This window comes from Nonomuraea sp. NPDC004186 (genome assembly GCF_053603495.1).
Genome location: NZ_JBSGFQ010000057.1, coordinates 1 through 56919, shown reverse-complemented (window position 1 = coordinate 56919; position 56919 = coordinate 1). Strand labels below are relative to the sequence as shown.

Annotated in this window: 51 protein-coding genes, 1 tRNA gene and 2 rRNA genes (1 of these 54 only partly in view); 13 read left to right on the top strand and 41 right to left on the bottom strand. The window is 70.2% G+C overall.

Annotated elements, in window-relative coordinates:
• A protein-coding gene (locus tag ACWEPL_RS37295) for a hypothetical protein (protein WP_452438941.1) crosses the window boundary here: on the top strand, positions 1-314 show its 3' portion. The gene continues 79 nt to the left of window position 1, outside the view; the window shows 314 of its 393 coding nt (coding positions 80-393); its start codon lies off the left edge, out of view; the stop codon is at positions 312-314.
• Here the strand turns inward: ACWEPL_RS37295 and ACWEPL_RS37290 are convergent.
• Complete coding sequence (locus ACWEPL_RS37290) at positions 311-763, bottom strand: hypothetical protein (protein WP_363966514.1); 453 nt, start codon at positions 761-763, stop codon at positions 311-313. The two genes, ACWEPL_RS37295 and ACWEPL_RS37290, sit on opposite strands and share 4 nt — an antisense overlap.
• 46 nt (positions 764-809) lie before the next feature.
• Between ACWEPL_RS37290 and ACWEPL_RS37285 the strand changes: the two genes are divergently transcribed.
• A complete protein-coding gene (locus tag ACWEPL_RS37285) occupies positions 810-1787 on the top strand; it encodes a helix-turn-helix transcriptional regulator (RefSeq protein ID WP_363966516.1) in 978 nt (325 codons plus the stop codon).
• A 19-nt stretch (positions 1788-1806) separates the two neighbouring features.
• Here the strand turns inward: ACWEPL_RS37285 and ACWEPL_RS37280 are convergent, their stop codons facing one another.
• Genes ACWEPL_RS37280 through ACWEPL_RS37250 form a run of 7 tightly spaced genes read right to left on the bottom strand, consistent with a single transcriptional unit; the run spans position 1807 to position 8820 of the window.
• A complete protein-coding gene (locus tag ACWEPL_RS37280; protein ID WP_452438940.1) occupies positions 1807-2802 on the bottom strand; it encodes an ABC transporter ATP-binding protein in 996 nt (331 codons plus the stop codon).
• Positions 2799-3779 (bottom strand): ABC transporter ATP-binding protein, encoded by a 981-nt coding sequence (locus ACWEPL_RS37275; protein WP_363966520.1) that lies wholly within the window; start codon positions 3777-3779, stop codon positions 2799-2801. Before ACWEPL_RS37275 ends, ACWEPL_RS37280 begins: the two co-directional genes overlap by 4 nt.
• On the bottom strand, positions 3776-4600 hold the full coding sequence (locus tag ACWEPL_RS37270; RefSeq protein WP_452438939.1) for an ABC transporter permease: 825 nt from the start codon (positions 4598-4600) through the stop codon (positions 3776-3778). The genes ACWEPL_RS37275 and ACWEPL_RS37270 overlap by 4 nt, the downstream gene beginning before the upstream one ends.
• Positions 4597-5577, bottom strand: a complete 981-nt coding sequence (locus tag ACWEPL_RS37265; protein WP_452438938.1) for an ABC transporter permease — start codon at positions 5575-5577, stop codon at positions 4597-4599. The genes ACWEPL_RS37270 and ACWEPL_RS37265 overlap by 4 nt, the downstream gene beginning before the upstream one ends.
• Entirely contained in the window at positions 5574-7181 is a 1608-nt protein-coding gene (locus ACWEPL_RS37260) for an ABC transporter substrate-binding protein (RefSeq protein ID WP_363966524.1), read from the bottom strand. The genes ACWEPL_RS37265 and ACWEPL_RS37260 overlap by 4 nt, the downstream gene beginning before the upstream one ends.
• Positions 7178-7888, bottom strand: a complete 711-nt coding sequence (locus tag ACWEPL_RS37255; protein WP_363966526.1) for a PIG-L deacetylase family protein — start codon at positions 7886-7888, stop codon at positions 7178-7180. Before ACWEPL_RS37255 ends, ACWEPL_RS37260 begins: the two co-directional genes overlap by 4 nt.
• On the bottom strand, positions 7885-8820 hold the full coding sequence (locus ACWEPL_RS37250) for a GNAT family N-acetyltransferase (RefSeq protein ID WP_452438937.1): 936 nt from the start codon (positions 8818-8820) through the stop codon (positions 7885-7887). Before ACWEPL_RS37250 ends, ACWEPL_RS37255 begins: the two co-directional genes overlap by 4 nt.
• Positions 8821-9092: 272 nt before the next feature.
• Here ACWEPL_RS37250 and ACWEPL_RS37245 point away from each other — a divergent pair, with 272 nt between their 5' ends.
• Together ACWEPL_RS37245 and ACWEPL_RS37240 are read left to right on the top strand one after the other, a co-directional pair.
• The gene (locus tag ACWEPL_RS37245) at positions 9093-10376 is read left to right on the top strand and encodes an extracellular catalytic domain type 1 short-chain-length polyhydroxyalkanoate depolymerase (RefSeq protein WP_452438936.1); all 1284 of its coding nucleotides are present in this window, start codon (positions 9093-9095) and stop codon (positions 10374-10376) included.
• A gap of 124 nt (positions 10377-10500) precedes the next feature.
• The gene (locus tag ACWEPL_RS37240; protein WP_452438935.1) at positions 10501-14271 is read left to right on the top strand and encodes a S8 family peptidase; all 3771 of its coding nucleotides are present in this window, start codon (positions 10501-10503) and stop codon (positions 14269-14271) included.
• 64 nt (positions 14272-14335) lie between these two features.
• Here the strand turns inward: ACWEPL_RS37240 and ACWEPL_RS37235 are convergent, their stop codons facing one another.
• A complete protein-coding gene (locus ACWEPL_RS37235) occupies positions 14336-15061 on the bottom strand; it encodes a helix-turn-helix transcriptional regulator (protein WP_452438934.1) in 726 nt (241 codons plus the stop codon).
• A gap of 89 nt (positions 15062-15150) precedes the next feature.
• Here ACWEPL_RS37235 and ACWEPL_RS37230 point away from each other — a divergent pair, with 89 nt between their 5' ends.
• Positions 15151-16023 (top strand): NmrA family NAD(P)-binding protein, encoded by an 873-nt coding sequence (locus ACWEPL_RS37230; protein WP_452438933.1) that lies wholly within the window; start codon positions 15151-15153, stop codon positions 16021-16023.
• A 24-nt stretch (positions 16024-16047) separates the two neighbouring features.
• Here ACWEPL_RS37230 and ACWEPL_RS37225 read toward each other — a convergent pair whose 3' ends face one another.
• Positions 16048-17202: an epoxide hydrolase family protein gene (locus ACWEPL_RS37225; protein ID WP_452438932.1), complete on the bottom strand. Its 1155-nt coding sequence runs from the start codon at positions 17200-17202 to the stop codon at positions 16048-16050.
• Between the two features lie 63 nt (positions 17203-17265).
• Here ACWEPL_RS37225 and ACWEPL_RS37220 point away from each other — a divergent pair, with 63 nt between their 5' ends.
• Together ACWEPL_RS37220 and ACWEPL_RS37215 are read left to right on the top strand one after the other, a co-directional pair.
• On the top strand, positions 17266-18228 hold the full coding sequence (locus ACWEPL_RS37220; RefSeq protein WP_452438931.1) for a helix-turn-helix transcriptional regulator: 963 nt from the start codon (positions 17266-17268) through the stop codon (positions 18226-18228).
• Positions 18229-18245: 17 nt separating this feature from the next.
• Positions 18246-18911, top strand: a complete 666-nt coding sequence (locus ACWEPL_RS37215; RefSeq protein ID WP_452438930.1) for a 4'-phosphopantetheinyl transferase family protein — start codon at positions 18246-18248, stop codon at positions 18909-18911.
• Between the two features lie 12 nt (positions 18912-18923).
• Here the strand turns inward: ACWEPL_RS37215 and fxsT are convergent, their stop codons facing one another.
• Positions 18924-21479, bottom strand: a complete 2556-nt coding sequence (gene fxsT, locus ACWEPL_RS37210) for an FxSxx-COOH system tetratricopeptide repeat protein (protein ID WP_363966544.1) — start codon at positions 21477-21479, stop codon at positions 18924-18926.
• A gap of 110 nt (positions 21480-21589) precedes the next feature.
• Here fxsT and ACWEPL_RS37205 point away from each other — a divergent pair, with 110 nt between their 5' ends.
• From ACWEPL_RS37205 to ACWEPL_RS37185, 5 genes are all read left to right on the top strand, one after another.
• On the top strand, positions 21590-21757 hold the full coding sequence (locus ACWEPL_RS37205) for a hypothetical protein (RefSeq protein WP_185078173.1): 168 nt from the start codon (positions 21590-21592) through the stop codon (positions 21755-21757).
• A gap of 122 nt (positions 21758-21879) precedes the next feature.
• Positions 21880-22791, top strand: coding sequence for an SIR2 family NAD-dependent protein deacylase (locus tag ACWEPL_RS37200; protein ID WP_363966546.1), 912 nt, complete (start codon positions 21880-21882; stop codon positions 22789-22791).
• Positions 22788-24437 (top strand): tetratricopeptide repeat protein, encoded by a 1650-nt coding sequence (locus ACWEPL_RS37195; RefSeq protein WP_452438929.1) that lies wholly within the window; start codon positions 22788-22790, stop codon positions 24435-24437. The genes ACWEPL_RS37200 and ACWEPL_RS37195 overlap by 4 nt, the downstream gene beginning before the upstream one ends.
• Positions 24438-24486: 49 nt before the next feature.
• Positions 24487-25683: an FxsB family cyclophane-forming radical SAM/SPASM peptide maturase gene (locus ACWEPL_RS37190; protein WP_452438928.1), complete on the top strand. Its 1197-nt coding sequence runs from the start codon at positions 24487-24489 to the stop codon at positions 25681-25683.
• Complete coding sequence (locus tag ACWEPL_RS37185) at positions 25680-26966, top strand: HEXXH motif domain-containing protein (protein WP_452438927.1); 1287 nt, start codon at positions 25680-25682, stop codon at positions 26964-26966. Before ACWEPL_RS37190 ends, ACWEPL_RS37185 begins: the two co-directional genes overlap by 4 nt.
• 41 nt (positions 26967-27007) lie before the next feature.
• Here the strand turns inward: ACWEPL_RS37185 and ACWEPL_RS37180 are convergent, their stop codons facing one another.
• The 8 genes from ACWEPL_RS37180 to nadD all read right to left on the bottom strand — a co-directional run bounded on the left by ACWEPL_RS37180 (position 27008) and on the right by nadD (position 31167).
• Positions 27008-27754 carry a glycerophosphodiester phosphodiesterase gene (locus tag ACWEPL_RS37180; RefSeq protein WP_363966554.1) on the bottom strand — a complete coding sequence of 249 codons (747 nt, stop codon included), beginning with the start codon at positions 27752-27754 and terminating at the stop codon, positions 27008-27010.
• 52 nt (positions 27755-27806) lie between these two features.
• A complete protein-coding gene (locus ACWEPL_RS37175; RefSeq protein ID WP_452438961.1) occupies positions 27807-28268 on the bottom strand; it encodes an alpha/beta fold hydrolase in 462 nt (153 codons plus the stop codon).
• Positions 28269-28344: 76 nt separating this feature from the next.
• Positions 28345-28734 (bottom strand): VapC toxin family PIN domain ribonuclease, encoded by a 390-nt coding sequence (locus tag ACWEPL_RS37170; RefSeq protein WP_452438926.1) that lies wholly within the window; start codon positions 28732-28734, stop codon positions 28345-28347.
• Between the two features lie 35 nt (positions 28735-28769).
• Positions 28770-29021 carry a hypothetical protein gene (locus ACWEPL_RS37165; protein WP_363966560.1) on the bottom strand — a complete coding sequence of 84 codons (252 nt, stop codon included), beginning with the start codon at positions 29019-29021 and terminating at the stop codon, positions 28770-28772.
• 191 nt (positions 29022-29212) lie between these two features.
• Positions 29213-29285 (bottom strand) — tRNA-Ala (locus ACWEPL_RS37160).
• Between the two features lie 113 nt (positions 29286-29398).
• Complete coding sequence (locus ACWEPL_RS37155; RefSeq protein WP_363966562.1) at positions 29399-30028, bottom strand: histidine phosphatase family protein; 630 nt, start codon at positions 30026-30028, stop codon at positions 29399-29401.
• Between the two features lie 34 nt (positions 30029-30062).
• Positions 30063-30458, bottom strand: a complete 396-nt coding sequence (rsfS, locus tag ACWEPL_RS37150) for a ribosome silencing factor (protein ID WP_080046168.1) — start codon at positions 30456-30458, stop codon at positions 30063-30065.
• Between the two features lie 91 nt (positions 30459-30549).
• The gene (gene nadD / locus ACWEPL_RS37145) at positions 30550-31167 is read right to left on the bottom strand and encodes a nicotinate-nucleotide adenylyltransferase (protein ID WP_452438925.1); all 618 of its coding nucleotides are present in this window, start codon (positions 31165-31167) and stop codon (positions 30550-30552) included.
• A gap of 87 nt (positions 31168-31254) precedes the next feature.
• Here nadD and ACWEPL_RS37140 point away from each other — a divergent pair, with 87 nt between their 5' ends.
• Positions 31255-32286, top strand: a complete 1032-nt coding sequence (locus tag ACWEPL_RS37140) for a M48 family metalloprotease (protein ID WP_397372319.1) — start codon at positions 31255-31257, stop codon at positions 32284-32286.
• Between the two features lie 122 nt (positions 32287-32408).
• On the opposite strand, the gene ACWEPL_RS37135 is transcribed toward ACWEPL_RS37140, so the two are convergent.
• The 22 genes from ACWEPL_RS37135 to ACWEPL_RS37030 all read right to left on the bottom strand — a co-directional run.
• Positions 32409-34112: a protein kinase domain-containing protein gene (locus tag ACWEPL_RS37135; RefSeq protein WP_452438924.1), complete on the bottom strand. Its 1704-nt coding sequence runs from the start codon at positions 34110-34112 to the stop codon at positions 32409-32411.
• A gap of 82 nt (positions 34113-34194) precedes the next feature.
• On the bottom strand, positions 34195-34371 hold the full coding sequence (locus ACWEPL_RS37130; protein ID WP_350740718.1) for a hypothetical protein: 177 nt from the start codon (positions 34369-34371) through the stop codon (positions 34195-34197).
• A 50-nt stretch (positions 34372-34421) separates the two neighbouring features.
• A complete protein-coding gene (locus ACWEPL_RS37125) occupies positions 34422-35696 on the bottom strand; it encodes a glutamate-5-semialdehyde dehydrogenase (RefSeq protein WP_350740720.1) in 1275 nt (424 codons plus the stop codon).
• A 54-nt stretch (positions 35697-35750) separates the two neighbouring features.
• Positions 35751-36869, bottom strand: coding sequence for a glutamate 5-kinase (gene proB, locus ACWEPL_RS37120; RefSeq protein ID WP_397165808.1), 1119 nt, complete (start codon positions 36867-36869; stop codon positions 35751-35753).
• A 202-nt stretch (positions 36870-37071) separates the two neighbouring features.
• Complete coding sequence (gene obgE, locus ACWEPL_RS37115) at positions 37072-38421, bottom strand: GTPase ObgE (RefSeq protein ID WP_363966568.1); 1350 nt, start codon at positions 38419-38421, stop codon at positions 37072-37074.
• Between the two features lie 118 nt (positions 38422-38539).
• A complete protein-coding gene (rpmA, locus tag ACWEPL_RS37110; RefSeq protein ID WP_012893687.1) occupies positions 38540-38797 on the bottom strand; it encodes a 50S ribosomal protein L27 in 258 nt (85 codons plus the stop codon).
• Between the two features lie 15 nt (positions 38798-38812).
• Positions 38813-39115: a 50S ribosomal protein L21 gene (gene rplU, locus ACWEPL_RS37105; protein WP_043634375.1), complete on the bottom strand. Its 303-nt coding sequence runs from the start codon at positions 39113-39115 to the stop codon at positions 38813-38815.
• A 213-nt stretch (positions 39116-39328) separates the two neighbouring features.
• Positions 39329-42238: an Rne/Rng family ribonuclease gene (locus tag ACWEPL_RS37100; RefSeq protein WP_452438923.1), complete on the bottom strand. Its 2910-nt coding sequence runs from the start codon at positions 42236-42238 to the stop codon at positions 39329-39331.
• 144 nt (positions 42239-42382) lie between these two features.
• Positions 42383-43135, bottom strand: a complete 753-nt coding sequence (locus ACWEPL_RS37095) for a TIGR03936 family radical SAM-associated protein (protein WP_350740726.1) — start codon at positions 43133-43135, stop codon at positions 42383-42385.
• A 153-nt stretch (positions 43136-43288) separates the two neighbouring features.
• Complete coding sequence (locus ACWEPL_RS37090; RefSeq protein WP_350740728.1) at positions 43289-45199, bottom strand: TIGR03960 family B12-binding radical SAM protein; 1911 nt, start codon at positions 45197-45199, stop codon at positions 43289-43291.
• Between the two features lie 20 nt (positions 45200-45219).
• A complete protein-coding gene (locus tag ACWEPL_RS37085; RefSeq protein ID WP_350740730.1) occupies positions 45220-45399 on the bottom strand; it encodes a hypothetical protein in 180 nt (59 codons plus the stop codon).
• Positions 45400-45403: 4 nt separating this feature from the next.
• The gene (gene rodA / locus ACWEPL_RS37080) at positions 45404-46570 is read right to left on the bottom strand and encodes a rod shape-determining protein RodA (protein ID WP_363966574.1); all 1167 of its coding nucleotides are present in this window, start codon (positions 46568-46570) and stop codon (positions 45404-45406) included.
• A 634-nt stretch (positions 46571-47204) separates the two neighbouring features.
• A complete protein-coding gene (mrdA, locus tag ACWEPL_RS37075) occupies positions 47205-49250 on the bottom strand; it encodes a penicillin-binding protein 2 (RefSeq protein ID WP_350740734.1) in 2046 nt (681 codons plus the stop codon).
• On the bottom strand, positions 49247-49693 hold the full coding sequence (gene mreD / locus ACWEPL_RS37070; RefSeq protein ID WP_452438960.1) for a rod shape-determining protein MreD: 447 nt from the start codon (positions 49691-49693) through the stop codon (positions 49247-49249). The genes mrdA and mreD overlap by 4 nt, the downstream gene beginning before the upstream one ends.
• A gap of 823 nt (positions 49694-50516) precedes the next feature.
• Positions 50517-51410 carry a rod shape-determining protein MreC gene (mreC, locus tag ACWEPL_RS37065; protein WP_350740738.1) on the bottom strand — a complete coding sequence of 298 codons (894 nt, stop codon included), beginning with the start codon at positions 51408-51410 and terminating at the stop codon, positions 50517-50519.
• On the bottom strand, positions 51410-52441 hold the full coding sequence (mreB, locus tag ACWEPL_RS37060) for a rod shape-determining protein (RefSeq protein ID WP_185078196.1): 1032 nt from the start codon (positions 52439-52441) through the stop codon (positions 51410-51412). The genes mreC and mreB overlap by 1 nt, the downstream gene beginning before the upstream one ends.
• Before the next feature lie 380 nt (positions 52442-52821).
• Positions 52822-53232, bottom strand: a complete 411-nt coding sequence (gene ndk, locus ACWEPL_RS37055; protein WP_350740740.1) for a nucleoside-diphosphate kinase — start codon at positions 53230-53232, stop codon at positions 52822-52824.
• 153 nt (positions 53233-53385) lie between these two features.
• Positions 53386-54864 carry a hypothetical protein gene (locus ACWEPL_RS37050; RefSeq protein ID WP_452438922.1) on the bottom strand — a complete coding sequence of 493 codons (1479 nt, stop codon included), beginning with the start codon at positions 54862-54864 and terminating at the stop codon, positions 53386-53388.
• A 9-nt stretch (positions 54865-54873) separates the two neighbouring features.
• The gene (locus ACWEPL_RS37045; RefSeq protein ID WP_192786901.1) at positions 54874-55191 is read right to left on the bottom strand and encodes a DUF4233 domain-containing protein; all 318 of its coding nucleotides are present in this window, start codon (positions 55189-55191) and stop codon (positions 54874-54876) included.
• Between the two features lie 20 nt (positions 55192-55211).
• The gene (locus ACWEPL_RS37040) at positions 55212-56504 is read right to left on the bottom strand and encodes a bifunctional folylpolyglutamate synthase/dihydrofolate synthase (protein ID WP_363966631.1); all 1293 of its coding nucleotides are present in this window, start codon (positions 56502-56504) and stop codon (positions 55212-55214) included.
• Between the two features lie 131 nt (positions 56505-56635).
• A 5S ribosomal RNA gene (rrf, locus tag ACWEPL_RS37035) occupies positions 56636-56752 on the bottom strand.
• Positions 56753-56825: 73 nt separating this feature from the next.
• Positions 56826-56919: ribosomal RNA gene (locus tag ACWEPL_RS37030) — 23S ribosomal RNA — on the bottom strand; the annotation flags it as partial.

The window sequence follows — 56919 nt, the reverse complement described above, 5'->3', positions numbered from 1 at the left end:
CCACCCGGCAGGGACCTCCCGGACAGGTCCCGCCGCCGCGGCACGGACACCCGCCCCCACAGGGCCCTCCGACCGTGCGCGTGCCGCCACCCCCGGCCCCACCGACCGTGCGCGTCCCCCGGCCCGGGCGGCCGCAGGATCCGCCCTCCACGCAGCGGCTCCCCTACACGCCGGACATGCTGCCCGACGTGTCCCACTACGAGACCAAACCGCCTCGATCGGCCTGGTGGTGGGCGATCGTGGCCGGGTCGCTGGTGCTGCTGATCGCGGCCGTCGCGGTGGCGGCGGTCCTGTGGGCCCGCTCCGGCGCCTAGGCCCGGCTGAAGTCCATCGTCCAGTTCGTCTCCCAGGTCAGGCCGTCGTCCGCCGAGTACGCCTGCTCCCAGCGGGCCGCGGCCGGGCCGAGCACCGTCCAGATGAACCGGCACCGCACCTGCCTGCCCTCATACGTCTCCTCCCCGTAGAACTCGCCCCGGTCCCCCTCGAACTCGCCCACCATGGGCGAGCTGTCGAGCGTGCCCCTCGTGCTGCCGGCCCAGTAGATGGCCCACTGCCGTGTCTCGGGGTTGTACACGCGCACCGTCAGCCCGCTGGACCCCTTGGTCGGGAACGTGATCTCGTCGAAGCTGGCCGCCCCGTCGAAGTGCCGGCTGGCCACCGAACGGCCCGGGAACTCGTCCCATTCGTCGCTGCCGGCGAGCGCCTTCACGAGCCGGCGGTTGTCGACGTTCCAGTGGCCGGCGAGAAAGTCGAAATCGTTCATGCGGGCGACGCTAGGCCGTGGTCACTGACAGGTAGTGTCAGTGAATGTGCGTGCCTCCCGCCTGGTCTCGATCCTCCTGCTCCTGCAGACGCGCGGCCGGATGACCGCGCAGGATCTGGCCGAGCGGCTGGAGGTCTCGGTACGCACCATCTACCGCGACGTCGAGTCCCTCCACTCCGCCGGCATCCCCCTGTACGGCGACGCGGGCCCGAAGGGCGGCTACCAGCTGCTCGACGGCTACCGCACCCGGCTCACCGGGCTGACGGCCGACGAGGCCGAGTCGCTGTTCCTGGCCGGCCTGCCGGGTCCGGCGGCGGAGCTGGGGCTGGGCGCGGTGGTCACGGCCGCGCAGCTCAAGCTCATGGCGGCGCTGCCCGTGGAGCTGCGCGACCGCGCCGGGCGCATCCAGGAGCGCTTCCACCTCGACGCGCCCACCTGGTACCGCGACCAGGATCCGGTGACCTACCTGCCCGCCGTGGCCGACGCCGTCTGGAACGAGCGCCGCATCCAGGTCAGATACCGCCGGTGGAAGGCGCCCCAGGAGGTGGAGCGGCGGCTGGACCCGTACGGGCTGGTCGTCAAGGCCGGGCGGTGGTATCTCGTCGCGCGGGCGGGCGAGGACGTGCGCACCTACCGCGTCTCGCAGATCCTCGACCTGCACCCGCTCCCCGAGGGCTTCACCAGGCCGGACGGCTTCGACCTGGCGGCCTACTGGCAGGGGTACCTGGCCGAGTTCGAGGCCCGGCTGCGGCGGGGCGAGGCGGTGCTCCGGCTGTCGCCGCGCGGCGTCGCACGCGTGCCCGACCTCATGACCCCCGGCGTGGTGGCGGCGGCCAGGGAGAGCGCGCAGCCGCCTGACGAGGAGGGCTGGACGCGGGTCACGGTGCCGATCGAGTCGATCGAGCACGCGCTCGCCGAGTTCCTGCGGCTGGGCACGGACGCCGAGGTGCTCGCCCCCGCCGAGCTGCGCGACCGCATGGCCACCACCGCCGCCGAACTCGCCGCCCGCTACCGCCCCGCCTGAGCTGCCTGAGCCGCCACGCCTATCTCCCCGCCTGAGCCGCCGATTCCACCTGCCAGCAGTGCGTCCAGTGGCCGTCCCCCAGCGCGGTACGCGCGGGCGCCTCCTCCGAGCACACCGGCAGCGCCACCGGGCAGCGCGGATGGAACCGGCACCCGCCCGGCGGATCGATCAGGCTCGGCGGCTCGCCGTGCCGCGTGACCCCCGGCGCCGTCACCCGGTCGGGATCCGGCGCCGACTCCAGCAGCAGCCGCGTGTACGGGTGCCGCGCCGCCTGCGTGAGCTCCTCGCTCGGCCCGCTCTCGATCAGCCGCCCCGCGTACATGACCGTGATGTCCTCGGCGAAGTAGCGGGCGCCGGCGATGTCGTGCGTGATGTACAGGAGCGCCAGCCCGCTCTCCCTCGCCAGCCCCTCCAGCAGCCGCAGCACCCCGAGCCTGATCGACACGTCCAGCATCGAGACGGGCTCGTCGGCGATCAGCGCGACCGGCCGCACCGCCAGCGCCCGCGCGATGGCCACCCGCTGCCGCTGCCCACCGGACAGCTCGTGCGGCAGCTTGTCCATGAACTGCTCGACCGGCGTGAGGCTGACGCGTTCGAGCAGCTCGGCGACCTGTGCGCGTTCCTCCGCGTCCGAGCGGACATGTCCGTGGATGCGCAGCGGCCTGGCCAGGTGGTAACGCACCCGGTGGAAGGGGTTCAGGGAGGCGAACGGGTCCTGGAAGATGAGCTGCACCTGCCGCCGGAAGTCCCTGAACGCCGCCCCGCGGTGGGCGCGTACCGGCTCGCCGCGCAGCAGCACCTCGCCCGACGTGGCCGGATAGACCTGCGCCAGCAGCCGCGCCACCGTGCTCTTGCCGCAGCCGCTCTCCCCCACCAGCGCCGACACCGTCCCGGCCCGCAGCGCGATCGACACGTCCTCGACGGCCCGCACCGGCGGCCGCCTGCCGAAGCGGCCTCGGGGACCGCGAGCCGCGGTGAAGTGCTTGGTGAGGTTCCGTCCCTCCAGGACGATCATGACGCGTCCTCCAGACCGCGGCCGCCGTTCAGCAGGCACGCGACGTCGCCTTCGAGCTCGGGCAGGACCGAGGAGCACGCCGCCACCGCCACCCCGCACCGCGGGTGGAACGCGCATCCCGGTGGCGGCGACCTCAGGTCGGGCGGGCTGCCGGGGATGCCCAGCAGCTGTTCGCGCGGCCCGTGCAGGCGCGGGAACGAGCGGAGCAGCCCCAGCGTGTACGGGTGCCGCGGCGACTTGTGGATGGCCTTGGCGGACCCGGTCTCCACGACCCGGCCCGCGTACATGATGGCGATCCGGTCGGAGATCTCCATGAGCAGCGACAGATCGTGCGTGATGAAGACGACCGCGAAGCCGTACTCCTGCCTGAGCTCCCTGATCTCGTGGAGGATGTCGCGCTGGACCACCACGTCGAGCGCGGTCGTCGGCTCGTCCATGATGATGATCTCGGGGTTGAGCGCGAGCGCGATGGCGATGGCGGCGCGCTGCCGCATGCCGCCGGACAGCTCGTGCGGGTAGGAGCGCCGCCTGTCGGCGCTGATGCCGACGCGCCGCAGCAGCTCGACCGCCCGCTCTGTACGGTCGCCGCGCGACATCCCCGGAACGTGGACGCGCAGGACGTCGTCGATCTGGGCGCCGACGGTGCTGACCGGATTGAGGGCGTTCATGGCGCTCTGGAAGACGACGGCCAGCTCCTTCCAGCGGAAGGCCCTGAGCTCGCTCTTCCCGAGCCCGAGCACGTCCACGGACGAGCCGTCCTGGCGACGGTAGACGACCGAGCCCGAGGTGATCGCGGCGGGCGGCCGCAGCAGCCGGGCGACGGCGTTGGCCAGCGTGGACTTGCCGCTGCCGCTCTCCCCCGCGAGGCCCAGCACCTCGCCGCGGCGCAGGTCGAGGGAGACGTCGGCGACGGCGTGCACGGTGCCGCTGCCGGACAGGTAGTCGACGCTCAGGTCGCGGATCTCCAGGACGTTCATGTGCGGGCCTTCACCTTGACCGTTCGCAACCGGGGGTTGGCGATCTCGTCGATGCCGAAGTTCACCAGCGCGAGCCCGGTGCCGATGAGCGCGATGCACAGGCCGGGCGGGATGAACCACCACCAGGCCCCGATGAGCAGCGCCTGGCCGTTCTGCGCGAAATAGAGCATGCTGCCCCAGCTCACGGTGGACAGGTCGGCCAGGCCGAGGAACGACAGCCCGGCCTCGGCCAGGATCGCCGCGACCACGGTGGCCAGGAAGCTGGTGGCGATGACGGGCAGCAGCACGGGCAGGATCTCGAAGAAGATGATCCGCAGGCCCCCCTCACCGCTCGCGCGCGCGGCCTGGACGAAGTCGCGCCGCCGTACGGACAGGGTCTGCGCCCGCAGCACCCGCGCGCCCCAGGCCCAGCCGGTGACCGCGATCACCACGGCCACGGAGGCGACCCCGCGCTGCGGCAGGTAGCCGGCCAGCACGATGATCAGCGGCAGGGCGGGCAGCACCAGGAAGATGTTGGTGAGCACTGACAGCACCTCGTCCACCGCGCCGCCGAAATAGCCGCCGACCAGGCCGACCGCGACCGCGATCACGTTGGCGATGACCGCCGACAGCAGGCCGACGCCCATCGAGACGCGGGCGCCGTACACGATCTGGGTGAGGATGTCCTGCCCGGTCTGCGTGGTGCCGAGCCAGTGCGCGGCCGACGGGCCCTGAAGCCCGTCGTCGCCGGTCGCGGCCGGGTCGGCGCCGATGAGCAGCGGCCCGAGCACGGCCATCAGCGTGAAGAAGACGAGGATGCCGATGCCCATCTTGATCTTCATTCGGACTCCTGCCTGGTACGCGGGTCGAGCACCACGTACGCCAGGTCGGCCAGGAAGTTGGCGACGAGCACGGCCAGCGAGATGACGAGGAAGATGCCCTGCATGAGCGGGAAGTCCTCGTTCTCCACCCCTTTGAGGAGCATCGACCCGATCCCGGGATAGGAGAAGACGATCTCGGTCAGCACCGAGCCGCCCACCACGAAGCCGAGCGACAGGGCGAAGCTGGTGATGTTCGGCAGGATCGCGTTGCGGGCGGCGTACGCCCACATGACCCTCCTGGAGGTCAGCCCCTTGGCCTCGGCCATCACCACGTAGTCCTCGCCGAGCGTGGTCACCATGACGTTGCGCATGCCGAGGATCCGGTCGGCCATCGACGCGACCACGATCGTCACCGCGGGCAGCGCCGCGTGGTAGACCACGCTGCCGGCGAACTCGCCGGTGAAGCCGGGCATCACGTCCAGCCCGTACGCCCTCGACACGGGGAACCACTGCAGCGTCACCCCGAAGACGAACACCAGCGCCAGCGCCACCCAGAAGTACGGCACCGCGTGCATGAACGTGGCCGCAGGCAGCACCCCGTCGAGCCAGGTGCCCCGCTTCCACGCCATCAGCACGCCCAGCGAGGTGCCCATCAGGTAGCTGATCAGGGTGGCGACCCCGACGAGCCCGACCGTCCACGGCAGGCTGTCGGCGATGACCGTGGACACTTCGGCGGGAAAGAAGGTGATCGAGCGGCCCAGCTCCCCTTGTGCGAGATTGCCCAGGTAGTCCAGATACTGCTGCCACAGGTTCGCGTCGCTGATGCCGAACGCCCGCCGCATCGCGTCGATGGCGGCCGGGTCGACGTTGCCTTTCATCCGGGCCACCAGCAGCTCCACCGGGTCCCCCGGCATGAGCCGGGGGATCAGGAAGTTGAGCGTGACGGCGGCCCAGGCGGTCAGCAGGTAGAAGCCGAGCCGCCGGGCCAGGAACCTCACTTGACGGCCGGCTTCAGGTGCAGCAGCACGACCGCGGCGTCGGGCGAGGTGTACGGCGACGGCATCGCGTACGGATCCTGCTCCGACGGCCAGCCGACGTACTTGGTGGTCCGGAACTGCGCCCACCCCGGGCTGTAGAACAGCGGCAGCTGGGGCAGCTTCTCCACCATGATCCGGCCCAGCCCCTGCGTGGCCTTCTGCTGCTCGGCCAGGTCGTCGGTGGCGGCGTACTCCTCGATCAGCCGGTCGGTCTCGGCGTCCTTCCACCGCTCGTAGTTGCCGCTCGCGGCCTCGCCGACGGGCTTGGCCAGGCCGCCGAAGAGCATGAAGCGCATCTGGAAGTACGGGGTCGGACCGGCCTCGGCGCCCCTGATCGACAGCTCGTAGTCGCCCTTGCCGACCTTCGACACCCAGTCCTGGAAGGCCACGCCCCTGGTCTCGACCGTGATGCCGACCTTGGCCAGGTCCTCCCTGATGAGCTGGGCGGCGTTCACCCAGTCGGTGAACGGCGACGGCACCAGCAGCGTGAACTTCAGGTCGGCCGGGTTCACGCCCTTGAGCAGTTCCTTGGCCTTGGCCACGTCCACCTGGAACGCGGCGTCCTTGTACTGCGGCGGCACGTACGCCTCGCCGCCCGGCATCGGCACGCCGGTCGGGTGCGCGACCTTGGTGTACCCGCGCTCGGCCACCCTGACGATCTTGTCCCGGTCGATGGCGAGGCTCATCGCCTGCCGTACCTCCGGCTTGGCCAGGACCGGGTTGGTCAGGTTCGGCAGCAGCGAGACCAGGCCCTCCGGCGGGAAGAAGAACTTGTTCTGCTCCGGCTTGCCCTGCACGAAGATCTTCTGGATGTCCGGCACGAACGCGCCCGCCCAGTCCACCTCACCCTGCTGGAGCGCCGTCTGCAGGGCATTGGCCGTGTACGCGGGGAAGCGCAGCACCGGCACCTCCGGCTTGCCCGGCTGCCAGTAGGACGGGTTCTTCTCCATCTCATAGAGCTGCGCCGAGAACTTCGACAGCTTGTACGGCCCGGTGCCGACCGGCTTGGCGTTGGTGAACGTCGCCGGGTCCTGCTGCTTGTCCCACAGGTGCTTGGGCACGATGGGCGAGCCGCCGGCGATGTTGTAGAGCTTGGCGTACGAGGTGGTCTTGAAGTCGACGCGCACCTTGTCCGGAGCCAGCGCCCGCGCGTCCTTGATCTCCAGCGCGGACGTGTTGAGCTGCGCGTGGTCCTTCAGCATCTGGAAGGTGAAGGCCACGTCGTCGGCGGTGAAGGGCTGCCCGTCAGTCCATTTCACCCCCGGGCGGAGGGTGAACGTGAGCGACTTGCCCTTGTCCGACCATTCGTACTTCAGCGCCAGCCACGGGACGATCTCTCCCGGCTTGAGCTTGTTGAAGTACATGAGGGTCTCGTAGATCATCCCGCTCGTGCCGAAGTTCACGCCTTCGAGGTGGTACGGGTTGAAGTCCTCCTGGAACGTCCCCGCGTCCACGGCGTGGATCACCAGCGGGGGCGCGCTCGTGCTGTTCTTGCCGGTGGGGCCGCCGCTGCTCGAACAGCCTGCGAGGGCCAGGGCGAGGAGTACTGCCAGACAGCGTTTCATTGGGGGGTGGCCTTTCCGAAATACTTCGTCCGGAGGTCGCGCGAGCCCTTCGGTGCGGCGAAGGCCTGGGCGCGGCCGAATCCGGCTGGTGCGCCGCGCACGATCGTCAGTGCGCGGTAGTACTCGACGTACGGGAAGCCGTAGGTCTCGCCTCTGGCGTAGGCGTACCCGGTGATCGCCTGTGACCAGAGCTCGTACGCCTCCTCCGTCAGCTCGACGAACACGTCGGGGACGAATCCCTCGGCGTCCTCCCAGTTGTCGGCGTAGTAGAGCTCGCTCGCCCAGTAGGCCGGGTGCTCGCGTTCGAGCGTCTTGAGCCCGCCGTAGAAGCGGGCGTCCTCGACGATCCGGTGGGTACGAGCGTGATCTTTGTGGATGGACGCGCTCCAATGGGTCAGGATGACGTCCGGGCGCAGCTCCCTGATCAGGTCGCCGACGCGCAGCTTGACCTCTTCGTCCTCGGGCAGCAGGCCGTCCTCGTAGTCGAGGAAGCGCACGCCCGCGCCGATCCGCTCGGCGAAGGTCTCGGCTTCCTCGCGCTTCTGCCTGGCGTAGTCGGGGACGGGCATGCGGGGGTGGCCGCGCTCGCCGAGGGTGAGGTGGAGGAGTGTGGCCCGGTCGCCGCGCAGGACGTGCTGGGCGAGCACGGCGCCCGCCGTCAGGTCCAGGTCGCCCGCATGAGCCCCGATGGCGAGGACATGAGTCATGCCGACTTCCTCATCACGTGGAAGCGCCGGGTGATCTGGTAGCCCGCCTTGGCGTAGAGGCGGCCGGCCGGGCTCGCCTCGCCGGTCCAGAGGAACCACGACGAGTGGAGGCCTTCGGCGCGCATCATGGTCATGGTGAGATGGAGGAGGATCTTGCCGAGGCCGGTGCCGCGCTGCTCGGGGTCGACGCCGAACGGGCCGAAGCGCTCGGGGATGCCGCGGTAGGCCGCGTACAGAGCGAATCCCATTATTTGATCTTTTTTCGCGATGACCATGCGCCGGGGGTCGCGGTGCAGGCGGATCGCCTCGCCCCAGTCGGGGTTGAAGGCGTCGGCCGCGAAGCGGATCAGCTCGGGCAGCTCGCCGTCGGTGGGGCTACGGAAGGCATACCCCTCGCTCTCGCGCTCGGCGCGCAGCTCGCGTACCTCGTCGGGGGTCACGTAGCCGACGAGCGTCCGGTCCATGGCGACCGGCGAGTACAGGGTCCGGAAGCCGAGCCCGTTCAGGAGCCGGTAGCCGTCGGGGTAGAGCTCGGAGTCGGCCCCGGGAAGCACATAGTTCGGCGTATAGGACGAAAAATCGACCTTCGTCCGGCCGGCCCGCTCCAAGAACGCCAGCGCCTCGCCCACCAGCCGCCTCCCGAGCCCGCCGCCACGATGCTCGGGGACGACGAAGAAGAACGGGATCCACCCGGTGTCCGGCTCCAGGTCGGCGCCCGGCGCCAAGGGGGTCAGGCGGCGCACGCCGTACGCGCAGCCCACCACCCGGCCGTCGGAGACGGCCACGCGCAGGCCCTTGGGGTCGAAGTTGGGGTCGAGCAACACGCAGTCGCGGAACCAGGCGGAGGTGGCGGGATCGGCCGGCATGCTGCGGTTCCAGGCGTCCACCAGGGAGACCTCGTCACCGGACGCGAAGGCGCGGACTGTGACCATCGGGGTCCTTTCACCTTTGGCTCTCCGGTCCCAGCTTTCCCATGGTCAACGGGCAAGGTCAAGATGATTCGGGAATTTATTTTCTTCCTAGGCGCATGTTTAGAAAATTTCTTTTGCGCCATGCCCGCCCGAAACTTTCACGCCCCGCCAACCCGCCCTCATCCTTAGCCGCAGGTCACCTGGCTAACCTGACGGGTCACCACCAGCAACGATTGCGTTAGTGAAAGTTTCTCTTCACACTCGCAATGTTTCAGGCGAACGAGAGGAACCCGATGAACGTGAGAGCTCGGATCGTGGGTGCCTTGATCGCCGCCGTGACGCTCATCGTCGCGGGGCTGATCACCGCGCCACCGGCCTCGTCGGCACAGCTGACGGAGGTGACCGGCTTCGGCACTAACCCGACAAACCTGCGCATGCACCTGTACGTCCCGGACGGCGTCGGGACCCGACCACCTCTCCTGGTCGCCGTGCACTACTGCACGGGATCGGGTCCGGCCTTCTACTCCGGCACGGAGTTCGCCTCGCTGGCCGACCGGTACAAGTTCATCGTGATCTACCCGTCCGCGACCAGGAGCGGCTCCTGCTTCGACGTCTCCTCGCCGCAGGCGCTGCGGCACGACGGCGGCAGCGACCCGGTGGGCATCATCTCGATGGTCAGGTACGTGCAGCAGCGCTACAGCACCGACCCCGACCGCACCTTCGTGACCGGGGCCTCGTCGGGCGCCATGATGACGAACGTGCTGCTGGGCGACTACCCCGACGTCTTCAAGGCCGGAGCCGCGTTCGCCGGGGTGCCGTTCGCCTGCTTCGCCACCACGGACGGGTCGATGTGGAACAGCGCCTGCGCCAACGGCCAGGTCTCCAAGACGCCGCAGCAGTGGGGCGACCTCGTACGCGGCGCGTACCCCGGCTACAGCGGCCCCCGCCCGCGCATGCAGGTGTGGCACGGCACCGCGGACACCACGCTGCAGTACCCGAACTTCCAGGAGGAGATCAAGCAGTGGACCAACGTCCACGGCCTGAGCCAGACGCCCAGCAGCACCGACCAACCGCGGTCCGGCTGGAACAGGACCAGGTACGGCGGCACCGGCACGACGCCCCCCGTCGAGGCGATCAGCCTTCAGGGCGTCGGCCACAACGTCCCGATGAGCGGGATGGCCGCCGCCGCGATCGCGTTCTTCGGCCTTGACCAGGGCGGCGGCGGGCCCACGCCGACCCCGACCCCGACCCCGACGCCCGGGACCGGGGCGTGCCGGGTCACGTACGCGATGAACTCCTGGAACACCGGCTTCACGGCCGAGGTCACGATCACCAACACCGGCACCAGCCAGCTCACCTCCTGGGCGCTGACCTTCACGCTTCCCGCGGGCCAGAGCGTCACCTCCGCGTGGAACGCCACGATCTCGCCCGCGAGCGGCCAGGTCACGGCCAGGAACGTCAGCTACAACGGCACGGTCGCCCCGGGCGCGTCCGCCTCGTTCGGCTTCCAGGCCACCCACACGGGGAACACGTCCAAGCCGCCGGCCTTCACCCTCAACGGCGCCACCTGCACCTGACCGCTCGATCCACCGGGCTCGGAACCCCCCTGAGCCCGGTGTGATCATCTGATGGATACTGGCCCTTCTCGGAGAAATTGGGAGCGCTCCCGAAAGTGCTCTCGCTCAACCGAAAGGGCACAACTTGTCCAAATTTCACACGCGGTTATCGGCGGTGTTATCGGGCTCGGCGCTCGTGCTCGCCGCCGGGCTCGCGCCGCTCCACCAGGCGGCAGCCGCGGTCACCGAGCCCGCTGAGACCCAGCCGGCCCGGGTCACCCTCACCCTCATCACCGGCGACGTCGTCGAGTACGCGCCGTCGCAGGGCGGCGTCCCCTCCATCGCCATCAGGCCGGCGCCCAGGCCCGACGGCGCGGACGTCACGTTCGCCACCCTGCCCGGCAAGGATGGCGGATATCTGGTCCTGCCCTCCGACGCGGCCCCCATGGTCGCCGCCGGGACGCTGGACGAGGAGCTGTTCGACGTCGAGACGCTGGCGCGGGACCGGCGCGTCGAGGCGATCCCGCTGCTCGTCACCTACCCGGGCGACCCCGCCCCCGCCGCGCTCGCCAGATCGGCCCGGTCCCTGGCGGCCGGCGAGAACGTGCGGGTGCTCGACAGCGTCAACGGCGCCGCGCTCACGGTACGCGCCGACCGGGCCGACGACTTCTGGGCCGGGCTCAACACCGGCGCCAGACTGACCGGCGGCGCGATCTCCAAGATCTGGCTGGACCGCAAGACGCGGGCCTCGCTCGACAAGAGCGTGCCCCTCATCGGCGCGCCGGCCGGGTGGGAGCGCGGGTTCGACGGCAAGGGGGTCAAGGTCGCCGTCCTCGACACCGGGATCGACGCCGCCCACCCGGACTTCGCCGGACGCATTCTCGCCAGCGAGAACTTCTCCGACTCCGCCGGCATCACCGACAAGGTCGGACACGGCACGCACGTCGCCTCGACGATCGCGGGCGCCGGCCCGACGTACAAGGGCGTGGCGCCGGCCGCGTCCCTGCTGGTCGGCAAGATCCTCGCGGACAACGGCCTGGGCGACTGGTCGTGGGCCATCTCCGGCATGGAGTGGGCCGCCGCGCAGGGCGCCGACGTGGTCAACATGAGCCTGGGCTCCTGCTGCGGCAACGGCACCGACCCGATGAGCCAGGCGCTGAACGAGCTCACGAAGAAGTACGGCACGCTCTTCGTGACGGCCGCCGGGAACGAGGAGGACCCGCTCACCGTGAGCGTCCCGGCCGCGGCCGACGAGGCGCTGGCCGTGGGCGCGGTGGACAAGGAGACCGGCACGACCCTGGCCGACTTCTCCAGCAAGGGGCCGCGGCTGGACGACGCCGCCGTCAAGCCGAACATCGTCGCCCCCGGCGTGGACATCGTCGCCGCGCGCTCGGCCGACTCCTCGCTGCCCGGCATCCCGGGCGACGACAAGTACACGACCTTCAGCGGCACCTCCATGGCCACGCCGCACGTCGCCGGGGCCGCCGCGATCCTGGCCCAGCAGCATCCCGGCTGGCGGGCCGCCGAGCTGCGCGACGCGCTGACCTCGACGGCCGTACGCAACGACGGGCACAACTGGTTCGAGCAGGGCAGCGGCCGGGTGGACGTGGCCCGCGCCGTCACCCAGAGCGTGTTCGCCACCTCCGTGGTGGACTTCCGGCTCCTCGGCAAGCCCGCCACCAGGCAGGTCACGTACCGCAACCTCGGCTCCGAGCCGGTCACGCTGGCCGTCTCGCTCGTCACCCGCGGCTGGAGCGGCAGGCCCGCGCCGGACAAGGCGGTCAGGCTGGGCGCGCAGAGCGTCACCGTGCCCGCGAACGGCACCGCCGCCGTCTCCCTCACCGCCGACCCGTCGGCCAGCCCGATCGGCGCGTACGGGGGCTGGGTCACGGCGAGCGGCGGCGACGTGCGGCTGGTGACGCCGTTCAGCTACTACACGGGTCCCGCCACGCACCGGCTGGGGGTGTCGCTGGTCAACTCGTACGGGACCAAGGAGTTCTTCCCGGGTTACCAGGCCGAGCCCCTGGTGTACGCGATCCCGTTGAAGCGGGCGAACAGCCCGGAGGACCCGTTCAACCCGTACGGGTACTACTACCTGCGTACCGACTATTCGGGCAACGGTGAGTTCTCCCTGCCCGCCGGGGACTACGAGGTGATCGGCGTCGCCAACGAGACCCGGATCAGCAACCGTACGAGCTGGGTGATCGAGAACGTCCACCTCGACGGGGACCGGACCGTCACCCTGGACGCGCGCAGGACGGCGCCGATCCGGCCGCGGACACCGAAGGCGCTGGACGGGGGCGGGAACGCGTACTACGTGCGCACGTTCACCGACCGCAACCAGCCGGTCTCGCTGTACGGCGGGGTTCAGGGCGGCGGGCAGCAGTTGTTCGTCACGCCGGTGTCCTCGGTGAAGGCGGGCAAGGTGCGGCTGTCGCACCAGTGGAACCTGGAACCCCCTGTGCTCACCTCGGCCACGGCGGGCGGGCTGGCCCTGCATCCCGCGTACGACGTGGAGGCCCAGCGCAGGCTGACCTCCGCCACGTCCTACCCCGTCGTTTCGGTCGGAAGGGGGCGGCCGGAGGACTTCTCGGGGGTGGAGGTCTCCGGCAAGATCGTGCTCGTCGGGATCCCCGTCGAGAGCGGCTACGTCAACGCGAGCGTCCAGATGGACGACGCCGGCCGCGAGGCCTCCCTGCGCGGCGCGGCGGGCGTCATCGGCTTCCTCGACGTGGACGGCGGGCGGGCCCGCGTGCCGCAGGGCTGGTCCCTGCGGCTGGGGCTGGACGCCGCCGAGGGGCGTTCGCTGCGGTCCGCCCTGGCCAAGGGGCCGGTGTCGCTGCGGCTCGAACCGTACGCGGGGCCGGGCGCGATCTACCACCTCCGCTTCGACTCGCGCGGCCGGGTGCCCGCGCGGCCCGTCACGGTCGACATGGGGCGGCTGGTTCGGATCGACGCCGCCTACCACGCCGACAAACCGGACACCAGCGGCTGGGAGTACGGCGAGTCGACGGCCGGCGAGGAGCCGGGGCGGATGGCGTACGGCGGGTCGCTGCGGATGCCGCTCACCCGGACCGAGTACTTCGGGCCCGTGTCCGACGACGTGGTGTGGTCCCGCGCGATCACGAACGACGGGCTGGTCCTGCACTCCGACGACCGGTTCGCCGGTGACGACCGGCGGGTCTCCGAGCAGTGGTTCAAGGCGCCGCTGGTGCCTGGCGCCGCGGACGTGCCGTCGGGGTACCCGGTCAAGGTGCCGTGCGCGCTGTGCCGGGACTCCGACCGGTTCGTACCTTTCGAGCAGTGGCGCGACTCCGACCCCCGTCACTACAGCGACCTGAGCCCGGTCACCTCGGCGCCCCGGCTGTTCGCGGCCGATCAGGAGCTGGCCCCGCAGGGCTGGCGCCCCCGATTCTTCACCGGGGCCCCCGGGTCCTACCGTGTGGAGGCCGTGGACACCTCGGGACGCACCCTGTCCGGCAAGGTCACGACCACCGCGCGCTTCGCCTCCTCCCCGCCGCCGTCCTCGGGGGCTCCTCGGGGGTACGCGTGCTCGTTCGGGGCGGGGTGCGCGTTCCAGCCGGCCGTCCAGGTCACCTACGACCTGCCCCTCGACCTGCTGAACCGGGCCCCGGCCGGGGAGCCGTTCGCGTTCGACCTGCGCGCCGGCGCGCACTCGGCCGTACGCCGGGCGCCCGACGTCAACCAGGTCACGGTCGAGTTCTCGGTCGACGACGGGGCCACCTGGCGGGCCGCGACGCGGGTCAGGAAGCACGGCGACGGGCGGTTCCGCGTGGAGCTGGCGCATCCCGCCCTGGCGCGGACCAGCGGGTTCGTGTCGCTGCGGGTCACGGCGTCGGACACGGCGGGCGGCTCGACCACCCAGACCGTCAACCGGGCCTACGCCCTGAGATGACACCACGGGACGGCCAAGGACCACCCTCCTTGGCCGTCCCCGATCCCCCGGACATGGCCTCGGGCTATTCGGTTCGCGTCCCAGTAGGAGTGGCGCGCCCGAAGTCGCTGGTGAGCCAGCGCTCGATCGAGAGGTCGGGAAACGGGTGCGGCTCGTAGTCACCGGGCACGGGCGTGAGGTCGCGGACGCGGTCGATACAGAACAGTCGCCAATCGGCTCGGCACACGTCGAAACCCACCAGATACCAGCGCCCATTCCGCAGGATGTGCCGGTAGGGCTCGATCAGGCGCTCCGATCGGTCGCCGTTGCGGTCCGTGTATCGGAACCGCACCCGGGTGTTGCCGGCGACGGCGTCGGCCAGGACGCCGATCGTGGCCGAGGTGATGACGGCCGCAGGCTGCTGCAGGACCTCGGTGACCAGGGCTGTGGCGGCGGCCCGTCGACGCAGCCTTCGTGGGAGCACCTGGTCGAGTTTGAGCAGTGCCGCCGATGTGGCCGGGTCGTCGGGGACCCAGGCCTCGAGCACGCGGAGACCGGCGATGATCACGCTGATCTCGTCCTCGGTGAAGAGCAGCGGTGGGATCTTGACACCGGGATGGAGCCGATAAGCACTCCCGGGGCCGGGACGGGCTCGCACGTCGTAACCGAGCTCTCGCAGACGTTGAGCGTCACGACGCACCGTGCGGACGCTCACGCGGAGGCGTTGCGCCAGGTCCGCGGCGGGCCAGTCGCCGCCGCTCCGAAGCAGAGACAACAGATGGAGGGTGCGCGCCGTCGGTGTCTCGTCCATGGGAACCATCCTGCCGGGAGACGAGGACGGGAACAGGCCGCCTCTGCTCGTAGCGTTCCAACCTGCCCCAATGCAGAAGGAGGCCGCTCATGCGGATTGCTGTGACCGCCCCCAATGGCAACGTCGGCCGGCACCTGACGCGCGCCCTCGTGCGCGCCGGTGTCCGCCCCCGGCTACTCATGCGTCAACCCGACCGTCTGCCCGCGGACCTGCGCGACTTCGTCGAGGTGGTGCGGGCCGACTCCTGGGACACGGAACTGGTCGTCGCCGCGACCCGGGAGGTGGAGGCGATCTATTGGATCGACCCCACCGCGGCGGGTGCCGACCCGTTGGCCGACTACGCTCGCGCCACCGAAGCCGTCACAGCGGCCGTCACCCGTAACAGCATCGGCCGGGTCGTCTTCCAGAGCAGCGTCGGGGCGGAGAAGCGCCACGGGGCCGGTGAGATCGACGGGCTGGCAGGCACCGAAGTGGCCCTGAACGAGACCGGCGCCGACGTGACCCACCTGCGCTGCGGCTACTTCTTCACCAACCTGCTGCTCCAGATGGACGCCCTCCGCGCCGGCACCCTGCAGGTCGCCCTGCCTCTCGACGCACCGATGAGCTGGGTCGCTCCGCGCGACATCGCCGAGGTCGCCGCGACGGTGCTCCTCAACCCGGCGTGGTCCGGTCGCCACGTCCAAGCGGTCCACGGCCCCGCCGACCTGACGTGGAACGACGTGGCGTCCATCCTCAGCACCGAGCTCGGACGCCCCATCACCGTCGAGCAGATCAGCGACCAGGCGATGTACGACCAGTACCTCGAAGCCGGTATGCCACCCGGCCTTGCCGAAGCGGTACTGGGCATGTCGACCGGCCTGCGAGACGGCTTCGTCCCCGAGCAGGACCGCACCGCCGCGACCACCACCCCGACCACGCTGTCGTCGTGGGTCCACGACGAACTCACGAAGTCGCCGGCCTGATCCCGTGGAGTACTCTCCGAAAGATCACCGGAGGTCTCGGAAGAACGTCCTTACGTCTCCGACCAGGAGCTGAGGGACCTCCATCGCCGCGAAGTGGCCGCCGCGCTCGAACTCCGACCAGTGGACGACGTTGTTGTCACGCTCGGCGATGGAGCGGACTCCGAAGTCGCCGGGGAACACCGCCACCCCGGCGGGCACCTCGGAGCGTGTCGCTGGCCGCCCCCAAGCGGCCCTGCCCTCCTTGTAGAGGCGGGCGGACGAGGTGGCCGTACCGGTCAGCCAGTAGACGCTGACGTTGGTGAGCAGCAGGTCGCGATCGACGGCGTCCTCGGGGAGCTCGACGGCCGGATCGGTCCACTCCTTGAACTTCTCGACGATCCAGGCGAGCTGCCCGACCGGCGAGTCGGCGAGCCCGAATCCCAGTGTCTGCGGACGGGTCGACTGGATGATCGCGTACCCGGCGCCCTCCTCCATCTGCCGCTGCAGGCGGCCGAGCCGCTCCTGCTCGGCTTCGCTCAGGGCGGCCAGCTCCGCCGGATCCCCGGTGGGGAATCCGAGGCTGCCGTTGACGTGAACGCCCACGACATGCTCGGAGTCGATGCGGGCCAGCTCCGGAGAGACCACGGAGCCCGTGTCGCCGCCTTGGGCGCCGTACCGCTGATAGCCGAGCCGGCTCATCAGCTCCGCCCAGGCACGGGCGATCCGGGACATGTCCCATCCTGTCTCGCGCGTCGGCCCGGAGAAGCCGAACCCGGGGATGGACGGGGCGATGACGTGGAACGCGTCGGCCGGGTCGCCGCCATGCGCACGGGGGTCGGTGAGCGGCCCGATCACGTCCATGAACTCCACGATCGAACCCGGCCACCCGTGGGTGATGATCAGCGGCAGCGCGTCCGGTTCGGGCGAGCGGACGTGCAGGAAGTGAATGTTCTGTCCGTCGATCATGGTGGTGAACTGCGGGAAGTCGTTGAGCCTCTTCTCGTGCTCGCGCCAGTCGTAGGAGGTCCGCCAGTACTCGGCCAGCCCCTTCAGGTAGCCGACGGGGACGCCGTAGGTCCAGCCGACGCCGGGCAGCTCGTCGGGCCAGCGGGTACGCGCCAGCCGGTCCCGCAAGGAGTCCAGGTCGGCCTGCGGGATATCGATGCGGAACGGCCGGATTTCGGTGCTCTCGGTGTGCATGGGCCAGACGTTAATTCGCCTTGCGGACGATTACTGTCCTCAAGGGGCGTCAGACTGAGAACTGTGTTGGAGACCTCAGCGCGCCTGCTCCGGCTCCTGTCGCTGCTTCAGCTGCGACGCGACTGGTCCGGCGCCGACCTCGCCGAGCGCCTGGACGTCGACGTACGAACCGTCCGGCGCGACATCGACAAGCTGCGCAGCCTCGGCTATCCGGTGGGATCCACGTCGGGCACGGCGGGCGGCTACCGCCTCGGCGCCGGTGCGGCCCTCCCGCCGCTGCTGCTCGACGACGAGGAGGCCGTGGCGGTCGCCGTCGGACTCCGTGGCGCCGCGGTCGGCACCGTCGCGGGGATCGAGGAGACGTCGGTACGCGCGCTGCTCAAGCTCGAACAGGTGCTGCCGTCCAGGCTGCGCCGCCGGGTCGAGGCGCTGCAATCGGTCACCGTGTCCCTGCCCGGCACCGGGCCGACGGTGGACCCGGAGACGCTGACCGCGATCGCCGCCGCCTGCCGCGATCATGATCGCCTGCGCTTCGCCTACCGCAGCCGCGACGAGACGGCGAGCACCCGCGTCGTCGAGCCCCATCGGCTCGTGCACACCCCCCGCCGCTGGTATCTCGTGGCCTGGGACACCGGCCGCGAGGACTGGCGGACCTTCCGGGTCGACCGCATCGAGAGCCGGCCGTCCTCCGGACCGCGGTTCACCCCGCGCCCGGCGCCGGCCGAGGACGTCGCGGGTTACGTCTCCGAGTCCGTCGCGTCGGCTCCGTACCGCCATCAGGCCAGGATCCTGCTCCACGCCTCCGCCGAACGGGCGGCCGCCGGCATGTCCCCCACGGCGGGCCGGATAGAGGCGATCGACCAGCACACCTGCCTGCTGCACACGGGATCCGACTCGCTCGACGAGATCGCCCTCTATGTCGGACTCACCGGGTTCGACTTCGAAGTCCTCGACCCGCCCGAACTCCTCGACCGCATCCGCGCCCTCACCGACCGCTTCGCCCGGGCGACCCGGCCGAGACGGTGAACGATAATGCGTTCACCATGCTCGATGAGATCCTGCCCTCGTGGGTCGCCACCGCCGAGCTCTTCGGCGACCCACCGGACATCACGCTCTTCCCTGAGGAGGAAGCCCTCGTTTCGGACTCGGCGGACAAGAGGCGGCGCGAGTTCCGTACGTCCCGTCACTGCGCCCACCTGGCACTGCGGCGGCTCGGCGTGGCCCCCCGCCCCGTCCTCCGCGGCGACCGCGGCGCTCCCGCCTGGCCGCCCGGGGTCGTGGGCAGCATCACGCACTGCGCGGGCTACCGGGCGGCGGCGGTGGCGCGCGGCGCCCTGTCGATCGGCATCGACGCCGAACCCCACCTCCCGATGCCCCGCGGCGTCCTGGAACGAACCGCGACCCCCGCGGAAGCCGCCGCCCTGGACCTCCTGGACATCCCGGACCCGGGTCGCCTGCTGTTCAGCGCCAAGGAAGCGATCTACAAGGCGTGGCACCCGCTGACGGGCCAGTGGCTCGGCTTCCTGGACGCCACGGTCACCTTCACCACCTCCCCATCCCCCTCACCGGACCCGCCGGCCGGGTTCGGGACCTTCACCGCCGAGATCACGGTCCACGGCCCGGGCTGGCCGACCCGCTTCGAGGGGCGCTGGCTGGTGAGCGGCGGCCTGATCGTGACGGCGATCGCGGTCCCCGCCCCCTCCGCCTAGCCCGGGCCCTGGCTAGAGGACGGGTGGGTCGAAGTCGAAGTCGAGGCGGTTGCCCTGGCGGGACACCAGCACGTCGGGATGGTTGGGGCCGAGCACCCGGTCGTAGCGATCCAGCACGTCCTCGCGCAGCGCCGCCGCCTCCTCCGTGGCCCCCGTGGCGAGCAGGTCGACGACGAGGTTGGCCCCGGCGGCCAGCGTCACCGGGTGGTCGTCGCCGAACAGGGCCCGCAGGTCCAGCAGCGTCTGCTCCCCGAGCACCCGCGCCTCCTCGTGCAGCCCCACCTCGGCCAGGTCGCTGGCGAGGTTGATGGCGCAGGTCAGGGAGAAGTAGTGCTTGCGCGTGAGCCGCCGGTCGAACCCGGCCAGCGCCGCCTCGTCGATCTCCCGGGCCTGCTCCTTGCTGCCGCTCACCCGCAGCAGCAGGGCGAAGTTGCTGTCGCAGCCGTACTTGAACGGGTGCTCGTCGCCGTACATGCTGGCGAACCTGGAGACGATGTCCCGCAGCAGCCGCAGCGAGTCGTCCACCTGGTCGGCCGCCCGCTGGGCGTTGGCCAGGCAGAGGGCGGCGGCCAGGGTGTCGGGGTGGTCGATGCTGGTGCCGCGTTTCTGCACCTCGAAGGTGCGGTCGGCGAGTTCGAGCGCCTCCTCGATGAGGCCCGCCCGGCGTTTGGCGATCGACAGGTCCTTGGCGCAGCGCAGCGTCCAGGGGTGCTCCTGGCCCAGCTCCTGGAGACCGAAGTCGTAGGCGTCCTGGCCGAGGTCGCAGGCCTCGCGGTAGCGGCCCTGGAGGCGTACGACGCGGGCGAGGTTGTTCATCGAGGAGAGCACGTTGGCGCGGCTCGCGCCCGACCCGGCCTGCCGCTGCAGCTTGAGCACGCGCGCGTGCAGGGACTGCGCCTCCTGGTAGTCGCCGAGCAGCAGGTGGTCGAGGGCGAGGTTGTTCATGGCGCGCAGGGTGCGGCGGTGCGAGCGGCCGAAGACCGCCTCGTGCCGGCTCAGCGATTCCTGGTCGTGCTCCCGCGCCTCCGCGAACTCGCCGCGGTTGCGCAGGTCGGCGCCGTGGCTGTTGGTGAGCAGCAGGGTCTCCTCGTCGCCCTCGCCGAGCACGCGCCGCATCCGTTCCATGAGGGCCTTGTTCAGCTCGAACGACTCGTCGATGCTGCCCAGCTCGCGGATGATGATCGCGTAGTGGCGCTGGGCGGTGAGCACGTGGCGGTCGTCCTCGCCGCCGTCCTCCCGCCAGGCCTCCAGGAACTCCTGCACCAGCTCGCGGGCCGACGCGAAGTCGCCCGAGGTGTAGACGTAGCGGATGATGTTGAGCGCGAACTTGCGGACGTTGGGGTCGCGGCTGCCTTTGACGTCGGCCGTGGTGATGTGGCCGAGGAGGTTGGCGTAGCGGGGCCAGGCCGTGGTGTCGTCCGGCTCGTAGTCGGCCACCGAGGCCGACAGCAGGAGGTGGACCTCGCGGCGGAAGGCGTCGGCCTCGTCGCCGTCGAGCTCGTCGCGCAGCAGCGCCTGGACCAGCCGGTGCACCTGGACCGTACGGCTCTCCGAGTCGATCCGCACCAGGGCGTACCTGCCCAGCTCCCGGATGACCTGGCTGAGCTGGATCGGGTCGGCCAGCAGGCCGGCGATCTTGGATCCGGCCGCGTACTCCTCGGGCAGCTCGTCCAGCAGGTCGCGCGGGATCGGCTCGGGCCCGAAGAACGCGAAGCAGCGCAGCAGCTCGACCGCGTCGGGCAGCCTGGCCTTGAGCTGCGACACCGAGGTGGCCCAGGCCGCCGTCATCGACAGCGGGTAGTCGGACGGCTTGTTGGCGCCCAGGAGCCGGGTCGTCTGCCTCTTCAGCAGCCGCAGATATTCATCGGTCGACATCCCCGACTCGGCCTGCAGCGCGCCCGCCTGCTCCAGGGCCAGCGGCAGGTCGCCGAGGGCCTCGGCCAGCCGGTCGGCCTGCTCGTGGTCGATCGCCCGCCCCACCCGCTTGACCAGGAACGCGACGCTCTCCTCGCGCTCGAACACGTCCACGGGAAGGGTGTCGACCACGCCCTGCCAGCTGTGGTTGCGGGAGGTGATCAGCACGTGGCCGGGGCCGCGCGGGACGATGTCGTTGATGTCCAGGGTCTCGGCGTTGTCGAAGATCAACAGCCAGTTCCGGTACGGGTCACCGCGCCGCAGCGCGTCCAGCGCCGCCTCGGCCGCGTCCTCGACGCTGTGGGGGCCGACCTTGAGATGCAACTCCCGGGCCAACCCGGCCAGCGACGACTTCACCAGCATCGTCTGCGCCGACGGCACCCACCACACCAGGTCATAGGCGTGCCTGAAGCGGTGGGCGTACTCGATCGCGAGCTGCGACTTGCCCACGCCGCCGAGTCCTTGCAGAGCGTGCGGCGCGGGTTGAGACTGGTCCTGTGCCTGGGGGAGGACGGCAGTGACCTTGGACTGGAGCCCCGTACGCAGCTTCTCGATGAGGTCGTCCCGACCCGTGAAGTTCTTGTTCCGCTGGGGGACTTTGCCCCATACGGACGGCGCATGGCCGGAATCGTGTTGCGAGTGCGAATTTGTCACGATATCGCCTCGAGTCGGCCGGTCGTCACGTCAGCTGAGACAAGCATAGACAGCATATTGAAGCCAGAGATAGATAGGATCCGCTAGATCCATCAGGTCCAGGGAGAGCGATGAACAAGGAAGCAGTGCAGGGGTACGGCGGTGGGCTCATTGATGTCAGCGGGCGCACCCTGGAGGAGCTCAAAGACATCGACGACTCCCGGTTGAAGGACGCCATAGACCGCCTTCTCGACGAGACCGGCGTGACGCCCGTGGCCAAATTCCAGTCTTCCATCTGAGTCAGCCCGCGGGTCGGCCGCCACGCCTGACCTGCGGGCCGGCACTTCCCCCACATTTAGGCCAGCCCAAAAACATTCACATATTTCCATCCGTCCCGGGTCATATACTCCTCAGCACAAGAATGGTCCTGCCGGTGGGGTGGCGCGTGAACGAAGCGGACTGGGTGCGATTGGTCAGACAGCTCCGCAGAGGCGACTGTACCCCGCTTCTCGGGGCGGGCGCCTGCTATGGGCGACTTCCGACCGGCAAGGAGCTCAGCAAGCACTTCGCGAAGGAGTACGGCTTTCCGTTCGCCGACCACGGAAATCTCGCGCACGTGATGCAGTACGCGGCTCACGTGCATAACGATCCCACTGATCTCAAAGTGGAAGTCTGCGCATACCTGAAACAGCGCGCGGCGGGTGCCACCGACCCGCTCGACCCGCACACGGTGCTGGCCGAGTTCCCGATCAAGACTTTTCTCACCACCAACTACGACGACTTCATGCTCCAGGCTTTACAGCACTGCCGCAAAGGTCCGCGCACCCCTAATGTGTGCAGGTCGACGTGGTGGGAGCCGACGAAGCGGGCCGTCGTGCCCGACCCCGATCCCGACCATCCGCTGATCTATCATCTGCACGGGAACTGGGACGACCCCTCCTCCATCGTGCTGACCGAGAACGATTACGTGCAGTATCTCCTCAATCTGCGCGACGTCGACGACGCGAACGGCCGCCAGCTCCTCCCGATTCCCGAGCCGGTGCTCGACGCCATGACCTCGAGCCCGCTGCTCTTCCTCGGCTACAGCCTCCAGGACTGGAACTTCCGGGTGCTCTTTCACGGGCTGATCAAATCCATTCCCTCCACCCGGCAGCGCCGGCATATCAGCGTGCAACTCCTGCCGGAGCTGAACACGTCGCTGACCGACGCGGAGGATCTGGCCGGCGAATACCTGAAGAGCTATTACGCCGACCTGAAGATCTCGATCTACGTCGGCACCACGTCCGCGTTCTTCAAGGAACTGCTCGACTGGAATGCGAGGACGCCGCTATGACCGTGACCGATCCCGCCGGCCGGCCGTTCGTCGGGCTGCGCCCCTTCGGCCGTGCCGACAGCGACCTGTTCCACGGAAGGGAGCAGGAGTCGCGGGAGATCGCCACGCTCTGGCGGGCGGCCGGGCTGACCGTGCTCTACGGCGCCTCCGGCGTGGGCAAGACCTCGCTGCTCAACGCGGGCGTGCTGCCCAGGATCGATCCGGAGCGGGCCGACGTGCTGCCCGTCGCCAGGATCTCGCCGCACACCCCGCTCCCGATCGCGGGCGGCAACCCGTACGTCATGGCGCTGCTGTCGGCCTGGGCTCCGGACGCCTCGCCCGGCTCGCTGGCGGGCCTGAGCATCACGCGCTTCCTGACCGAGCGCCCCGGGCGCGAGGACGAGTACGGCGACCCGCTGCCCGTCCTGGCCGCCATCGACCAGGCGGAGACCCTGTTCCACAGCGACCTGGCCCGCCAGCGCGACCGCAAGGAGCTCGTCGACCAGCTCGTACGGGCCATGCGCGACCACCCCAGCCTGCACCTCCTGCTGTCGCTCCGCGAGGAGTACCTGTTCCTCGTCCTGCCCTACGAGCGCCCGTTCGGCCAGGGCTCGCGGGCCCGCTTCCACCTGCAGCCGCTCTCCCCCGAGGCGGCGAGGCAGGCGGTGGAGCGGCCGCTGGACCGCACGTCCAGGACCATCACGAGCGCCGCCACCCGGCTCCTGGTCGGCGAGCTGCGCTCGGCCACCGTCAAGGACGCGTGGGGCAACCCGTCCACCGTCGAGCTGGATCTGGTCGAGCCGGTCCAGCTCCAGGTGGTCTGCTCCGCGCTGTGGGACTCGCTGCCCGACGAGGTGACGGAGATCGGCGAGGAGCACGTGCGGGTGTACGCGGTGGTCGAGGAGTTCCTGTTCGACTTCTTCAAGCGCGCGGTCGGGGAGGTGGCGCGCGAGTTCGACGTCCCCGTGGGGGAGCTGCTGCTCTGGCTGCGCCGTACGTTCATCACCGACCACGGCACCCGCAACATCGCGTACGAGGGCATCGAGCAGACCATGGGCATGCCCAACGCCGTGGCCCGCGCCCTCGATGACCGGCACATCCTGCGCGGCGAGCACCGCATGGGCAGCCGCTGGTACGAGCTGGCCCACGACCGGCTCATCGGCCCGGTCTCGCACCGCGGCTCGCCCGCGACCTACCTGGAGGCGGCCCGCACGGCGCGGGCCCAGCGCAACTGGCCGCTCGCCGCCCGGCTCGCCGACGAGGCCAGGCACGCGGCCGAGCCCGACGACTCCTGGGTGCGGGCCGAGGTCGCCGAGATCCACGCCGACGCGGCGCTCGCGCAGGGCGACGTCAAGCAGGTACGCCGCTACTGCGAGGAGGCGGTGAGCCTGTACGCCGAGCGCGGGCGCTTCGACGGGGTCGCCCGCGCGCTCACCATCGACGGCCGCTGGCACCTGGCCCATGGGGATCTCACCCGGGCGATCGAGCAGATCAACGCGGCAGTGACCCTCGCACCGAATGACATATCCGCACAAATGGCACTAGCTGAGGCATTTCACCGGTCGGGCACTCCCCGAGCCGCCGCGGCCGTGGTTCACGGCATCTTTCCCCTGCTCACCGACGAGGCGCTCGAAAGGGCCAACGAGATGCTTCGACTATCAGAATGACGTCATATGCTGGGCACCTCGCAAGTCTCAATGTGGAGGCTGATCCGCGGTGTCAGAGTGGCCAGCGACATTGGACGTCGACGCGCTGCTGGTCCGCGGCTGGCGGCCGACGCCGTTCCGGCAGTTCATCCTGAAAGTACATAGCAGATGTGATTTGTCATGCACATATTGCTACATGTACGAAATGGCGGATCAAAGCTGGAGATTTCGCCCAAAACGTATGTCTCGGGAAACGGTCGAGGCCACCGCGGGCAGGATCGCCGAACACGCCAAGGCGCACGATCTCGACAGCGTCGACGTGATCCTGCACGGCGGTGAGCCGCTCCTGGCCGGCCACGACGAGATCCGCGACCTCGTGGGCGTCGTCAGGTCCGCCGTTCCGGTCCGCGTGGACGTCAGCGTGCAGACCAACGCGACGCTCCTCGACGCGCGCTTCCTGCGGCTCTTCGACGAGCTGGAGATCGGCGTCGGGGTGAGCCTCGACGGCGGGCAGGCCGACCACGACCGCTCCCGCCGCACCGCCGACGGCCGCGGCAGCTACCACCGGGTGGCCGCCGCGCTGGAGCTCCTCACGTCCGAGGACTTCCGTCACCTGTTCCACGGGCTGCTGTGCACGGTCGATCTCCGCAACGACCCCCTGGGCACCTACACCGCCCTCCTGAGCTTCGACCCGCCGTTGATCGACTTCCTGCTCCCCCACGGCAACTGGTCCGAGCCGCCGCCCGGCAGGGTCCCCGGCTCGCCGGACGCCCCGTACGCGACCTGGCTGGCGACCGTCTTCGACCAGTGGTACGCCACCCCGTCCCACGCCACGCGCGTCCGGCTGTTCGACGAGATCATCCACCTGCTCCTCGGCGGGGAGTCGGCCACCGAGCAGATCGGCCTCTCGCCCGCGGCCATGATCGTGATCGAGACCGACGGCGAGATCGAGCAGTCCGACCTGCTCAAGTCGGCGTTCGAGGGCGCCGGGAGCACCGGGCTGCACGTGGCCCGCGACTCCTTCGACGACCTCCTGCTCCTGCCCTTCACCGCCGCCCGCCAGATCGCCCGTCTCGACCCCGCGCCGGAGTGCGCCGCGTGCGAGGTGGGCATGATCTGCGGTGGCGGCCTGTTCGCCCACCGCTACAGAGCGGGCAACGGCTTCCACAACCCCTCGGTCTACTGCGCCGACCTGCTGAGCCTGATCAAGCACGTCGGCCGGACCGTGCAGGCCGACGTCCGTCGCCGTACTAAGGATCCCCGATGAACCTCACTGACCACCGGATCCCGGCGGACGCGTTCGACGCCCTCGCGAACGGCGGCGGAGGCGGCGGCGCCGTGCGGCGGCTCAAGGCCGCCCAATACAGCAAGCACCTGCTGCTCATCAGGGGTGTCCTGGACGTGGCCCGCGACCTGGGCCACACCTCCTGGGCGCGGACGCGCCGCGCCTACGACCTGCTCGCCACGCTCCAGACGAGCCATCCGGAGGCGGTCGGCAGGGTCCTGCAGCACCCGTCGGTCGGCGCCTGGGCCCGCCACGCCATCCGTTCCCGGCGCTCGCCGGAGCAGCTGGCCGCCCTCGCCGCGGCGGCGGCCATCCACGCCCGTACGACGTGCGAGGTGGACGTTCCGGTCTTCGCCGGCAGGGCCATGCTGCCGTCGCTGGGACAGGTCGCCTTCCCGGGCGGCGTGACCATGGCGACCGTGCACTGCTGGCCGGAGGGCGCGGAGGTGAGCGCGGGCGACCTGGTGGTCGAGATCCGCGACGACGCCCCCGGCTGGCAGCGGCTGCGCGCCCTCTCCGCCGAGTCCCGGGGCAGAAGCCTGAACGTGCTCATCGACGATCTGGACCCGCACCGGCTGCCGGGGGCGACCGACCTGCACGGGCGGCTCACGGACGCGGAGGCGGCCCGCTGGCAGCGCCTCCTGGACGAATCCTGGCGGCTCCTGGTGAGCCACCACGAGCCGATCGCCGAGGAGGTGTCGGCCGGCATCACGGTCCTCACGCCGCTGACCACCCCCTCGACGGGCTCGTCCAGCGCCTCCTCGCGCGACGCCTACGGCTGCATAGCCCTCTCCGACCCGCCGGACCCCCGTACGCTGGCGGAGACCCTCACCCACGAGGCCCAGCACGCCAAGCTCTCGGCCCTGCTCGACATCGTGCCGCTGACCGCCCCCGACGACGGCTCCCGCTACTACGCGCCCTGGCGCGAGGACCCCAGACCCGCCGGCGGGCTGCTCCAGGGCGCGTACGCGTACCTGGGCGTGACGGACTTCTGGCGGCGGCAGCGGCAGCACGAGTCGGGCGAGGACGAGATCCGCGCGAGCGCCGAGTTCGCCCGCTGGCGGGCGGCGGCCCACCTGGTCACCCGCACCCTCCTGAGCAGCGGCCGGCTGACGGAGCACGGGGTGACCTTCGTGGACCGGATGGAGAGCCGGCTCGGCTCCTGGGCCGCCGAGCCGGTGCCCGCCGCGGCGACGGCCCTGGCCGAGGACGCCGCCGAACGCCACCGGGCCCGCTGGCAGGCCCGCAACGGCGCCCTCAACTGATCGGCCACCGGACGACGCCGAAGGCCGGACCCGTCACCGGGTCATTGGCACTTCCCCTTCAGCCACGCGTTGAACTGGGGCGTGTAGTCGGTGGCCACCCGCTTGGCGCCGCGATCGAGCGCCCCCTGCCACGCGCTCTCGTTCAGCGTCCACGAGGGGGGCGGCTCCTCCCACTTGGTGACCTCCGGCCAGATGGGCCCGCCGCTCAGCACCTTGGTCATGCCCGCGGCGCTCACCCGGCTCCTGAGCTCGGCGGCGATCTCGCTGTTGTGGGAGTACAGGATGATCTCCTGCGACTGGTAGCGCTCCTTGACCGGATCGAGCACCTCGGCCCAGGCCCGCGCCTTGATCGCGGCGTTGGAGCTGAGCAGCGACTGCCGGGCCTCCGGCTTGATCTCGACCAGCCCGATCATGCCGGCGCTCTTCATCTCGGCCAGCCACTCGCGGAAGGTGTAGACGGTCTCGCCCTCGAAGATGCCGCGGTTGATGGTCCGGCCCTTGAGCGCGGTGTCGCCCGCCGCCCACCAGATGTCGGTGATGTTCTTCTTCGTGCCCGTCAGGCCCCAGGTAGAGGTGTTGTGCCACATGACGGCCTTGGTGCCGTCCTTGGTGAGCTGCAGGTCGGCCTCGACGCCTGACGCCCCCCAGGACTGGTAGCGGCGGATGGCCGTGGGGTTGTTGGGCTGACGCACCTGGTCCCGCTCCCAGGCGTTGGCGCCCGTGGGGTAACCGCCGTGCCCGAAGATCAGCGGGCACGCGGGCAGTGCGGAGGACGGAGCGGTGAGCAACGAGGCAAGCGCTAAAGCGACGAGGGAGGTTGCCAAGGTTCATACCTTTCGATCATGTTTTCCCGCACACTACCGTTCGGTCAGGAAGGTCCGCAGGAGGCGGGTGTAGGCGTCGGCTCGGCCGCCCGCGATGGCGTGACCCGCGTTCGCGACGGGCACAGCGTGGCGTCGGGGAACGTGCGCCGGTACCCGTCCGCTGGCCGACGATGACGATCCGGTCCGCGCCTATGGTGCGGCGGATCGCCTCGAGGTCGGCGACGTGCCGGGCGACCGTGTATCCGGTCACGTCCGACAGCCGGGTGGAGCGGCCAGCGCCGAGCTGGTCGTAGGCGTACACGTCGAAACCGGCGGCGGCCAGGTGCCGCCGAGGGCCCACGCAGGTGCGAGGCGACGGCAGCTGGGGGCGGCGAAGGCGATCACCTTGCTCGCGGCCGGAAGGAGCCCTGGGACGTGCGGCGCCCAGAGCAGGATCTGCACGACGACCAGGACGCCCGGAAGCAGCATCTCCCGCCATCCCGGCGCCCACAGCGATCAAGCCGAAACAGCAAAAGCCCGGCTCCATCACGGAAGCCGGGCTTCTTTCATCGAGGCTAGCCCGTCGCGCCGTGAGGTCGTGTCACAGCGACCACGTTCACAAGCCGTTCCAGGCCGTCGAAGTCCTTGGGGTTCGCGGTGAACAACGGCAGCTCGTTACCGGCGGCCGTTGCAGCGATCATCAGGTCGGCGGTCCGGCTTCGTGGCTGTCGACCTTGCATGTACACGACGGCACAGATCTGCCCGAACACGCGGGCCGCCTCGGCGTCGTACGGCAGCGGATCACCGAACGCCGCCTCGGCATACTGGAGCACCGCGACCCTTCCCGCACGCTTGACCGGATCATCGGTGGCATACGGTCCACGCGACAGTTCGCCAAGCGTGACTGCGGTGATCGCCGACTCTGCGGGCAGTTCGGCGGGATCGAAGAGCTTGAAAGCAGCCACGATGTTCGTGTCGAGAACGCCTCGCTCATGCCGTGTCACAGGCCGGTCCCGTCGAGCGGATCGCGTAGCTCGTCATCGATCATCGTGTCCAGATCAGCCCGTACCTCGTCCCAGTCAACAGCCGGGGCGGTGGCGAACACGGCCTGCGCCTCAGCTGTGGGAACGAACCGGCGACGCTTGATCGGCTTCACTTCGGCGAGCGGCTCGCCGTTGAGCGTCAGAATGTACCGCTTTCCCTCACGCAGGCCGCGCGTGACGCCACCAGAGTCGTTGACGAACTGGCGCACGCTCACCTCGGTCGAACGAGGTATTGGAGCATCCATGGCTCAATCGTACCTCGGCGTACCACGCCATAGTACGGCACCATGATCGTTTGCGGTGTCCGCTCCCAGCACGGGCATCATTGACCAGGCCTTGCCCCAAACGCGCAAAAAACGGCGATGCCCCGAAGGACACCGCCGCTGATCGAATCCGCTTGTGGAGCTATGGGGATTCGAACCCCAGACCTCCTCCATGCCATGGAGGCGCGCTACCAACTGCGCTATAGCCCCTGGTCACCGCTCCGAGTCCACCCGTTGCGGCGCTCCGAGAGCATATAGCCATCCGCGCCGATTCGCCTAATCGGAGCGCGCCGGTCGTACGGCCCCCGAGCCGTACGAACTCGCTATGCCTCGGCCTCCGGCCGGTCGTCGCTGCGGACGGGCTCAGGCAGCGTCCCGGCGTTGTGCTCCAGCAACCGCCATCCCCTGCGCCCCTCCTGCAACACCGACCACGAGCAGTTGCCCAGCCCGCCCAACGCCGGCCAGAGCTGCTCGGGCAGCCCGAGCAGCTCGCAGATCCCGAGCCGCAGCGCGGCCCCGTGGGAGGCCACGACCAGCAGGCCGTCGTCGTCGAGCTTGGCCGCCCAGCGCCGCATGGCGCCGGCCACTCTGGTGGCCACGTCGGCGACAGGCTCTCCACCCGGCGCCTCCCAGGCCACGTATTCCTCGGGCCAGCGCGACGCGATCTCGTCGCGCGTGAGCCCTTCCCATTCGCCGCCCCCGCGCTCGCGGAAGTCCTTGTCCACGCTCACGTCCAGCCCGACGACCCGCGCGAGCGCCAGCGCCGTGTCGTTGGCGCGCTGGAGATCGGACGAGACGACCAGGGTGGGCCGCAGGGAGGCCAGCAACGACGCCGCCCTGGCGGCCTGCGCGATGCCGGTCTCGTCAAGGGGGATGTCGGAGTGTCCCTGGAATCGCTGCTCGACGTTCCACAAGGTCTGCCCGTGCCGGAGGCAGACGATCCTCTTGCTCATGCGGAACGCTCGGACTCGAGATGGGGGAGCCCGCTCACGCGCGTGCCCGCTGGAGGTTGGCCTGCATGACGCTCTCCGGCAGCGAGATGGCCGGGCAGTCCTTCCACAGGCGCTCGAGCGCGTAGAACGTGCGGTCTTCCTCGTGCTGGACGTGCACGACGATGTCGATGTAGTCGAGCAGCACCCAGCGGCCCTCGCGCTCGCCCTCTCGGCGCACGGGCTTGGCGTCGGCCTCGGTGCGCAGCCGCTCCTCGATCTCGTCGACGATGGCGCGTACCTGGCGGTCGTTGGTGGCGGAGCAGAGCAGGAAGGCGTCGGTGATGACGAGCTGTTCGCTCACGTCGTATGCGAGGATGTCATCGGCCAGCTTGTCCGCCGCGGCCTCCGCGGCGATGCGCACGAGCTGGACGGATCTGTCGGATGCGGTCACGATGCGGGTCTGTCCTCCTGTGTCGGCAGCATGCCTATACGTTGAGGGTACCCTTCCGGGCCGAAACCCCTCACCTACGGCACGGAGGCCGTCATCCTTCCGCGTGATACAGCCCCCGTTTGTTGATGTACTGGACGATTCCGTCCGGCACCAGATACCAAATCGGCTCCCCCTTGGCGACACGTTGCCGGCACTCGGACGACGAGATGGCCAGTGCGGGAATTTCCAGCAACGTCACCCGCCCCTCCGGCAGCCCCGGATCGTGGAGCGTGTGCCCCGGACGGGTACAGCCGACGAAATGGGCCAGCTCGAACAGCTCGTCCGCGTTCTGCCAGTCCAGGATGGCGCCGAGGGCGTCCGCGCCGGTGATGAAATACAGCTCAACCCCAGGACCGTAAATTTCCGAAATATCACGCAAAGTATCGATGGTGAACGTGGGCCCCGGGCGATCAACGTCCACCCTGCTCACCGAGAACCGGGGATTGGACGCGGTCGCGATGACCGTCATCAGATAGCGGTCCTCCGCGGCCGACACCTCGCGCTCGGCCTTCTGGTACGGCCGCCCGGTCGGCACGAACACGACTTCGTCCAGATCGAAGTGGTGGGCCACCTCGCTGGCAGCCACCAAGTGGCCATGGTGGATGGGATCGAACGTCCCACCCATCACTCCGACTCGCCGCTTCCCCCGCACGCCAGGCGCATTCATCATGAAACGGACCTTACGCGGACCTTGTACCACAACATGATGGGACCCCCCTTGGTGATGACCGCGCATCACACCCGTTGCGGACGTAGCATGCCGGGCATGACGACCACCCCGGACCGCAACCGCGTCCAACTGCCCGGCATCTCGTCCCGAGCCTACGAACACCCCGCAGACCGGTCCGCCCTGGTCGCTCTGCGTAAGTTGAGTGGGTTCGACACGGTTCTCAAGCAGATGTCCGGCCTCATCAGCGAGCGCCGGCTGCGCCTGATGTACCTGGCGTCTGCCGTACGCGTGAGCGAGACCCAGTTCCGCTCCATCTACGACATGGGCCGCGACGCCGCCTACACGCTCGACCTGCACCGGATCCCCGAGATCTACATCCAGCAGGATCCGCAGGTCCAGGCCAAGGCCATCGGCTTCGACGACCCGTTCATCGTCGTGACCACCGGCCTGCTCAACCTCATGAACGAGGAGGAGCAGCGCTTCGTCATCGGCCACGAGACCGCCCACATCCTGTCGGGACACGCGGTCTACCGGACGATGCTCGACATCCTCACCCGCCTCGCCACCCGCGTCGCCTGGATCCCGCTCGGCTACATCGGCCTGCGCGCGATCGTCGCGGGCCTGGAGGAGTGGTACCGCAAGTCGGAGCTGTCCTCCGACCGCGGCGGCCTGCTCGTCGGCCAGGACCCCGAGGCGGCCAAGAGGGCGCTGATGAAGCTCGCCGGCGGCGACTACACCCACGAGATGAACATCGAGGCATTCCTGGAGCAGTACCAGGAATACGACACCGCGGGCGACCTTCGCGACGGCTTCCTCAAGGTGCTCAACCTGCTCGGCACGACCCACCCGTTCGCGGTGGTTCGCGTGGCCGAGCTGGACAAGTGGCAGCGTAGCGGCGAGTACGAGCGCATCCTGGGCGGGGACTACCCGCGCAGGGAGGACGACCCCAACGCACGAGTGACCGACGAGATCAAGGCCGCGGCCGAGTCCTACCGCGCGTCCTGGTCCCAGTCGCAGGACCCGTTCATCGGCGTCCTGCGCGACGTGGCCGAGGGCGCGGTCAACGCGGGCGAGCGCATCTTCAACCGCTTCTCGCGCCGCGACGGCGGCCAGGGCTGACCGGCCGCACCGCCGTACGCGGCCGATCAGCTTGATCGGCCGCGAAACCCACCGCGATCGGCGACGAGCGGCGGGTTCCGAACCCCGAGGGGCAGCTTCGGCCTGCCTTGGAGAGCGGCAGGTCAGAGCAGGAGAGCGATAGCGCGCACGGCGGCCGCGCACAGGGCGACGAACCCGCCCAGCACGGCCAGTGCGCGCAGCCCCTCCCTGCGCAGATCGGGCAGCCGATGCCCGATCCGCTCGATCTCGCGCCCGGCGAAACCACCGCACAGCATCCCGAACACCACGCCCGCCACCGTCACGGGCGCGGGCTGCTGCCACCAGTCGGAGTCGATCACTCCGCCGCCGGTCACCCAGAGCGCGCCGCCCGACGCCAGCGCGACCGGCACGCCCGGCCACACGCCGGCGGTGGCGGCCGCCCCGACCAGGGCGACCGGGAAGAGCAGCACGCGCAGCGCCACCCGCGTACGCCGCGAGCTGCGGTTTCTGACCAGCCAGTGGCTCATCCAGAGCGTCCTGGTCAGCACCACGAACACCGTGGTGATCGCGATGGAGGCGATCGGCCAGATCACCGAGGTCACCACGCACGGCACCGCGAGCACGGCCAGCATCAGCAGAGCGCCGTTGCCCGCGGGCAGCGTGGTGGTCGACTCCGCTCTGAGCCCGGCCTTCCTGCGCACCTGAGGCCGGCTCCGGACGGCCGCCGCCGCACGCTGGCGCGGCGCGGTCATCTTGGAGCGCGCGAGAGCGGACTTCCCGTCCGCCGCGCCCGTGCGCCCGCGCGGCGCGGGCACCTCCGTGCGGCTGCGGACCGCGGCGCCCTTCCCATCCGTGCCGGTACGGCTGCGCGCCGCGGCGCCCTTGCCGTCGGCGCGGACCGGCGAGCCCTTCGTGTCGGGGTTCGCACGGGTACGCGGTGCGGGAACCTTACTATCCGTGTTCGCCCGACTCCGAGCGGATTTCTCCTCAGGGGTGGCGCGGCCTGTCTTGGCCTCCTCCGAGGACCCGGCAGCGGGTTCCGGCTCGGCCGCGCTGGTGGCTCTGGCCAGCCGCGACAGCCGATCGGCCAGCAACGCCGCCGTGGGGCGCTTGCCCGGTTCCCTGTTGAGCGCGGCGCGTACCAGCGGCAGCAGCTCCACGGGCACGCCCTTGAGGTCGGCCTGCCCGTTCAGCACCGCGTACATCTGCGCCTCGGCCGTCCCCCGCCCGAACGTCGGCCGCCCCGTCGCCGCGAACGCCACCGTCGCCGCCCAGGCGTGCACGTCGGCGGGCGAGTCGACCTGCTCGTCGGCGAAGATCTCCGGCGCGGTGTAGCCGGGCGTGCCGAGGAACGTGCCGGTCATGGTGAGCCGGGTCGCGTCGAGCACCTGCGCGATGCCGAAGTCGATGAGCACGGGCCCTTCGGAGCCCATGATGATGTTGCCCGGCTTGAGGTCCCGGTGCACGACCCCGGCCGCGTGAATGATCGCCAGGGCCGCGGCGATGCCCTGGGCCAGGTCCACGAGGTCGCCGACATCGAGTGCGCCGTTCTGGCGGACGCGGTCGAGGAGCGTGGCGCCCTCGATGTACTCCATGACCAGGTACGGGCGGGCACAGCTCAGGTCGGCGTCGAGCACCTTGGCCACGTACGGGCTCTCGACCCTGCGCAGCGCCCGGACCTCGCGCTCCAGCCGGACGCGGGAGGTCTCATCCTCGGCCAGGTCGTGCAGGACCTTGAGAGCGACGCTCTCGCCCCGGCGGGTGGTCGCGAGGTAGACCTCGCCCATGCCGCCGCGACCGAGCCGCTCGACCAGGGTGTACGGCCCGATCTTGCCGAGCTTGCTCACCGTCTCTCCCCGCCCGGCCCGCCCATAAGGGACCTAACCTTAGCGCTGGGACCCCTGTCGGCGCTTGAGGCACGCCGAAGGATTATCGGCGAGTGTGGTCGGAGAGCATGCTGTCGAGCCGGGCCGTGGGCTCGTCCGACAGCTGCCTGCGCCCCTTCCTGCGCCAGTGGACGTGTCCGCGGCTCTCGAGCCAGAGCAGCAACCGGTCGGCGCCGAACAGCACGGCAGCCGAGAAGACGAGGGCGATGACAATCTCCATGCCTCTCAGTCAACCTGCGCTCCACGGCGCCGGTCAGGCCGACACGCCGATCAACCGGCCACCACCGTGCCCTCTGACGTGCGCAAATGCCCCTCACCGGTGTAGATCCACTTGGTGGAGGTGAGCTCGGGCAGCCCCATCGGGCCGCGCGCGTGGAGCTTCTGCGTGGAGATGCCGATCTCCGCCCCGAACCCGAACTCCCCGCCGTCGGTGAACCTCGTCGAGGCGTTGACCGCCACGGCCGCCGAGTCGACCAGGGCCACGAACCTGCGCGCCGCCCGCTGCGACCTGGTGACGATGGCGTCGGTGTGGCCGGAGCCGTACTTCCTGATGTGGGCCACCGCCTCCTCCAGCGAGCCGACGACCGCGGCGGCGATGTCGAGCGAGAGGTATTCGGCGTAGAAGTCGTCCTCGGTGACGGGCACGACGCCCGAGCCGTGCCCGGCGATGCGCTCGTCCCCGTGCACGGTCACGCCCGCCTCGGCGAGCGCCGCCAGCGCCCGCGGCACGAACGCGTCGGCGACGTCCTCGTGGACGAGGAACGTCTCGGCCGCGTTGCACACCGACGGCCGCTGCGCCTTGGCGTTGACCAGGATCTGCACGGCCAGGTCGACGTCGGCCTCGGCGTCCACGTAGACGTGGCAGTTGCCGACGCCGGTCTCGATCACCGGCACCGTGGACTCCTCCACCACCGAGTTGATCAGCGAGGCGCCGCCGCGCGGGATCAGCACGTCGACCAGGCCGCGGGCGCGCATGAGCTCCTTGACCGAGTCGCGGGTCTGCCCCGGCACGAGCTGGACGGCTCCGGCGGGCACCTCGGTGCCCTCCAGCGCGTCCTGCATGACCTTCACCAGGGCCGTGTTGGAGGAGTAGGCGCTGGAGGAGCCCCTGAGCAGCACCGCGTTTCCGCTCTTGAGGCAGAGCGCGGCGGCGTCGACGGTGACGTTGGGGCGACCCTCGTAGATGATGCCGATGACGCCGAGCGGCACCCTGAGCTGGCGCAGCTCCAGCCCGTTGGGCAGGGTGGCGCCGCGGACGACCTCGCCGACCGGGTCGGGCAGGTCGGCCACCTGGCGCACGGCCTCGGCTATGGCGCCGACCCTGGCCTCGTCGAGCCGCAGCCGGTCGATCATCGCCTCGGACGTACCCTGCGCCCTGGCCTGCTCGACGTCCTTGGCGTTGGCCTCGACGATCTCCGCCGCGTGCGCGACCAGGGCGTCGGCCACGGCACGCAGCGCCCGGTCCTTCGGCGCCCGCGGCAGCGGGGCCAGCTCGGCGGCGGCCTCTCGCGCCGCCTGGGCGACCTTCAAGAACTCTGTGCTCATGGCTACGCTCCGCTCCCTACGTTCCCAGCACGCTCGTCGCCCTAGGGATGGGGACTAGTTGTGAGCTTCCAGTATGACGATGTCGTCACGGTGGATCAGCTCACGCTCATATTCCGGACCGAGCGCGCTGGCCAGCTCCCTGGTGGAGCGGCCGAGCAGGCCCGGGATCTCGGTGGCGTCGAAGTTGACCAGCCCGCGAGCCACCACGAGCCCCTGAGGCCCGCACAGATCCACCGGATCGCCCGCCGCGAACTCACCCTCCACCGACGTCACCCCCGCGGGCAGCAGCGACTTGCGCCGCCCCACGATGGCCTCCACCGCCCCCTGGTCGAGGTGGAGGCGGCCGCGCCCGGTGGTGGCGTGCGCGAGCCACAGCAGCCGCGTGCCGGGATGGCGGCCCCCTGGGTGGAAGTAGGTGCCGACATCGGCTCCACCGAGCGCCTGGGCGGCGTGAGCGGCCGCCGTGAGGACCACGGGAACGCCCGCCCCCGTGGCGATCCTGGCGGCCTGCACCTTGGTCACCATGCCGCCGGTGCCCACCGCCGCGCCGTTCTTCCCGAGCTCGACGCCGACCAGGTCTTCCGGCCCGCGGATCTCCGACAGGCGCTGGGAGCCGCTGCGGCTGGGCGGGCCGTCGTACAGGGCGTCGACGTCCGACAGCAGGACGAGCGCGTCGGCGTGGATCAGGTGCGCCACCAGGGCCGCCAGCCGGTCGTTGTCGCCGAAGCGGATCTCGTCGGTGGCCACGGTGTCGTTCTCGTTGACGATGGGCACGATGCCCAGCTCCAGCAGGCGCGCGAGCGTGCGCTGGGCGTTGGCGTGGTGGGCGCGCCGCATCATGTCGTCGGCGGTCAGCAGCACCTGGCCCACGCGCAGGGAGTAGCGGGCGAAGGAGGAGGTGTAGCGGGCGACGAGCACACCCTGCCCGACGGACGCCGCCGCCTGCTGGGTGGCCAGGTCGCGTGGTCGCGCGGTCAGCCCGAGCGGGCCGAGGCCCGCCGCGATCGCCCCGGAGGAGACCAGGACGATCTGGGTCCCCGTACGGCGCCGCGCCGCCAGCACGTCCACAAGGGCGTCGACCCGATCGACGTCGATCGTGCCCTGGGGGGTGGTGAGCGAGGAGGAGCCGACCTTGACAACGACCTTCGACGCTGAGCTGATCTGTTCCCGCACGTCTGGCAGCCTATCCGAGCCCCGAGAGCCCTTCGCTCCCGGAGCCCGGCGGGATACGGCCCGAAGACCTGCCCGCCACTCGGGCGGCCCGGCGCATGACGACGGCCACCTCCACGCGCCGCAGTTCAGGGACGGTCGACGCCGGTCGGCCCGGCGCTCAGGTCATCGACGCCGAAGCCGTCCTGCGCCCGTGGCGCTTCTGTCAGAGGCGGTTGTCGGACCCTCGCGGGCCCTGCCGTACGGACTCGGCGCTGAGCGTGGGCTGCCAGTCGAAGACGTAGCCGCCCTCCATCGACCCGATGACCACCTCGGCGCCGGCGGTGGCGCCGGCCTTGGCCAGCTCCGCCTCCACGCCGAGCCGTTCGAGCCGGTCGGCGAGGTAGCCCACGGCCTCGTCATTGGTGAAGTCCGTCTGCCTGATCCACCGCTCCGGCTTCTCACCGGTGATCTGGAACAGGTTCTCGTTGACCCGCCGCACCCGGAACCCGGTCTCGCCGAGCTGCTTGGGCCTGATGACCAGCCTGGTGGGCTCCTCGACCGGCTTCTGGGCCCTGGCCGCGGCGACCCACTCGCCCATCGCGTACGTGAGCTCCCGCAGCCCGTCATGCGTGGCGGCGGAGATCGTGAACACCCGCAGCCCCCGCGCCTCGAACTCGGGCCTGACCAGCTCGGCCAGCTCCCGCGCGTCGGGCACGTCCGCCTTGTTCAGCACGACCAGCCGGGGCCGGTCCTCCAGCTTCCCGTACGCGTGCAGCTCCGACTCGATGACCTCGTAGTCCGTGATCGGGTCGCGTCCAGGCTCCATGGTGGCGCAGTCGATGACGTGCACGAGCATGTCGCACCGCTCGACGTGCCGCAGGAACTCGTGCCCGAGCCCCTTCCCCTGCGAGGCCCCGGGGATCAGACCGGGCACGTCGGCGACGGTGAACACGGTCTCCCCCGCGGTCACCACCCCCAGATTGGGGATCAGGGTCGTGAACGGGTAATCCGCGATCTTGGGCTTGGCCGCGCTCAGGGCGGCGATCAGCGAGGACTTGCCGGCGCTCGGGAACCCGACCAGCGCCACGTCCGCCACGCTCTTGAGCTCCAGCATGACGTCGAGCGCGTCCCCGGGCTCCCCGAGCAGCGCGAACCCGGGCGCCTTCCGCCTGGTCGTGGCGAGGGCGGCGTTACCCAGGCCGCCGTGCCCGCCCTCGGCGATGACGTACCGCGTGCCGACGCCCACGAGGTCGACCAGCACCTCACCCGTGGAGGCGTTCTTCACCACGGTGCCGTTGGGCACCGGCAGGATCACGTCCGGCCCGTTGGCCCCGTCCCGGTTGGAGCCCTGCCCCTGCTTGCCGTTCTCGGCCTTGCGGTGCGGCCGGCGGTGGTATTCGAGCAGCGTCGCCGTGTTGGGGTCGACCTCGAGGATGACGTCACCGCCCCGGCCGCCGTTGCCGCCGTCCGGGCCGCCGAGCGGCTTGAACTTCTCCCGGTGGATGGAGGCGCACCCGTTTCCCCCGTCACCGGCACCGATATGAAGGACCACCTGGTCCACAAAGTCCGGCACTCTGTACTCCTCCACACACCGCCCACCGGCGGAAGTCAGCCAAAAGCAAAGGGGCGGATCGACACCGCGATCCACCCCTTTGGCAAGAAAACCCAAGGTCTACGGAGAGGAAGAACCCCTACTCCGCGACGGGAACGATGCTCACGGCCCGACGGCCGCGCTTGACACCGAACTGCACGTGCCCGGCCGCCAGCGCGAACAGCGTGTCGTCGCCGCCACGCCCCACGTTGTCGCCGGGGTGGAAGTGGGTGCCACGCTGACGGACGATGATCTCGCCCGCGTTGACCAGCTGGCCGCCGAAGCGCTTGACGCCCAGGCGCTGAGCGTTGGAGTCACGACCGTTCCGGGTGGACGACGCGCCCTTCTTGTGTGCCATCTCTCAAACTCCCGTTCAGGCCTGCTCGATACCGGTGATCTTCACCTGGGTGTACCGCTGACGGTGACCCTGGCGCTTCTTGTAACCGGTCTTGTTCTTGTACTTGAGGATCCGGATCTTCGGGCCCTTGGTCTCGCCGAGGATCTCGGCGCTGACCGTGAACTTGCCCGCCTCCGTGGTCACATCGCCGTCGTTGACGACGAGCACCGTCGGCAGCGAAACCGAAGAGCCGACCTCGCCGGCGACCTTGTCCACCTCGAGGACGTCACCGACGGAGACCTTCTGCTGCCTGCCGCCGCAACGAACGATCGCGTACACCGCGGAACCCTTCTGACTCACTGTTGTCTCGTACATCAGCCGCCTCATCGAGAGGCGGCCGCCGAATGCTGCGCCTGTCATTCGGCCTGTCTCAAACCGACGAACCGAGTAAGCGCGCCAACAGGGCACGTCACCTGACGCACCGATACACCAGGGTACCGGATTAACGGTCCCCTAGGCGAACCGGACGGAACGTCGGAAGCCTGCCGAGAACTACTCGGCCGACTTGGCTCGGCGCGAGCGTCGCCGCCCTCTGCCGGAAGTCTGGCTGGCCTGGTCGTCCTCAGTCGGGACGTCTTCAAGCGCACCGGTCACCGTATCACGGCTCGAGGTGTCCTTGGCCGCGGAAACCTTGTCGGAGACCGCCTTCTCGATGGCCATCTTCCCCTGCGTGCCGCGCGGCTCGGGCTTGGGCTCGACCGGCTCCGTGGAGACGAGCAGGCCACGCCCGTTGCAGCACTCGCACGGCGTGGAGAAGGCCTCCAGCAGCCCCTGTCCGACCCGCTTACGCGTCATCTGGACCAGACCCAGCGAGGTGACCTCGGCCACCTGGTGCTTGGTCCTGTCGCGGGCCAGGCACTCCAGCAGCCGCCGCAGCACCAGGTCGCGGTTGGACTCCAGCACCATGTCGATGAAGTCGATCACGATGATGCCGCCGATGTCGCGCAGCCTGAGCTGGCGCACGATCTCCTCGGCCGCCTCGAGGTTGTTCCGGGTGACGGTCTCCTCGAGGTTGCCGCCCTGCCCGGTGAACTTGCCGGTGTTGACGTCGACGACGGTCATCGCCTCGGTACGGTCGATCACCAGCGAGCCGCCGCTGGGCAGCCAGACCTTGCGCTCGAGCGCCTTGCCGAGCTGCTCGTCGATCCGGTAGTGCTCGAACACGTCACCCTGGTCGCCGTCCCACCGCGCCAGGCGCTCTCCCAGGTGCGGCGCGACGTACTTGACGTAGTCGTCCACCGTGTCCCAGGCGTCGGCGCCCTGCACGATCAGCGAGGTGAAGTCCTCGTTGAAGACGTCGCGCACGACCCGGATCGTGAGATCGGGCTCCGCGGACAGCAGCTCGGGCGGGCTGGCCGACTTGGCCTTCTTCTGGATGCTCTCCCACTGGGCGGACAGGCGGGCCACGTCACGCGCCAGCTCGTCCTCGGAGGCGCCCTCCGCGGCGGTACGCACGATCACGCCGGCGTTCTCCGGCATGACCTTCTTCAGGATGCTCTTGAGCCGCGTGCGCTCCTTGTCGGGCAGCTTGCGGCTGATGCCGGTCATCGACCCGTCCGGCACGTAGACGAGGTATCGCCCGGGCAGGCTGATCTGGGACGTGAGCCGGGCGCCCTTGTGCCCGATCGGGTCCTTGGTGACCTGTACGAGCACCGACTGGCCCGACTTCAGCGCCGCCTCGATGCGCTTGGGCTGGCCCTCCAGCCCGGCGGTGTCGAAGTTGACCTCACCGGCGTACAGGACGGCGTTGCGACCCTTGCCGATGTCCACGAACGCCGCCTCCATCGAGGGCAGCACGTTCTGGACCTTGCCGAGGTAGACGTTGCCGACGTAGGACTGGCTGGCCTCGCGGTTGACGTAGTGCTCGACGAGCACGCCGTCCTCCAGGACCGCGATCTGCGTACGGTCGCCCTGGCGGCGCACCACCATCATCCGGTCGACGGACTCGCGGCGGGCCAGGAACTCCGACTCCGTGATGATCGGCGGACGCCTGCGGCCCAGCTCGCGCCCCTCGCGGCGGCGCTGCTTCTTGGCCTCGAGGCGGGTGGAGCCGCGCACGCTCTGCACACCGTCGGTCGCGGTTTCCAGCCCGCTGCTGCGGCCCGCACGCGGCGCGCGGATGCGCACCACCGTGTTCGGCGGGTCGTCGCTGGCCGGCTCGGCTCCCTCCTCGGAGCCCCGGCGGCGACGGCGGCGGCGGCGACGCGAGGTCGAGGACTCCTCGTCGTGAGCGGCGCCCTCCTCGGCCTGCTCCTCCTCGGCCTCCTCGTCCTGCTCGTCGCCTTCCTCACCCTCGTCACGCTCGCGCGACTTGCCGCGGCCCCGGCCGCCTCGCCTGCGACGGCGGCGACGGCCCGCGCCCTCTTCCTCCTCCTGCTCGTCGGAGGTGTCGAGGTCGGTCTCGTCCTCTACCGCGGACTCGTCGACCGGCTCCTCGACCTCCTCGGGCTCGGGAGCGGGCTGCGGCGCCTCGGCCCGCCGGGTGACGGCGGGCTTGGCCTGGCTGGGGTCGGGTGCCTGGAACAGCGGCGCGAAGATGGCCGCCGGCCGCTGGAACGCGGTGCCGGGCTCGGCCGGCGTGCGCGCGGCGAACCCGAACGGGTCGGACAGCAGGCTCGCCCGTGCGGGCTCCTCGTCGAGGTCCTCGCCCGCGGGCTCGTCGTCGAGGGGCTCGTTGTCGGGCAGGCTCTCAAGGATGTCCTCATCCTCGGCGGCCGCCTGGACACCACCGGCACGCACAGCCTCGGCGGTCGCCTGGGCGCCACCGGCGGGCGCCGCCTCGGCGGTCGGCTCCGTCGTCGCGGCCTTGCCGGCCAGGCCCTCGCTCGCGGCGGCCTTCTCGGAGTCGGCCACCGCCCCCACAGCGCCTGCGACGGCCTCCTCGACGGGCTCTTCCACCTTCTTGCGCGTCCTGCGCCGCTTCACCGGCTCGGCGGCCTCAGCGGGCGGCTCCTCCACCACGGGGGCAGCCTCGGCTTCGGCCTCGGCGGCCTTCTTCGTCGTACGGCGCCGCGTCGTCGTGGCGGTGGACCGGGTCCGCGTGGTCCTCTTGGGCTTCTCCTCGGCGACGGCCTCGGCAACGGTCCCGGCCACGGCCGCCTCGACCGGGCTCTCCGGCGCGGTCGCCGCAGCGGCCTCCGGCTCGGGCGCGGCGGTGCGGATCTGAGGCGCGGGCTCTCCCGCCGCGCGCTGCGCGGCGGTGCTCTGCACCGGTTGTACGTCAGCCACCGACGGCGCGGTCTGCGCCGCCGCAGTGGTGACCGGAACGTGGGCAGGCTCCTCCGGCTCCGGCGGCGGACCCGCCGGGCGGCTGGCGGAGCGGCGACGTGGGGTCACCTCTGGCTGTTCAATTGTCTCCCCGTCGGGGCCAATGGCCCCGGCGTTGGGCTCGTTCTCGAGCATGCGGGCGCTCTCCCGTCAGCTCCCGGGCGCGTCGCCGCGCCGCGCAGGAGCCCTCGTGTCTCGTTGTCCGCCAACGCCCCCGAGGTGGGGGTGTCGGCGCCAAGTCCTGTCAGCGGTCGTGCCCCGCTCGCGCGGGGCACCTCCTCAACCGGCGACGTGCTCACTCGCCGGTCCCGCCTCGCCGCCGCGCGTGGTGTCGCGGTCCAGGTCGAGCGGATCGGCAAGCGCACCAGTGCTGACGTCGAGCGGCCCCTGCGCCAGCCTGGTCACCTCGGGGGGAACCGGCGGCGCGAAGTCGGCCACAAGGCGCAGCCCTGTGAGCACATCGTCGGGTCGAACGGCAGGCGTCATGTGCCGAACAACCATGCGCAGTATGACACACGGCCCTCCGAGCACCTGAGCTGCAGTTCTGTCTGTTCCCTCGGACACCGTGAGCCCCAGGACGGCCTCCCGCGCATCGAAGCGACGGGGGCCCTTCTTGGTGAGGCGTTCGACCTCCACAGCGCCTGCCGCGAGAAACTTCTCCGCCGCCACCTCGGCGAGCTCGCGATCGGCACCGGGCAGCCGCACCTCCCAGTCGGAGACCTCCAAGCGGTCAGCCAGCCCACCCGGGCCCGCTGTCACAACGTCGAGCACATCGAGCCCCGGCGGCAGCGACCCGTCCAGGTCCTGTCTCACCTGCTCGGGATCGCACGGCGTGGTGACACCGATCTCGAGATATTCGGCTTCGCTGGCGACGCCGGTCGGCGCCGCGCCCGCGTAGGAGATCTTCGGGTGGGGCGAGAAACCTGCGCTGTAGGCCACCGGTATGCCGGCACGGCGAACCGCTCTCTCAACGGCCCGCGAAATGTCGCGGTGGCTGGTGAAGCGCAGGCGGCCGCGCTTGGCGTAGCGCACGCGAAGGCGCTGCACCGTGGGCGCGGGCGGAGGCCCTTCGGGAACAGGTTTCAGAGCTTGTCGTCCTTCCCTTGTAAGAGTTCCTTCGTCTCAGGATAAGCCGCCCTGGCGCGTGTACGTGTACGCCGAGGCACCGGCTGCCCACTGAGCGCGCTAGACCACCGTAAGAGGAAGGAGTTTTCGCCCCGTGGGGCCGATCTGAATTTCCGTGCCCATCGTCGGGCAGACGCCGCAGTCGTAGCAAGGAGTCCAGCGGCAGTCTTCGACCTCGCCGCCGGAGACGGCCTCCTGCCAGTCCTGCCAGAGCCACTCGCGGTCGAGCCCGGCGTCGAGGTGGTCCCATGGCAGGACCTCGTTCTCCGCCCGCTCGCGCGTGGTGTACCAGTCGACGTCGACGCCCGCCTTCTCGGCGGCCGCCATCCAGCGCTCGTAGGAGAAGTGCTCGCTCCAGCCGTCGAACCTGCCGCCGTCCTCCCAGACGGCGCGGATCACGGCGCCGACCCTGCGGTCGCCGCGCGAGAGCAGGCCCTCCACGATCGAGGGCTTGCCGTCGTGGTAGCGGAAGCCGATGGCTCTGCCGTACTGCTTGTCGCCTCTGAGCGAGTCGCGCAGCTGCTTGAGCCGTCGGTCGACGGTCTCGTGGTCGGCCTGCCCGGCCCACTGGAACGGCGTGTGCGGCTTGGGCACGAAGCCGCCGATGGAGACCGTGCAGCGGATGTCGCGGCTGCCGGTCGCCTCGCGGCCCGCCTGGATGACCTTCTTGGCCAGGTCGGCGATGCCCAGCACGTCCTCGTCCTGCTCGGTGGGCAGGCCGCACATGAAGTAGAGCTTGACCTGCCGCCACCCCTGCGAATAGGCCGTGGTGACGGTGCGGATCAGGTCTTCCTCGGTGACCATCTTGTTGATCACCTTGCGCATGCGCTCGGAGCCGCCCTCCGGCGCGAACGTCAGGCCGGAACGCCTGCCGTTCCTGGAGAACTCGTTGGCCAGGTCGATGTTGAACGCGTCGACCCTGGTGGACGGCAGCGAGAGCGAGGTGTTGGTGCCCTCGTAGCGGTCGGCCAGGCCCTTGGCGACGTCACCGATCTCGGAGTGGTCGGCCGACGACAGCGACAGCAGACCGACCTCGTTGAAGCCGGACTCCTTGATGCCGTTTTCGACCATCGCCCCGATGGTGGTGATCGAGCGCTCCCGCACCGGGCGCGTGATCATGCCCGCCTGGCAGAACCTGCAGCCACGGGTGCAGCCGCGGAAGATCTCCACGCTGAACCGCTCGTGCACGGTCTCGGCCAGCGGGACCAGCGGCTTCTTCGGGTAGGGCCACTCGTCGAGGTCCATCACGGTGTGCTTGTGCACCCGCCACGGCACGTCGGCCCTGTTGGGGGCGACGCGCTTGATGCGACCGTCCGGGTGGTAGTCCACATCGTAAAATTTCGGGATATATACCCCGCCGGACTCGGCGAGCCGCATGAGCAGCTCGTCCCGCCCGCCGGGTCTGCCCTCGGCCTTCCACTCGCGGATGACCTCGGAGATGGCGATGGAGATCTGCTCTCCGTCGCCGAGCACGGCCGCGTCGAGGAAGTCGGCGATCGGCTCCGGGTTGAAGGCCGCGTGGCCGCCGGCGAGCACGATCGGGTCGTCCTCACCCCGGTCCACGGCCAGCAGCGGGATGCCCGCCAGATCGAGCGCGTTGAGCATGTTGGTGTAGCCCAGCTCGGTCGAGAAGGACACGCCGAGCACGTCGAAGGCGCGCACCGGCCGGTGCGCGTCGACCGTGAACTGCGGGACGCCCTCGGCCCGCATGAGCGCCTCGAGATCCGGCCACACCGCGTAGGTGCGCTCGGCCAGCGTGGCGGGCAGCTCGTTGAGGATCTCGTAGAGGATCGCCACACCCTGGTTGGGCAGCCCGACCTCGTAGGCGTCCGGGTACATCAGCGCCCACCGCACGTCGGCGGAGTCCCAGTCCTTGACGGTCGAGTTGAGCTCACCCCCGACGTACTGGATGGGCTTCTGCACCTTGGGCAGTAGCGCTTCCAGGCGGGGGAACACCGACTCGACAGACATACGGTCCAGGGTAGCGGCGCTCAGACGGTGGCAGGTCCAGGGATGTCGATGTCGTTGCCGATGAGCACCAGGAGGCGGTGCCCTTCGTAGCAGGTCAGCTCGACGGCGATCACGCCGCTCGCCAGATTGTGCACGCCGACGACGTGGTTCGCGGGCAGCAGAAAGCGCTCCTCGCACTCATCGCAATAGGCCAAGAACATGTCTCTAATTAAACGACTGTCTTCGCACCCTGATGGCTTGGAGAAGCCCAATCGCAATGAGATTCGCGAACGTGGCCGTTCCGCCATACGACACGAACGGCAGCGGAAGCCCCGTGATCGGCATGATCCCGATCGTCATGCCCACATTGATGAACGTCTGGAACGCGAACCAGCACACGATCGTGCCCGCTACCAGCGTCCCGAACCTGTCGTCGCACTGCCTGGCGATCTTCAGCCCGCGCAGCAGCACCACCCCGAGCAGCAGCACCACCGTGACCGACCCGAGGAACCCGAACTCCTCCCCCGCCACCGTGAAGATGAAGTCGGTGTGCTGCTCGGGCACGAACCGCCCGGTCGTCTGCCCGCCCCCCAGCAGCCCCTTTCCCAGGAGTTGCCCGGAGCCGATCGCGATCATCGACTGCGTGCTGTTGTAGCCCACCCCGCGTGGATCGACGCTCGGATCGACGAACGCCGTAAACCGGGCCACCTGGTACGGCTCGAGCAGCTGGAAGTAGAACACCGAGAACACCCCGCCGGCCGCCACCAGCGTCAGCGCCGCGATCCACCGTTTGCGCACCCCCGCGATGATCAGCCCGGCGGCCGTGATCACCGCCAGCACCAGCGCCGTCCCGAGGTCCGGCTGGAGCATCACCAGCCCCATCGTGACCCCCGAGGCGAGGAGCGCCAGCCATATGTCCAGCGCGCGCGGCCGATCACTGCCCTCGGCCGGCTGCGCGAGCAGCATCGCGATGATCAGCAGCAGCCCGACCTTGGCGAACTCCGACGGCTGCACCGCGAACCCGCCACCGAGCAGGATCCACGAGTGCGACCCGTTGATCGTCGCACCCAGCGGCGTGATGACCAGCCCCAGCCCTATCAGCGACACCAGGAACACCAGCGGCGCGTACGCCCGCATCGCGCGATGGTCGACCGTCGCCACGATCGCGCACAGGATGATCCCGATCATCTCGTTGAAGACGTGCTTCTTGACCAGCCCCGTCGAGCCCGGGGCCCAGGTCCTGGTGGACGACCAGACGAGCAGCGTGCCGATCACGCACAGCCCGGCCACCGCGACCAGCATCAGGGCATCCAGCCTGCGCACCGTCGAGTTCTCGCCGGCGACTCGGCGGAACAGCGACGGCCGCCGGACGGCCACCGATCGATCGATCACCTCCGCACCTCCATCCCAGCGACCATCCACCCGACCACGCGGCCAGTCACCCACCCGACCACACAGCCGATCACCCACCCGGCCGCCCAGCCGACCACCCCTCCGACCACGCGACCGCCCACCCACCGGCCAGCGCAGCCGACCACCCCTCCGGTCTCACGGCCGACCACCTGCCCGCCCGCACAGCGGATCAGCCCTCCGGTCTCACGGCCGACCACCCACCGGCCCGCACGCCGGATCAGCCCACCGCCCTCACGACCGACCACCCACCGGCCCGCACAGCCGATCACGCCTCCGGGCACGTGGCCGACCACCCACCGGCCCGCCGTCCCACCACCCGGCCGCCGAACCCCGCTCCGCCCACCGCCCACCACGGGCCAACCCCTGCGCACGGTCCAACCCCTGCGCGCGCCGCCCACCAGCCGACCCCGGCCCGCACCGCCCGCGACGGGCCAGCCCCCACGGCGATCCTCCACCGCCAACCAACGTCTCCGGCCACCACCCGCCACACGCCGGCCCCCGCGACCACCACTCACCACCGACCGACTCCCACGACCACCGCCGGCGGCGGTGCCGGTGCCGGTGCCGGTGCCGACCGTCCGACCGCCCGTGCCCGGCTCCAGGCTCTGGGCGCTCATCCTCCGGCCACCGTTCCGTCGGGCGAGAAGCTGGGCAACCTCGTCGTGAGCTTCCCACCGGGCACGGCGGGAGGCCGCTTGATGCCGTAGATCCCTTCGTAGATCTCCCGCACGGCAGGCGCCGCCGTCTGCGCGCCCATGCCACCCTGCGAGACCATGACCACGACCACGTACTGCGGATTCTTCGTGGGCGCGAATGACGCGAACCACGAGGTGTCCTGCTTGCCCCAGACCTCCGCGGTGCCGGTCTTGCCGCCGATGCGCACCTTGTCCATCGGAAACCCGGCGAAGGCCCCCGCCGCGGTGCCGTCCGAGGGGACCTGGCTCAGCGCGTTCTTGATGTAGAGCCGTTCCTTCTCGCTGATCGGCAGCTTGCCCACGACCGGCACCGGGATGGTCCTGACGACCTTGCCGTCAGGCCGCACCTGCGCCCACCCGATGCGCGGGCTGCGCAGCTTCCCGTCGCTCACCAGTGCCATGTACGCTCGCGCGAGCTGCATCGGCGTCACCAGCACGTCGCCCTGGCCGATGGAGAAGTTGGCCGAGTCGCCCGGCCGCAGCAGGAACCCCTCGGTGCAGTTCTCCAGAGCGAGCCGTTTGAGGAAGTCGGCCCGCGCCCGATCCTTGACCTCCGGGTATCCCTTGCGCGACCGCTCGCAGCTCACGGCGTTGGTGCGGTTCCACAGGTCCTTCTTCCACGCCCGGTCGGGGATGCGCCCGGAGGACTCGCCCGGCAGGTCCACCCCGGTCGGCCTGCCGAACCCGAACGCCCTGGCCGTGTTGGCGAAGATCTCCTTGGTGGCCTTCTTCGGGTTGCGCCCGCCGTCCTTCAGGTACTGCTCGTACGCGGCTTTGTAGAAGATCGTGTCGCACGACTTGACCAGCGCGGTGTGCAGGCTGAGCGAGCCGAGCGAAACGCCGCGGAAGTTGCTGAACGCCCGGTCGCCGACCATGTAGGAGCCGGGGCATTCGTACGTGCCGTTCAGCGGGTATCCGGACCGCAGCATCGCCGACACCGACGAGATCTTGAACGTCGAACCCGGCGCGAACTGGCCGTTGATCGCCCGGGACACGAGCGGCATGTCTGATTTATCCGACAGCAGCCACTGATATCCGCGCGTCGAGATCCCGCCCGCCCAGACCGCCGGGTCGTATCCGGGAGCGCTGGCCAGCGCCACCACCCGTCCCGTACGCGCGTCGAGCACCACCCCCGCGCCGCCGTCAGCCGCCGGCGCGGACTTCATCGCCTTCGCCAGCGCCTTCTCCACCACGGACTGCACCCGCGAGTCGATGCTGGTCACCAGGTGGTCGCCGGGAATCGGGGTGATCTGCTCCTCGACGCCGAGCGCCTTGCCCATCCTGTCGACCTGCACCCTGCGCAGCCCCGACTTGCCGCGCAGCGCCTCGTCGTAGACGTACTCAAGCCCGTCACGCCCCGCCAGGTCCACCCCGGAGAAGCTGGCCTTCAGCCCTTCGCGCTTCTCCAGCTCGGCCTCGGTGACCGGCTGCAGGTAGCCGAGCATCTGCGCCCCGTCGCGCCCGCCGGGATACTGCCTGACGGAGTGGATCTCCGCCGTCACCCCGGGAAACTCCTCCTGCCGCTCGAGGATCTGCAGCGCCTCCCGAGTGTCCACCTTCTCGTCGAGCGGAACCGGCTGGTACGGCGATCCCGTCCAGCAGGGCTTGCGGACTCCCGGCCCGCACGGCGTGATGCGCTGCTGCAGATCGGCGACGGGCCGACCGAGCACCGCCGACAGCTTGCTCAGCACCTTGAGCCCGCCGTCCTTCATCCTGGTCAGCCTGGTCCGGTCCACGGACACGACCAACGCGGTCTTGTTGCGCACCAACGGCCGCCCGTGCGAGTCGAGGATCTGCCCCCGCACGGCGGGCACGATCACGGCCCGTGTCCTGGTCTCCGTCGCCCGCGTCACGAACTCGTTCCCGCGCACCACCTGCACCTGCCACAGGCGCACGGCCAGCACGACCAGCAACGTCACGACGAGCACCTGCACCAGCAGCAGCCTGGCCCGCATCCGCATCATGTCGAGAACCCCGCCTCCCTGCCCCGTGTGGTCAGCCAGATCACGATGGGGGACACGACCAGCGTGTAGACGATGGTGACGGGCACCTGCTCGGTCAGCGTGGAGATCGTCACCCGGGGATCGGCGATCAGCCCGCTCACGACCGCCGCCAGCAACGGCGCCATCAGCACGCACAACACCACGGTGGTGACCGGCCCACCCGCGCCACGCCCGGCCACGTAACCGACGAGCGCCAGCACGAACGCGTACTGCCCCACGAGGTGCGCGGTCGGCGGCATGACATCGACGAGCAGCCCAGCGCTGAACCCGAGCACCGCCCCGGACGACGCGCCCCGCCCCAACGCCGCACCGATCACGGCCAGCAGCACCAGATCGGGCGAGCCCCCGGCCGGCAGGGGAAATCGGTTGACCAACATGACCTGCGCCAGCAAGGCCAACAACACGGACAACCCGCCGATCACCGCGCCCCCTCCCGGGAATCCCTCACAATCCGCCCCGCCCCGCACGCCCGCCCCATGCCCGACCCGCCGGATGGAGCCCGGCCAGGTCGTTCGAGCCGTTCCAGCGAACCGAGCCACCAACGATCCGACCCACCCGCCACCGACGCCCACCGGCGATCCAGCCGAGCGGACACCGACACCCACCACCGATCCGCCCCGGCCACCACCGACGCCCATCGGCCACCGCCGACCACTCGGACCCGCGCCGACGACCGGACCCGGGCCGGCGACCGGAGCCCACGCGAGCCCGACACCCAAGCCGACGACCTCACCGACTCCCACCCCGGAGCCGAGCTTCCGCGCGGCGCTCGCGGGCCGATCCACCCCGAAGGCCTCCGCACCGCCCGCGCCCAACCCTCGTCAGACGCCGCCACAAGCGCTCTCAGAGACGCGTAGCGCCGACCCCTGATGGAACGCTCCAGACGGCCACTGCCGCCTTGACACGCGCCCACACGCCCGCCAGCACCCCATCTCGCGTCTACGCTCCCGCCGGCACCGCGCCGCGCGCCTGCATGCCCATCAGCACGCCATGTCACGTCCGCATGCCCACCAGCACCCCACACGCCAAGACATCGGCCAGCACCGCACCGTGCGCCCAGATACGCCCCAACCCCGCCGCACGCAGCCAGATACGTGCCGGCATCGCCCCACGCGGTCAGATACGCGCCGGCACCGCACCTCTCACCCGGACAGCCGGCGCTTCCGCGCGCGCCCGGATCACCGTGCCCATTGATCGGCAGGCGCCGTGGAACCGCCCGCCGCCCGATCATCGCGATCCCTCCGTGGCAGGCAGCGCCTTGGCGGGCAGCACCGCGTCACGCGGGTCCCGCTTCGGAGCCTCCACCACCACCCCGACCACGTCCAGCGAAGAAAGATCCGCGTACGGACGGGCGTACGCGATCCGGGTCAGCTCCCCCGGCGTCGACTCCACCCGCTCGATCACCCCGATGGGCACCCCCGGCACGTACGGGCTGCCGTTCTGCGAGCCGAAGCTGACGATCCGCGCGCCGCTGGTCAGCGGGGCCGTGGAGTCGAGGAGCCGGAACTGGACGAGCCGCCCGTTCTCCCCCACCCCGTGCACCACACCGATCTCCTTGCCCCCCTCCAGCCGCGCCCCGACGGCCGAGGCCGGGTCGCTGAGGAGCACCACCGTCGAGCTGTGCGGGGCCGCGTTGATCACGCGCCCGACCAGACCGTCGCCGCTCAGCACGGTCATCTCCGTGCGGATGCCGTCACTCGTGCCGGCGTCGATCTGCACGGCGTCCTCGAAGCCCGGCAGCCCGCGCCGGGCGACCACGTTGGCCGGGACCACCTTGTATCCGCCCGACCCCGACAGGCCGAGCAGCTGCTTGAGCTCCTTGGAGCGGGTCGCGTCGAGCTTGCTGGCGACCAGGCCGGCCCGGAGCTGGGCGTTCTCCGCTTTGAGCGCGTTGATGCGGTCCTGGGCGCCGGGCGCGTCCACAAGAGCGCGGACGAACCCGCTGACGGGGCGCACCAGCCCCCCGCCGAACTGTTCCGCTGTGCCGAACACATAAGCCGCCGCCGTTCGCAGCGGCCGCAGCGGCGAGCTGTTGCCAGTGCGATGGTCGACGGTCAGGATGATCAGGGCTGCCGTCAGCAGCCCGCCCAGGATCAGCCGCGCATGGCGAGAGTCTCTCATCAGTGCCGCGACTCCGGCACCAGGACCTGCTGGAGCGCCTCGAACTCCTCGGCGCACTTGCCGGAGCCGATGGCGACCGAGTCGAGGGCGTTTTCGACCAGGTGCACGGGCATGCCCGTCTCGGCCTTGACGCGCTCGTCCAGCCCCTTGAGCAGGGCGCCCCCGCCGGTGAGCGCGATGCCGCGGTCCATGATGTCGCCGGACAGCTCGGGCGGGCACTTGTCGAGCGTGGTCTTGACCGCGTCGACGATGGCGTTGACCGGCTCCTCGATGGCCTTCCTGACCTCTTCGCTCGACACGACGATGGTCTTGGGCAGCCCGCTGACCAGGTCGCGCCCGCGGATCTCCGCGTGCGACTCCTCGCCGGTCGGGCCGGCCGAGCCGATGGCGATCTTGATCTCCTCGGCGGTGCGCTCGCCGAGCATCAGCGAGTATTCCTTCTTGGCGAACGCGATCACCGCCTGGTCGAGCTCGTCGCCGCCGATCCTGATGGACTGGCTGGTGACCACGCCGCCCATCGAGATGATCGCCACCTCGGTGGTGCCTCCACCGATGTCGACCACCATGTTTCCGGTCGGCTCGTGCACCGGGAGCCCGGCCCCGATGGCGGCGGCCATGGGCTCCTCAACGATGTAGACCTTCCTGGCGCCTGCCTGGTATCCGGCTTCCTTCACCGCGCGCTGCTCCACGCTGGTGATGCCGCTCGGCACGGCGATGATGATGCGCGGCTTGGCCAGATGCCGACGTCGGTGCACCCTCTGGATGAAATATCGCAACATCCGCTCAGTCACATCGAAGTCGGCGATCACGCCGTCTTTGAGCGGGCGGACGGCGACGATGTTGCCAGGCGTACGACCGATCATCCGCTTGGCCTCGATGCCGACCGCCACGATCTTGCCCGTGGCGGTGTTGATCGCTACGACTGAGGGCTCGTTGAGCACGATGCCCCGGCCGCGCACGTAGACCAGCGTGTTGGCGGTGCCCAGGTCGACCGCCATGTCACGGCCGAGAAACGCGAGCTTGCTGCCCATGGGGAACGGAGCCCTCCGTAACGTCGTTCGCGAATGATTACGGATCGAATTCGAATCGTAACGTGACGTACCCACCGATGGGCGCAATGAGCCCTCGCGCCCCACAAAAATCTCCAGCCCCTACCTCAACCGCAATTTTGCCCGGATTGCACCACAACACCCAAAGGCTTGCTGGAACGATCCAAAACGCCCATCGGCTCGAGGCCTCACGTATCGACCCTGCCAACCGTACGCGGAAGCGCCGACAAAATCCCGCCCCCGCCACGCCCACGAATCAGCCCCGCACATCAAGACCTCGCCACCCTACGACAGGCGCCCGACAAAAACGCGCGCCCGCGCAGCGACATGCTGCGCGGGCGCGGATTGGCGAGGCGAATCGCCTAGAAACGGTCAGGGAAGAAGATCTTGATCTCCCTGGCGGCGGACTCGGGCGAGTCGGAGCCGTGGACGACGTTTTCGCCGATCTCGAGGGCGTGGTCGCCGCGGATCGTGCCGGGGGCCGACTTGACCGGGTCGGTGGCGCCGGCCAGCGCGCGGAACGCCTCGACGGCGCGCGGGCCCTCGAGGACCAGGGCCACGAGCGGCCCCGACGTGATGAACTCGACGAGCTCACCGAAGAACGGCCGCTCGGAGTGCTCGGCGTAGTGCGACTTGGCGGTGTCGGCGTCGAGGGTGCGCAGGTCCATCGCCACGACCTTGAGGCCCTTGCGCTCCACACGGGCGATCACGTCACCGATGAGGCCGCGCTTAACCCCGTCGGGCTTGATCAGGACAAGAGTGCGCTCGGACACTTGGAGTTCTCCTTCGAACAGAGTGAGGATCGCGATCACGGGCGCCCGGCCCGGCCGCGGGATGCTTCGCGGGGGACGGGCCAACGCGTCGCCGTGGCTTGGGCCTCAGCTTACCGTCCCGCGCCCCCACCCTCGTTTTCCTACGGAACGGCGTCATGGAGAGGCAGTGTCCTCGGGCGATTGGCCCTGCGGCGGCACGGCGGGCACCGACCCGGCAGATTCGTCCTCATCCTCCGCACCCTCCGCAGGCGACGCGGACGCCGTTTCCTCGGGCCTGGCGGCACCCCGCCGGGCCATCACGGTGGAGAGCACGATGACCAGCACCACGAGGAAGCCGCCGATCAGGGCCCACGAGTGCAGCGCGCCGACGAAGCTGTCCACCAGCTCCTGGGCCGACGAAACCCCGTCCAGCATCGCCATCTGCACACCCGTACCGAGCAGGAACCCCGCCAGCACCCCCGCGACGCACAGCGAGAGCCCGAAGACGGCTGTCCCGACCCCCACCTCCTGCAGCGCCGACGTCAACGCCACCGCTGCCCCCACCGCGAGCAGCGTGAACGGCACCGCCAGCACCAACCCGTCGGCCGACGGCACGACGAACCGCACCGAGCACAGCCCCACGACCATCGCGAGCAACCCGAAAGGCACCAGCCACCGCACGGGGGCCGGCGCGAACCGGCGCACGGCCGCGGCAGCGCCGACGGCGAGCAGCCCGGCCACCGCGAACGGCACCCAGAGCCCGCGCAGCCCCGGCCCGCCGAGCCCGCCCATCTCCACCAGCGTGACCTGCGCCGCGCTGGGCAGCAGCACCACGCCGACCGCCACCATGGAGTACGCCAGCGTACGGCTCTCCGCGGCCCCTATCGTGGCCAGCCCCAGCAGCCCTGCCACGGCGACCACCGCCAGCACGATCACCGGCACGGCCCGCCACCCCTCGGTCGCGGTGCTGATCGCCACGACCGCGATGCCCGCCGCCGGCACGGCGGCCAGCAGCAGCCGGCTCCGCTCCCCGTCGTTGAGCATCGGCGTGGCAGGCCGCCCGAGCAGGATCCAGATGAGCAGGTACGCGCCCGCCAGGGCCAGCGCGATCCCCGTCAGCATCGGGTACGGCTGCAGCGTGACCTTCCAGCTGCTCGCCTTGTCGAGCGGCCACAGCGCCAGCGCCTCGGCCGCGAGCAGGCTCACGCTGAACACGCCCACCCACAGCGCCCGCAACACCAGCACCCGGCCCCAGACGGCCGCCAGCGTGGCGGGCACGACCAGGCCCGCCCCGACGCCGCGCAGCACCCGCACCACTCCGGCGAGGAGCTCCGAGCCCGCGTACCCACCGGCGACGTCGGACAGGGCCACCAGGGCCAGCCCCAGCAGCACCACGTGAACCACCTGCACGCGCCGCAGCACCACCGCCGCCAGCGGCACGGTCAGCATCAGCGCGGGCAGGGCGAGCCCGTGCGTGCGCATCAGCCCGACCTGGTCGACGTCGCCGGGCAGCAGCTTGGCGACGACGGAGAGCGTATTGGGAACGGTGACGATCGCCAGCGGCAAGGCGGCAACGACAAGCAGCCCGAGCGTCACATCGAGCAGCCATGGGACCCTGGGCCCGGCCGACCGCTGAATCGGGGGGACGGTCATGCGCCGACTTTAGCGGGAAGTAGCGCCCTCAACACGGCGAGCGACGATAATCGCCGTGATCCACAGCGCCGTGAAGATCGCGCCGAGGAAGAACATCATCGGCACGAGGAAGCCCGTGCAGATCGCCAGCACCTGTACGAGGCTGCCGAGGATGTAGCCGAAAGGCCGCTTGAGCAGGCCCGCGGCGACCACGCACAGCACGGCCAGCCCGATGCCGGCGGTCACCGCGAGCGCGGGCGCCACCCCGCCCACGGTGATCGCCACGGGCGTGATCAGCCCCGCCACGATGGCCTCCATGCCGAGCACGCTGGCGCCCAGCCTGCGCATACCTGGAGTCACCTGGAAATTCATCGCGAACCATCCGCCTTGAGCAGCTGCCGCGCGTCACCCGCCGTCACGACCGACCCGGTGATGAACACGCCCGTGCCGCTGAACTCGCCCTCGGCGTCGGCGACGCCGATGGCCTGGTCGATGGCGTCGTCGAGCCGCTCGACCACGTGTACGCGCTCCTCGCCGAACAGCGGCTCGGCCAGGGACGCCAGCTCCTCCGGCGACATGGACCTGGGCGAGGAGTTACGCGTGACGATGATCTCGTCGAGCATCGGTTCGAGCAGCTCGAGCAGCGCGTCGACGTCCTTGTCCCGCATGACCGCGAGGACCCCGACGACCTTGGCGAAGTCGAACGCCTCGTGCAGCCCCTCCAGGGTCGCCTGCATGCCGCCCGGGTTGTGGGCCGCGTCGATCACGACCGTCGGCGTCCGCCGCACGACCTCCATCCGCCCCGGCGAGGCGGCCTGCGCGAACGCCTGCCGTACGAGATCGATGTCGAGCGGGTCGTCACCGCCGGTCAGCGCCTCGACGGCGGCCAGCGCGCAGACCGCGTTGCTCGCCTGGTGCGCGCCGTAGAGCGGCAGGTAGACCTCGTCGTAGACCCCCTTGAGGCCGCGCAGAGTGAGCAGCTGCCCGCCGATGGCCACCTCCCGATTGAGCACGCCGAACTCGAGCCCCTCACGGGCCACGACCGCGCCGACCTCGGCGGCCCGCCGCATGAGCACCTCGGCCGCGGCCAGCTCCTGCTGGGCGAGCACGGTGGTCGAGCCGGGCTTGATGATGCCCGCCTTCTCACCGGCGATGCTGGGGATGTCGGGACCCAGACGGTCGGTGTGGTCGAGCGAGATGGGCGTGATCACGGACACGAGGCCATCGGCCACGTTCGTCGCGTCCCAGGACCCGCCCATGCCGGCCTCGATCACGGCGACGTCGACCGGGGTGTCGGCGAAGGCGGCGAAGGCCATGGCGGTCAGCAGCTCGAAGAACTGGATGCGCCGCCCCTGGGTGTCGGTCAGCTCGACATACGGGATGATCTCCTCGTAGACCTCCGCGAACCGCTCCTCGCTCAGCGGCTCGCCGTCCACCGTGATCCGCTCGCGCACCGACACCAGATGAGGGCTGGTGAACCGCCCCACTCTGAGATTGCGCTCCTTGAGCAGAGCCTCGGTGAGCCGGGCCGTGCTCGTCTTTCCGTTGGTGCCCGCGATGTGTATGACCGGGTACGCCCTCTGCGGCGAACCGAGCACATCAAGAAGGGCCGCGATCCTGTCGAGCGTCGGCTCGAAATCCCACTCGACGCCGCGCTCCATGATCGCGCGTTCTACCGCACGATAATCCACCCCTTAACCCTACTGACCGCCGGCAGCGGTCCCGACCGGGGGCCGTGATGGCACAAAAAAAGGGGGTCCGACGCACAAGGCGTCGAACCCCCTCAAAGATTGTCCGGCGGCGACCTACTCTCCCACACCCTCCCGAGTGCAGTACCATCGGCGCAGAGAAGCTTAACTTCCGGGTTCGGAATGTAACCGGGTGTTTCCTTCCCGCCATAACCGCCGTAACTCTGCGAAACAGCCATTTGCTGTCTCAGAATCACATAATGGACGCGAGCAACGACTAGAAAAGTCTGCTTTGTGGTCAAGTCCTCGGCCTATTAGTACCGGTCAGCTCCACACGTTACCGCGCTTCCACCTCCGGCCTATCAACCCGGTCGTCTACCGGGAGCCT

Coding starts and splice junctions, on each gene's coding strand:
- ACWEPL_RS37290 (WP_363966514.1), bottom strand. CDS start 763: ATGAACGATTTCGACTTTCTCGCCGGCCACTGGAACGTCGACAACCGC.
- ACWEPL_RS37280 (WP_452438940.1), bottom strand. CDS start 2,802: ATGATCGTCCTGGAGGGACGGAACCTCACCAAGCACTTCACCGCGGCT.
- ACWEPL_RS37275 (WP_363966520.1), bottom strand. CDS start 3,779: ATGAACGTCCTGGAGATCCGCGACCTGAGCGTCGACTACCTGTCCGGC.
- ACWEPL_RS37270 (WP_452438939.1), bottom strand. CDS start 4,600: ATGAAGATCAAGATGGGCATCGGCATCCTCGTCTTCTTCACGCTGATG.
- ACWEPL_RS37260 (WP_363966524.1), bottom strand. CDS start 7,181: ATGAAACGCTGTCTGGCAGTACTCCTCGCCCTGGCCCTCGCAGGCTGT.
- ACWEPL_RS37255 (WP_363966526.1), bottom strand. CDS start 7,888: ATGACTCATGTCCTCGCCATCGGGGCTCATGCGGGCGACCTGGACCTG.
- ACWEPL_RS37250 (WP_452438937.1), bottom strand. CDS start 8,820: ATGGTCACAGTCCGCGCCTTCGCGTCCGGTGACGAGGTCTCCCTGGTG.
- ACWEPL_RS37245 (WP_452438936.1), top strand. CDS start 9,093: ATGAACGTGAGAGCTCGGATCGTGGGTGCCTTGATCGCCGCCGTGACG.
- ACWEPL_RS37235 (WP_452438934.1), bottom strand. CDS start 15,061: ATGGACGAGACACCGACGGCGCGCACCCTCCATCTGTTGTCTCTGCTT.
- ACWEPL_RS37230 (WP_452438933.1), top strand. CDS start 15,151: ATGCGGATTGCTGTGACCGCCCCCAATGGCAACGTCGGCCGGCACCTG.
- ACWEPL_RS37225 (WP_452438932.1), bottom strand. CDS start 17,202: ATGCACACCGAGAGCACCGAAATCCGGCCGTTCCGCATCGATATCCCG.
- ACWEPL_RS37215 (WP_452438930.1), top strand. CDS start 18,246: ATGCTCGATGAGATCCTGCCCTCGTGGGTCGCCACCGCCGAGCTCTTC.
- ACWEPL_RS37205 (WP_185078173.1), top strand. CDS start 21,590: ATGAACAAGGAAGCAGTGCAGGGGTACGGCGGTGGGCTCATTGATGTC.
- ACWEPL_RS37200 (WP_363966546.1), top strand. CDS start 21,880: ATGGTCCTGCCGGTGGGGTGGCGCGTGAACGAAGCGGACTGGGTGCGA.
- ACWEPL_RS37195 (WP_452438929.1), top strand. CDS start 22,788: ATGACCGTGACCGATCCCGCCGGCCGGCCGTTCGTCGGGCTGCGCCCC.
- ACWEPL_RS37185 (WP_452438927.1), top strand. CDS start 25,680: ATGAACCTCACTGACCACCGGATCCCGGCGGACGCGTTCGACGCCCTC.
- ACWEPL_RS37175 (WP_452438961.1), bottom strand. CDS start 28,268: ATGGCGGGAGATGCTGCTTCCGGGCGTCCTGGTCGTCGTGCAGATCCT.
- ACWEPL_RS37155 (WP_363966562.1), bottom strand. CDS start 30,028: ATGAGCAAGAGGATCGTCTGCCTCCGGCACGGGCAGACCTTGTGGAAC.
- nadD (WP_452438925.1), bottom strand. CDS start 31,167: ATGATGAATGCGCCTGGCGTGCGGGGGAAGCGGCGAGTCGGAGTGATG.
- ACWEPL_RS37140 (WP_397372319.1), top strand. CDS start 31,255: ATGCCGGGCATGACGACCACCCCGGACCGCAACCGCGTCCAACTGCCC.
- ACWEPL_RS37130 (WP_350740718.1), bottom strand. CDS start 34,371: ATGGAGATTGTCATCGCCCTCGTCTTCTCGGCTGCCGTGCTGTTCGGC.
- ACWEPL_RS37125 (WP_350740720.1), bottom strand. CDS start 35,696: ATGAGCACAGAGTTCTTGAAGGTCGCCCAGGCGGCGCGAGAGGCCGCC.
- rpmA (WP_012893687.1), bottom strand. CDS start 38,797: ATGGCACACAAGAAGGGCGCGTCGTCCACCCGGAACGGTCGTGACTCC.
- ACWEPL_RS37100 (WP_452438923.1), bottom strand. CDS start 42,238: ATGCTCGAGAACGAGCCCAACGCCGGGGCCATTGGCCCCGACGGGGAG.
- ACWEPL_RS37090 (WP_350740728.1), bottom strand. CDS start 45,199: ATGTCTGTCGAGTCGGTGTTCCCCCGCCTGGAAGCGCTACTGCCCAAG.
- ACWEPL_RS37085 (WP_350740730.1), bottom strand. CDS start 45,399: ATGTTCTTGGCCTATTGCGATGAGTGCGAGGAGCGCTTTCTGCTGCCC.
- mrdA (WP_350740734.1), bottom strand. CDS start 49,250: ATGATGCGGATGCGGGCCAGGCTGCTGCTGGTGCAGGTGCTCGTCGTG.
- mreC (WP_350740738.1), bottom strand. CDS start 51,410: ATGAGAGACTCTCGCCATGCGCGGCTGATCCTGGGCGGGCTGCTGACG.
- mreB (WP_185078196.1), bottom strand. CDS start 52,441: ATGGGCAGCAAGCTCGCGTTTCTCGGCCGTGACATGGCGGTCGACCTG.
- ACWEPL_RS37050 (WP_452438922.1), bottom strand. CDS start 54,864: ATGACCGTCCCCCCGATTCAGCGGTCGGCCGGGCCCAGGGTCCCATGG.
- ACWEPL_RS37045 (WP_192786901.1), bottom strand. CDS start 55,191: ATGCGCAGGCTGGGCGCCAGCGTGCTCGGCATGGAGGCCATCGTGGCG.
- ACWEPL_RS37040 (WP_363966631.1), bottom strand. CDS start 56,504: ATGGAGCGCGGCGTCGAGTGGGATTTCGAGCCGACGCTCGACAGGATC.